Here is a 57671-nt window from a genome sequence, read left to right as displayed (position 1 = left end):
ATTTATTCATTTTTTATGCACCCTTGAGAACAAAATTTCTCAAGGGATTTTTCTTTATATCATTGAAAACGTTTACATTATTACTTTTTTGTAACTATGCATCTCAAATATTCGAAAATTTATATCCATATGAATGCATAAATAATTGATTTCTGAAAATTTAAATGATATGATAAGACTACTATTCTGAAAATTTTATCATTACTTAATTTTTCGATATCATTCTTACATTAGTCCTTTAATTTAATTATTCTTAGATAATTCTTTATAGGAGGTGAATGGCAGTCAATAAGGAACTTCCTTATTAAAGCCACATACGATGAGTCAACAATGGAGCCCAAGTTTATTTCAAGATTTTCACAAACAAGAGCATGATGCATGCGGAATTGTTGCGTGTATTGAGAAAAAGAAAATCCCAACGAGAGAGAATATTTTTGCCTGTATCAATGCTTTAGTCACGATGAACCATCGTGCTGGTTTTATTAATGGAGAAGGAGACGGTGTTGGAATTCATATTGATATTCCCCGTGCCCTTTGGAGGAAAAAGCTTGAAGAGAATGGCATAAATCCACAACTAGCTGAAGATCAAAATTTTGTTGTTGGCCACTTTTTTCTGAGCAGAAAGGGAGATAAAAGCAAGCTTCAATCCGAAATTAGAGAAAAGTTTTCACAAAAAGGGTTAGCACTTGTTTTTGAATCTGATACTGTCCACAATCCTAATGCACTTGGTCCGATTGCCATTCAAGAAAATCCCGTGTTCTGGCAGGTTGCATACGTAGCGGAGACGAATAGTCAAAAAGAGCTTTCAGCTATTCTTTTTGAGCTCATTCATACCATTGAAGAAAACGAGCATATCCATGTTGCATCTTTAAGTCAGTATCATGCTGTTTATAAGGTAATGGGAGCAGGTGACATCCTGCCAAAATATTATAGAGATTTAGCAGACCCGTTAGTTGCTTCGACTATGACACTTGGCCACAATCGATATTCCACCAATACATTGTCCAGCTTTTTCCGTGTGCAGCCTTTCAGTGTTCTTGGGCACAATGGTGAGATTAATACCATTTCTAAGTTGCGTGATGAGGCAAAAATGATCGGAGTACCGCTTGTAAAAGATGGAAGCGATTCGCAGGATTTGAGCAGAACGATTGAAACGCTCATTTGTCGACATGAATATTCACTTTTTGAAGCAATGGATCTTGTTTTCCCTCCAATCGTAAATGAAATCAAGGTGTATCCTGAACATAAACAAAACCTCTATACCTACTTAAGAGAAGCATGGGGGCATTTCGCACAAGGTCCAGCGGGTATCATTTCCCGTTTTGGCGATGAAGCAGTATTTTCGGTAGACGCTTTAGGATTACGACCTTTATGGAACTTGGAGACAGAAACATCCTACCTGTTTTCATCAGAACCAGGGATTATCCCTTCATCAGAATATGTAGGAGACCCTAAACCAATCGGACCTGGGGAAAAAATCGGACTAAAATGGAACGGAGATCACATAGAGCTTTACGATTACGAAAAATATCAAGAGGAAGTGTATAGTCGCTACGATCAAAGATTTCAATTGAACAACGATCATGTTCGCCTTCTGCCACCAGCTCTTGAAAAAGTCGTGGCTGTAACGTATCCAGAAAAAATTCATAATGGTCAATATAAAGCGTTTGGATGGGAAAGAGACCATGTCCAGCTTATTGAGCAGATGGCTGAAAAAGGAGTCGAACCCATTCGCTCTTTAGGACACGATGCTCCACTTGCTGCTTTGAATCCTGAAAGAAAAAATTTAGCGGACTTTATTAAAGAGAGCGTGGCCGTTGTTACGAACCCTGCGATTGACAGGGACCGTGAAACAGAGCACTTTTCAACGAGAACCGTTATTGGCAGAAGACCTTCTTTATTCGAGAAACAAGAGATTCAAACAGTAGTAGAGCTATTGACTCCTCTACTAATAGAAGGAAAAGTAGGGTATGACTGTTCAAAAGACTTGAACCAGCCAAGCTACGACCAATTTATTAAGCATTTCCAGGATAAAGGGCTTATTCACTTTATTTCTGTAACCTTCTCGGAAAGCGAAACATTGAAAGAAGCTTTAATCCGAATCGAAAAAGAAGCCATTGAAGCAGTTGATAACGGTAAAACGCTGATTGTATTGGATGATGCAAAAGCACATCAGCCAGACCATTTATGGATCGATCCGCATCTTATTACATCAGCGGTTGATCAGGCGCTTGTTAACTCTGGAAAAAGAAGAGACTGTTCCATCTTGTTACGTTCTGCTGCCATTCGTTCTCTTCATGACATTATTGTTGCTTACGGCTTAGGAGCAAACTTAATCAGCCCATACTACATGTTCCTTACAGTAGCAGAAGAAAACCTTCAGCCTGTGAAAAATTTATACTCTGCCCTAACAAAAGGCTTGGAGAAAGTAATCTCAACCATCGGAATCCATGAACTGAGAGGCTATGGCCGTTTGTTCTCAAGTATCGGATTACACGAGGAGATTGCACAATATTTAAAGATTGTAAATTTCCTAGGATCTGATCAACTTTCACTAAACTTAGAAGCATTGAAGGAAGATGCAAAGAAACGAGCAGAAGATTTCCATAATGAAAACGAAAGAGTAGGAAAAACATTCCATCTCTTCCCTCGTATTTGGAAGGCCATTGGTGAAGTTGCCGCTTCAGGTAACTATGATGCTTATCGCGAAAAAATCTCTGAACAGGAAGAACAAAATCCGACGACAATTCGTCATTTAACAGCATTAAAAAAATCTCCACATCCAGTAAATCCGAATGAAGTGAATATTGGTGTAGGTGAGCACGACCTACCATTCGTCATTGCGTCTATGTCGTTTGGATCTCAAAACGAAATCGCCTTCCGAGCTTATGCAGAAGCAGCTGATCAGCTTAATATGGTGAGCTTGAATGGAGAGGGCGGAGAAATTAAAGATATGCTCGGAAAGTATCCGAAGACACGCGGACAGCAGGTAGCTTCTGGACGATTTGGTGTCAATGCCGAGCTATTAAACTCTTCTAATCTATTAGAAATAAAAATTGGTCAAGGTGCAAAGCCTGGAGAAGGCGGACATTTACCTGGTTCAAAGGTGACAGCAAAAATTGCTGAAGCGAGAAATGCGACAATTGGATCTGATTTGATTTCACCTTCAAATAACCATGATATTTACTCAATCGAAGACTTAGCCCAAATGATTCACGAGCTGAAAACAGCTAACGATCAAGCGAAGGTTGCTGTAAAAGTTCCGGTAGTACCTAACATAGGAACAATCGCAGTAGGTATCGCAAAAGCGGGAGCTGATATCATTACATTATCTGGTTTCGATGGTGGTACAGGTGCTGCCCGCATTCATGCCCTCCAGCACGTTGGACTTCCAGTTGAAATTGGAGTCAAAGCGGCTCATAATGCCCTGTTAGAAGCTGGTCTTCGCCACACAGTCGAACTTTGGGCAGACGGTGGTATTAAGAGTGCTCTTGATGTCATGAAAGTTATGTTGCTTGGTGCAAACCGGGTCGGCTTTGGTACTCTATCCATGATTGCCGTCGGATGTACGACTTGTCGAGGATGTCATCTTGACACCTGTCACGTGGGTATTGCAACGCAAATTGAGTCAGAGGCTCAAGCTAAAGAGCACGGATTACGCCGTTTCGTACCTAGAAAATTCGATCTCGCTGTCCAAAACTTGAAAAATCTGTTCTCGGCTTTTGGAAGTGAACTAAAAGCATTGACAGCTTCACTTGGAGCAAAAAACCTACAGGATTTAGTAGGCCGCTCTGATTTATTAGAACAAGTCAAAGGAAAAGAACTACTTGATTTGACTTACCTGTTAAAAACATTGGAAATTGGACAGTTTTCTTATAAGGAAGCTGCAGATACCGTTAAAAGCGCAGCCCTTCAAATAGCAGTTGGCGCTGAATATTTAGATGCTAGCGTTGATGAGCTTCACCAATCTAGAGAATACAGTTCTGTCACATCTGAACAGCGCGTGCTTGGAAGCCGTGTTTCCTGCCATAGGGTAAGAGGAAGACTGGATGGCTCCTATACTGCTCTTCCACCTGTGAAGCTTTCCTATAAAAACGGCTCCATTCCTGGGAACGGATTAGGTGCGTATAACAGTGCAGGTATTAGCATTGAAGTGAACGGAGGAGCTCAGGATGGAATCGGTAAAACTTCCTTTGGAGGCAAAATATTAATCTTTAAATCTAAAGGAAAAGACGGGAAATATTATAACGGTTCCGTCGGTAAAGGCTTTGGCTATGGTGCTCAAAAAGGGCTGCTCGTTGCTCAAGGCGATGCCGATGCCCGTGCCGGAATCCGATTATCAGGTGCAGACGTGATTATTGGTGGTCACCTGAAAAAGCCAATCCCAGCAAAAGAACACGGAAACATTGGTGTAAACTCTAATATTAAAGGTTTTGCATTTGAATATATGACAAATGGAAGAGGACTTGTTCTTGGAGATATTGGACCATGGGCTTGTGCAGGTATGACGGGAGGAGTTATCTACCTTCGTCATCAGCCTGAAATGGGATATACAAAGGAAGCTATTGAACGTCGTATCGCCAAAGGAGCAAAGGTTTCCGTTCAACCTCTTTCTCCTAAAGGCATGCAAGACGTACAAGAATTACTCAGTACTTATGTCGAGCTTCTTAAAGAACAAAAACAATTTGATGAAGCTGCTAAACTTGAAAAACTCTTGGTCAAACCTGAAGATCATTTCCTTCAAATCGTACCTGTAAAAGAACAAGCAGATCCATCAGTATCAACTGAATAATTAGGTAAAAAGCTGTTCTATAAGCGCCTGGCTCCTTTAGCTGTTACTCAATATTGAAAAAGCAGTTCTTGTTTTCAATATTGAGTCATAAAGGGGACCAGGCTCTTTGTTTTAAGACAGCTTTTTTACCTTATCCATTTTTTCACTCCTCAGCCAATCATTCACCCCTTTCTTTTACTACGAAAACCTTTAGGATAACCTTAGGGCTCTATTACATCTTTTTCACAGAAATATGACAGTTTCATTGATTTTCGTTATTATTTACATGTTAAATCTTGCACATGTTCATGAAACCCTGTATATTACATTATTGTTTAATTAAAAAAGGAATGGTGTACATTAGAATATAACCGTTTCAGGGAATAACTTTCAGAAAGGAATTTTTTCTCATGAAGCTTGGTGCCCGCATATTAAAAACGGGAATCGCAATCATATTGGCACTTTTTTTATCGCAATTGTTACAATTACCCGCTCCAGTATTTGCAGGAATCGCTGCCATCTTTGCTATTCAGCCAACGATTTATCGATCCTATCTTTCCGTTTTAGAACAAATCCAGGCAAATCTTATTGGCGCAGCGGTTGCTATTATATTTGTGTTAGTTTTTGGAAATCATGTATTTATAGTAGGTCTTGCTGCTATTATTGTGATCATTATTAATCTTAAGCTGAATTCTGGAAATACGATCATCCTATCGCTTGTTACCGTCATTGCAATTATGGAAAGCCAAGGCGATAATTTTCTGCAATTTGCCTTAATTCGATTTTCTACCATTATGCTTGGAATTCTATCTGCTTTTATCATGAACCTAGTGTTTATTCCACCTAAATATGAAACCAAACTCTATCATAAGATTGCTAAGGTAGCCGAGGATGTATTTAAATGGATTCGTATTTCAACGAGACACGCATCTGAGCATACACTTTTGAAAAATGACGTAAACCGACTGAAAGAACAAATTATTAAAATTGAGCAGCTTTATATCATGTTCAAGGAAGAACGGGAATACTTTAAGAAAGCTACGTATGCAAAATCACGAAAGCTTGTTGTATACAGGCATATGATCGCAACAGTAAAAAAAGCGTTAGATGTACTAAAGCGCCTTAATCGCTTTGAAAATGAGTTTCACAGAATGCCAGATATCTTTCAGACGCAAATTCAGCAACAATTGGATTTCTTAGTATTCCAACACGAGCAAATTCTTTTAAAATTCATCGGTAAGATTAAATTGAATACTACGATAGAGGACAGCGAATTTTTATCCAACAAAGAGTTGATGGAAATATTCTTCGCCCAGTTAAAGAACCTTGACGATGAATACGAATACTGTCTGTACCATATGATGCCTTTTGTGTCCGCTATTATCGAATATGCTGAACATATCGAGCATCTTGATAAACTAGTTAACAGCTTCCACAACTTCCACAAAGAACAAAATGAAGTCACTGTTCAGGAATTACCTGAAGAGCATTAAAAAGCAGCTGATTACTTAGTCAGCTGCTTTTTTACATTTTAGACAAAGTATATTTCACACACATTCAGACTGATTCATTCAGCTGCTCCTTTTAATTCTTCATCCGCGGATCTAATGCATCTCTTAACCCGTCACCCATTAAATTGAATCCTAATACCGTTAACATAATAGCTAATCCCGGAAAAATCATTGTCCAAGGTGCTTGTATTAGAAAATTCTTCGCGTCGGATAACATTTTCCCCCATTCTGGATTAGGTGCTTCTGCACCGAGTCCAAGAAAGCCTAATGCTGCAGCTTCTATAATGGCTGTAGCTATCGCTAATGTACTTTGAACGATAATGGGCGCCATACTGTTAGGTAGGATATGGTTGAATAAAATGCGAGAATGGCTCATCCCAATCGCTTTTGCCGCCATGATATATTCTTCCTCTTTTACACTTAACACTCTCGAACGAATGAGTCGGCCGAAGGTAGGAATGTTGATAATGGCTATGGCAATTAGAGCATTTTTTAAAGAGGGGCCTAAGACCGCAACGATTGCAATAGCTAATAAAATACTAGGGAAAGCTAACATAATATCAAATATTCTAGATATGAATCCGTCAACCCATCTCCCGTAATATCCTGCTATGATTCCTAATAACGATCCAACAACAACGGAACCTAAAACGGAGAAAAATCCAACCCATAAAGAGATTCTTGCTCCGTATATTACTCGTGAAAAAATATCTCTCCCAAAATCATCTGTTCCAAACCAATGCTCACTAGATGGTGGCTGCAATCGATTAGAGAGCATTTGGTCATTTATTCCTGAAGGTGCTATAACAGGAGCAAAAATAGCCACAACTATAAAAAATAAAACAATAAGCGTGCCGATTACAGCCAATTTATTTTTTTTAAAGCTTCTCCAAGCTTCAAGCCAAGGTGATTCAACTTTTTCTTCTATAATAGGTGGCTGGTATTTAGGGTTCGTTGATAGCTCCAAACGTATTCCCCCTTCCTAACGATATTTAATTCTTGGATCAATAGCTGCATATAATAAATCGACTACTAAGTTAATCATGACAAAAATGAACGCGATCACCAATACGCCGGATTGGATGACCGGATAATCTCTATAATTTATGGCTTCATAAATATACCGCCCAATACCAGGCCAGCTAAATATGGTCTCTGTTAATATGGCCCCTCCTAGTAATAAACCCGTTTGTAAACCGATTACGGTTAACACCGGAATAACGGCATTTTTTAATGAATGCTTATATACAACCCAGAACATCCTTAACCCTTTTGCACGGGCTGTTCGGATAAAATCAGATCTCATAACCTCTAGCATCGTTGATCTTGTAATACGTGCAATGATGGCCATCGGTATGGTGGCTAAAGCTGCACTAGGAAGAACAAGGTGTTTGACCACATCAATAAATTGATCCATCCTACCTTGTATAAGGGTATCTATCATGTATAAATTCGTAATGGCTTCTACCGGATTTCTCACTTCGTCTCTTCCCGAAGTAGGCAGCCATTCTAAATTAATCGCAAAAACCCATTGTTCCATTAAACCTAACCAAAAAATCGGCATGGAAACACCAATTAAAGCCAAAACCATCGCAACATAGTCAAACCAAGAATTTTGATACCAGGCACTAATGATTCCAGCATTTACTCCTATAAAAATGGCAATTAGCATAGCACATAGAGATAACTCGATGGTTGCCGCCAAATAAGGCCAAATCTCTTCACTAATAGGGGCTTTTGTTCTGATTGAATCACCTAAATCCCCATTCAGTAATCCTCCGAGATATTTTATGTATTGGGTGTACCAAGGTTGGTCTAAGCCTAATTGCTTTGTTAAATCTGCAATTGCCTCTTTTGTCGCAAGTTGTCCTAAAATAAGCTGAGCCGGATCACCCGGGATGGCTCTAATGATGAAAAACACAATGAAAGAAAGACCTAATAAGACTGGTACTAAGTGCAGGATTCTTCTAATTGAGTACGCGACCATATTTCTCACCTCTCTTTATAAGGTTGAAACAAAATCCCCTCACTAAGAGATTTTGATAGAGATTAAATTCTGAATAGAAAAGAAATCCAGATTTAACCTCCCTTTCTACTTATTCCTATCCCTTATAGGTTGCTCGTAATAAGGGGCGACTCAAAAGCATTTAGCGAGTCACCCCAAATTGGACATTCCATTTATACACTTAATGGTAGCGGAATAGCTCCATTAAATCTTATTTGAATTCTACGTTTGAAAGCAGATCAGAACCAGTTGGATGTGGTAAGAAGTTAGCAATATCCGCTCTACCTGCTAATGCCGGTTGTGAGTGAACTAACGGAATCCAAGGTGCATCTTCTTTAATAATGACTTGCGCTTCTTTATATAACTTTTCGCGTTCAGCTTGATCCACAGTTGATTGAGCCTTAATCAGTAATTCATGGACTTTAGGGTTTTTATAATACGTATAGTTGTTGCTTCCAATACTATCTTGATCTAGTAATACATATAAGAAGTTATCAGCATCTCCGTTGTCACCCGTCCAACCAAGTAAGAACGAATCTGCTTCCCCAAGACGCGCCTTATCTAGATAAGTACCCCACTCATAGGAAACAATTTTTGCTTTAACTCCAATTGCAGCGAAGTTAGCTTGAATAGCCTCTGCTACTTTCTTTCCATCAGGCATATATGGTCTTGCAACAGGCATAGCCCATAGTTCCATTTCGAAACCATCTGGATATCCAGCTTCCGCTAATAATTGCTTTGCCTTTTCAGGATTGTATTCGTAATCTTGAACTTCATCATTGTAACCAGCTACTACAGGTGGCATTGGGTTCTTTGCTGGTTCTGCAGCTCCAGCATAGAAGGCATCAATGAGAGCTTGTTTATCAACCGCATGATTCAATGCTTGACGGACTAACTTTTCCTTTAATGGTCCGCGAGTTGAAGTCAATCCTACGTAACCAACGTTTAAAGACGGACGATTGAAAACTTGAAGATCTTTGTTTGCTTCGATCTGTGGAACATCACTGAAGTTCACACCGTCAATTAAATCTACTTCCCCTGCATTTAATGCATTTAGACGAGCTGAGTTTTCTGGAATCACTCGGAAAATCACGCTATCCAATTTAGGAAGTCCTTCTTGCCAATAATTTTCATTCTTAACAAGCGTTATTTTGTCGTTGCGTTTCCATTCTTTAAATTTAAATGGACCTGTACCAACAGGGTTTTCCATAAATTTATCACCATATTTTTTAATGGCTTCAGGACTAGCAATAGCAAATGGTGACATGGCTAAGTTTTTGAAGAAAGGAGCTAATGGTCTGTTTAGTGTAATTTGAACCGTTAGAGGATCAACCGCCTTTACTTCCTTAATGGTGTCTCCAAATTGAGAGTTATAATAGTAGAACTGTTCTTTATTGCCTGCTTTCCAGCGCTCAAAGTTGAAAACAACCGCATCTGCATTGAAATCTGTGTCGTCATGGAATTTTACTCCCTCACGAAGTTTAAGAGTATAGACCAATCCATCTTCTGAAACATTCCACTCTGTTGCAAGACCAGGATGAAGCTCTGTGTCCTGATCTCCAAAATTTAGTAATGTCTCGTAAATGTTTACTGTCACTTTAAAAGATTCCCCTTCAGTTGTAGCTGCAGGGTCTAGAGAAGTAGAATCTCCTCCACGACCGAATACAAGAGTTCCACCTTTCTTGGCTTCGGTTTCAGTTTTTGTTTCCTTTTCTTTCGTATTTTTGCTTTCTCCTGTTGTTCCTTTACTGCAGCCTATTAAAGCCATAGATAATAGCAGCACTAAGGTCAACAGCTTCATCCAAGAACGTTTTCTCATCATGTTCCCCCTTCATTTTTTTGGCAAAATTACCCATTTATTATCATAAATGCCTATATACCATTTCCATCTATTATTGATAGAGATGGCATGCAGCAAAATGACCCGGTTCAATTTCTTTTAGCTCAGGTCTAACAATCTTACATACTTCCATACATTCCTTACATCTGGTATGAAAAGCACAACCTTGAGGCGGATTAGCCGGGGATGGAATATCACCGGTAAGTAATGGCCTGTCTTTTTTCACGGTTGGATCAGGGATCGGAACGGCTGATAATAAAACCCTAGAGTATGGATGGAGAGGATTTTCATAAAGCTTTTCAGAGTCCGTTATTTCTACAAGCCTTCCTAAATACATAACGCCAACTCGATCACTAATATGTCTAACCACTCCTAAATCATGGGCGATAAATAGATACGTTAGACCAAATTCCTTTTGCAAATCCTCCAGTAAATTCAAAACTTGAGACTGAATGGATACGTCCAAAGCTGAAACTGGCTCATCCCCAATTATTAGCTTTGGTTTTGTCATGAGGGCTCTTGCTATTCCGATCCTTTGTCTTTGACCACCACTAAACTGGTGTGGATAGCGTTTCGCATGGTAGCTTGATAGCCCTACAATTTCAAGCATTTCTTTAACTCTTTGCTTTCTTTCTTTTGCATCTCCTATTCCATGGACAATGAGCGGCTCTTCAAGAATTTTCTCAACCGTGTGCCTCGGATTAAGAGAAGCAAAAGGATCCTGAAACACCATTTGCATTTCTTTTCTAATTTTTCGCATTTCACGATTAGAAAGAAAAGTTAAGTCTTTTCCATCAAAATAAATCTGGCCCTCTGTTGGCTCGAGTAGCCGCATAAGCATTCTTCCAGTGGTTGATTTACCGCAGCCAGATTCACCAACAAGTCCAAGAGTTTCTCCCTTTTTGACGATAAAACTGATATCATCAACGGCTTTTACTTCACCGATTCTCTTCCCAAAAACCCCGCCTTTGATAGGGAAATATTTTTTTAGTCTTTCAACCTTCAATAATATTTCTGTCATTCTGCAGCCTCCCCTTCTATTAAGAAACAGCGTACATAATGTCCGTCCTTACTATTTTTTATTAGCGGGGGATCCTGCGTAGTACATTTTTCATGAACAAACTCACATCTAGCAGCAAACCTGCAGCCCATTGTTACAGAACCAGGTTTAGGAACATTTCCAGGAATCGAATATAACCGCTCTTTCTTTTCGTGTACATCCGGTATGGCTCGCAGTAGTCCAATCGTATACGGATGCTTCGGATTTTTGAATATTTGTTCGACCGATGCTTCCTCCACAATCTTTCCGGCATACATGACAATCACTCTTTGACAAAGCTCGGCGACCACTCCAAGATCATGGGTAATCATAATAATCGCTGTATTAAGCTTTCGATTTAAGTCTTTCATGAGAGCCAATATTTGAGCCTGAATCGTCACATCTAAAGCTGTTGTAGGTTCGTCGGCAATCAAAAGTTTAGGATGACATGAGAGAGCCATCGCAATCATAACCCTTTGCCTCATCCCGCCTGATAGTTGATGAGGATATTCTTTCATTATGGCTTCAGCACGTGGAAGACCAACAAGCTTCAACATTTCAACAGACTGTTTAAATGCCTCTTTTTTGGATTGTTTATTATGTATTAATATAGCCTCGATAAGTTGATCCCCGATTGTAAATAAAGGGTTTAACGAGGTCATCGGCTCTTGGAAAATCATCGCAATTTCATTTCCTCGTATTTGCCTCATTCTCTTTTCAGTCGCTTGAACTATATTTTCTCCATTCAACCAAATTTCCCCACCTGTAATCTTCCCAGGTGGTTGAGGGATTAACTTCATGATGGATAAGGATGTTACGCTCTTCCCACAGCCTGATTCTCCTACAATTCCAAGGATTTCTCCATCATTTACAGTAAAACTAATTTCATCAACGGCCGGTATTTCTCCACTTGATGAATAAAAGCTAGTCTTTAAATCTTTCACTTCCAAAACCGGAGCCTTGTTCAATTTCATACTCCTTTCATTGCTCTTTCAGTAATTAACAATCATTCCTTTTATTTGAAAACGAATCTATTAGTATTCTATAAAAATATAATCATTTAGTCTAGTTATTTTCTGAATTATTTAAATATAATTAATATTGTTGACAAATAAATTGATTAACTTGTTTTTACATTAATACATTAATTAACTAAAGTATTTGGATTTTTGGATTTAGTAGTTTTAAATAATATTTATGTTCATTTTTGCTCAAATTTCATTCTGGAATTAGTCAAAAGATTTTACTAGTATAGAAAAACAAATATTTATAAAAAAGATATGAAAAAATGTCAGGAATCATTCCTAAGCTTCATACAGGCATAACCTTTTTTGCAAAGAAAAAAAGGATAGCAACGATTGTTACTATCCTTCCAAAGTAGATATCCTTCTATCAATTTTCAAGTTGCTGTACTTGAAACAATCTATAATAATGCCCTTTTTTCTGCATTAATTCCTCGTGTGTACCGATCTCTGTGATTTCCCCGTTTTCAATGTGTACAATCCTGTCGGCATGGGTAATTGTTGATAATCGGTGGGCAACAATAAAGGTTGTACGGTCCTTGGCAAGCTTTTCAAGCGCTTCCTGAATAAGATGTTCACTTTCTAAGTCTAGTGCAGAGGTGGCTTCGTCAAGGATCAGGATCGGTGGATTCTTCAAGAAAACTCGTGCTATGGCTACGCGTTGTTTCTGGCCGCCGGAAAGCTTAACACCTCTTTCTCCCACCTTCGTGTCATAACCGTTTTGCAAATTCATAATAAAATCATGGGCATTAGCTGCTTTGGCAGCCTCTATTACTTCTTCTTTAGTAGCATCAGGTTTGCCTAGTAAAATATTTTCCTCTACTGATTCACTGAACAAGATATTATCCTGTAAAACCATTCCAATCTTATCTCGTAAGGATCTAACTTGAAAATCTCGAATATCAATCCCATCTAATAATATTCTTCCTTCGGATACATCGTAAAATCTTGGAATTAAGCTAACAAGCGAGGATTTTCCTCCTCCACTCATCCCTACAAGCGCAATTGTTTCCCCTTTTTTCACATCCAGAGAAATGTTTTTTAAAACTGGTGGTTCTCCTTCGTTATATGAAAAAGTCACATTCTCAAACGTAATATTTCCCTTTACATTTTTGCATTCAATTGCCCCTGGCTTGTCCGTAATATCATATTTCACATCGATAAATTCAAAGACACGATCCATGGATGCAATGGACTGTGTTAAGGTTGTAGAAGAATTAACCAACCTGCGCAATGGATTGTACAAACGATCAATATAGGCAATGAATGCAACCATAGTTCCGACCGTCATTTTTCCGTCAATCACCAAAAATGCAGAATAACCAATGACGAGCAGTGGCGCAATATCGGTGATTGTATTGACAACTGCAAAGCTCTTTGCATTCCAGCGTGTGTGCTCAAGCGCTTTATGTAAAAAGTTCTTATTCTGCTCATCAAAACGCTTTTGTTCATGATCTTCAATCGCAAAACTCTTAATCACTGGCATACCCTGAACACGCTCATGAAGATAGCTTTGCACCTCAGCCAACGCCTGTGAACGTACTCTCGTTAGCTCTCTTAGCTTTCCAAAGAAAAAACGTACCGAAAAAGCATAAAACGGTAATAGAATCAATGACACAATGGTAAGCTTTACATTCATTGTGAACATCACTGCAATGGCAATGATAATCGTTGCTATATCAAGCCAAAGATTCATAAGTCCAGATATCACGAAGTTTTTTGTTTGTTCCACATCATTAATAACTCTTGAAATGACTTCTCCTGCACGAGTATTGGCATAATAACGGAAGCTCAGCTTTTGAATATGGGTAAACAACTGATCTCGTATATCGTAAAGAATTTTACTGCCAGTCCATTGAGCAAAATATTGGCGGTAATACTCAATAGGAGGACGAAGAATGACAAATATGACAAACATGATTCCCATAACCGCTAGAAGCTTTTCTTTCTTGTCTGCAGAAGAAAGGCCATCGTTTCCTACAATATCATCCACAACATATTTAATGAGTAAAGGTATGATAAGTGGAATAGCAAACTTAATAATACCGATGATAATCGTTCCGATAATTTGCAGCCGATACGGCTTCACAAATTTCAAATAGCGTTGTATACTCCCCAAAAATCCTACCGTCCTATCTTTTTTATTAGCTTACACAAAGTCCAACCATTTTCATTAAACAAGCAAAAACCTGTTGTTTCCATCAACAGGCTAGATTGCAGACAAAGCATATTTCATGCTCATTCGTTAGTCCATTACCATTATTCATTATCTGCGATATGTCAGATAACGCTCGTACCACGAATCAATAAACTCCGCTGAAAAAGGTCCTTTTCGCTGACGTATCCAAAATATGAGCTCCTTAACATTCTTTTTTAAAATTTTGTCAATTACATCAGGATAATTCATTTCCTTACGATGTCTCTCATATTCGTCTTCATCCAGCAGTGTAAAAGTCATATCCGGAAAAACCTTAATATCCAGGTCATAATCAATATACTTTAATGCCTCCTTATCATATACGAAAGGAGAACTGATATTGCAATAATAATACACACCATCTTCCCGAAGCATTCCGATCACATTAAACCAATACTGAGAATGAAAATAACAGATAGCTGGCTCTCTTGTAATCCACGTTCTACCGTCAGACTCTGTGACCATCGTTCGGTCGTTTGCAGCAATCACCAGATTTTGCGTCCCTTTTAAAACGGTGGTTTCTTCCCAGATTCGATGGATCAACCCGTTGTGCTTATAGCTATGGATTTGTATTTTCTCTCCTTCGATGGGAACACCCATTTTTCTCTCCCTACTTTCTATTTGGACGCTTTCTTACCTGAAAATATATTCTAAAAAGGTAAAAAGCTTGTTCTTATATACTACTTTATTATAGCGATTAATAAATAAATTTAAAACAAAAGTGTAGTGAACTGTGTAATTTATTCCTTCTTTTTCTGCAAAACCGTTTGATAAAGTGACACTTCCATCAATGCGGGATATAAAAGAAAAAGAGCCTGCAATCAACAGACCCGTTCATTCCTTCATTCAACTATACAGTTACTGTTTGAGAGAGCTGATACGAACGGATTACTTCTTCTGTTTGTTTTTCAAACAGGGATTGGATTTCTTTCAATTCATTTTTCATTTGAAGGATTTCTTCACGGACAGATCTAATCTCTGTCTGCTGTTCTAATTGGATCAACTGTTTTTCAACTTCTTGGCAGCGTTCTATTTCAGATTGCAAAAATATAAGCTTATCCATTGTCTTTAGCTGTTCGGCAACAAGCACTTCGAATTCCTTCATTCCTTCACTCCTCATACTTGACATACATAAATTATTCTCTTTTATCAAAGGTATTCCTTTATCTTTTTATGTAGACTGAATAGAAGTTTTGTCGAATTCAATCGAAGATAAACGATATTGAATGAAAAAGTGGAAAGCGCCTGGTTAGCTCTACCCTAGAAGAGCTAGTGCTTGAGAATAGCAAAAGACACCCTTTACTTTTAAAGAGTGTCTTAGATTGTAGACAAAGTAATGTTTTACGCACATTCAGGCTGATTGAAAACGCTTGTCAGTCAAGGAACGAACCTGTACGAGGAGCGGAGTTACCCTAGACGGTAATGAGCACCGGAGTAGGATTCGTGACGAAAAATGCGAGCGTTTGTCAACAGCCTGAGACACCCTTTACTTTTAAAGGGTGTCTTCGATCAAGAGGTTATTGCTGGTTTTGTTGTCCAAATTGACCAGAAGCTTGAGCTTTGCGAGCTTCTGCTTGTTGGTTTGCTTGTTTCACTTGTTGTACATCTGTTTCACTAGCAAATTCAGTGCCGAATTGACCTTGAGCAGACTTAGCATTCGCTTGTTTCACATGTTGGATGTTTGTACCAGATTGTGATTTATTGTTTTGTGCCATTGTATTTCACCTCCACGCTCTTTAATCTAACCAAGAGATGAGGTGAATATCCTTATAAAAACCAAACAGAATATATCCAAATTATGTTATACCAACAAAGATCTTCCACCATCTACAATAATCGTTTGACCTCGGATCATATTGGACTCTTCCGATAGTAAAAACATAATTGCATTGACCATATCTTCCATTTCCACCATTCTCCCCGCTGGAGTTTTGCTGATGGCGTCTTTAAGAAGCTCTTCTCGATTTGGAAAATGCTTTAATGCATCCGTATCAATCGCACCACCTGAAACAGCATTGACACAAATATTTTTCGGTGCCAATTCTACAGCTAAATATCTTGTAAGGGCCTCAAGTGCAGCTTTTGAAACACCAACTGACGTATAATTGTCCAAATAACGGATTGAACCTAGCGAGCTTATGCTCACTATTTTTCCTCCACCGCTTTTTTCCATAAGCCGTGCCGCTTCCTGCGCACAAAATAAAAAGGCTTTACTGTTAATTCCCATCGTCCAATCCCAATGGGACTCTTCAAGCTCCATAGCAGGCCGTAGCACTCCAGAAGCAGCGTTATTAATAAATACATCTAATCGTCCATAAAATTCTTCGATTTGCTGAAACATTGCTTTTATTTTACTAACATCCCCAACATTTGCTTTTACAACTAAAACCTTTCTCCCTAAAGCCTCAATTTCTGATGCTACTTCTGTTGCAGCCGATTTGCTTCTTGCGTAGTTAATCACAAGATCATATCCTTCTTTTGCAAGCCGTATTGCCGTTTGTCTACCAATTCCCCTGCTGCTGCCTGTTACTAATGCTACTTTTTGCGTCATCTTTCTCTTCCTTTCAATGTCATGTATAAGAAGAACTCTAGTTATAAAAAATAAAATATAACGTATCGAGGAGGCTTATTTATGTATGTAGGTCGTGATATGACAGAACTCTCTATGACCCCGAAGAATCAATGGAAAGATAGTGAACTCTCCTTTTTTCATCATTCTCTTCAACAAATGGTACCTTATTTGAATGTGGAAGGACAAACCATTCATAAAGAAATCGTCAAAGAAATCCAAAAACGCGGTGGCTTAAAGCGAAATGAGGCTGATTACACACACGGAACCCAGGTAAGCTACGATTAATCGGATAGTATGCTGTCCCAAAAGTATTAATTTGGGACTGTCTGTCTGATAATGCGTGAAATATACTTTGTCTACAACCTATGCTGTCCCAAAAGTTTTTTGGGACAGCTTTTGAATTCAAATAAAATTCATTCATCCATATTGATAAACGCCTTGTACATTTTTTGATGTGGAACTGGAAAAGCCAGTTCTTTTATTTCTTCCTTGCTTACCCATTTCATATTATGTTTATGGCAAATATGTTGATCGATTTCTCCACATACAACTCCACGATACACTTCTACGTTCCAAACAAGATGTGAAAATACATGCTCAACTTTTGTTACATAGTCTTGGATTTCTACAGCCGTCCCGAATTCATTAAGAAATTGCTCTTGAAAGAAAATTCTGTTTGAAATAACTTTACTAAAATATTCAAAATTAGGAAACTCCCACATGTTTGCTAGCAAGCCCTTGCTGCTTCGTTTTCGCACAAGAATCTCGCCCTTTTCATTTTGCAGAATAGCTGCAACCAAAGGAACGGTTCTTGACGTTTTCTTTTGATTTTTAATAGGGAGCTCCTTTTGCATTCCTTCTTTGAAAGCCTCGCAATGCTCCCTTACAGGACACAGAAGACAAGAAGGTGTTCCAGGAGTGCATATCATTGCTCCAAGCTCCATTAATGCCTGATTGAAAAAAGAAGGATTTTCCTCTGCGATCAGCTTTCTCACCGCAAATTCAAATATTTTCCGTGTTTTCGGTTTTGCAATATCTTCTTTTATGAGTAAAATTCGTGACAATACTCGCATGACATTTCCATCGACTGCTGGTTCCGGTTTACCATATGCAATGCTCAAAATGGCTCCGGCTGTATATGGCCCCACACCTTTAAGCTTCGAAATTTCTTCTACTGTATCTGGGACCTTTCCTCCATAGTTCTCCTGTACCTCTTTTACAGCGGCATGGAGATTCCGAACTCTTGAATAATAGCCTAGTCCTTCCCAAGCTTTTAGAATCTTTTCTTCATCAGCTTCAGCAAAATCCTTCATTGTTGGAAACCAAGTCATAAACCTTTCATAATAGGGAATAACAGTATCGACTCTTGTTTGTTGAAGCATAATTTCTGAAACCCAAACCGAATATGGATCCTGATTTTTTCTCCACGGCAAGTCCCGCTGCTCTTTTTCAAACCAAGAAATTAAGTCATTTTGAAATGCGGACTTATTTATATGATGTAAAGCATCTATCTCAAAACTCTTCAATTCCGTTCCTCCAGGATGTTAAATATTCATAATAAAAGGGAATATAATAAGAAAAGCATAAAGCGCCTGGTTAGCTCTTGATAAAGGGAACGTCGACGTTACGACGTCCTGGCGAAGTAATGTTCTTCACCCGAAGAAGTCCTAAAGACTTCGCAGGGGGAAGGTTATTTTACCCGAAGAGCTGGCGCTTGAAGCTGGATCATAAGAAAAGCGTAAAGCGCTATGAATCATTTTAATATGGCGATACATAAATTTAAAATATATTCAATTGGAAATGAATAGTGAATGCGTTATGATAATTAAAACTATTGCGATGTGGTGAGAGGATTCAACCCGTTTTCTAAATTATTCAACCCGTTATTGAAATAATTCAACCTATTTTCGAAATAATTCAACCCATTATTGAAATAATTCAACCCGTTTTTGAAATAATTCAACCCATTATTGTTCTCAACTCATTCGTAAGAACATCTACCCCTGTAGATCCTTATAATTCAATATGGACTTTAAAATAAGAAGGAGGGATCACCTCTTGGATACAGGAACACATTTCGTTATGGGTATGGGACTAGGAGCATTGTCTACGCTTGATCCTGTTGTGGCAGCTAGTCCAACCACTGCCCAGACAGTATTACTTGGGACAATCATCGGTTCTCAAATTCCCGACATTGACACCGTTTTAAAGCTTCGCAATAATGCCATTTATATTCGAAATCATAGGGGAATCACCCATTCGATTCCCGCCGTCCTGCTGTGGCCAGTGCTTGTTACTGCTATTCTTTATATGTTCAATCCTTCAGCCGATTTGTTACATATATGGCTATGGACGTTTCTGGCCGTTTTTCTGCATGTGTTCGTTGACATCTTTAACGCTTATGGCACGCAGGCTTTACGTCCAATTTCATCAAAATGGGTCGCGCTTGGCATCATTAATACATTTGATCCATTTATTTTCGGTATTCACGTTGCAGGGCTGATACTTTGGACTTTTGGCTCTTCACCTGGCTATACCTTCCTAGTCATTTATGGAATCATGATCGTATACTATATTATTCGCTTTCGAGAGCAAAGGCTGATTAAAGCCGCTGTGAAAAAAGTCATTCCTGAAGCCAGGAAAATCATCCTTTCTCCGACTATGAGGTTTCATAAATGGCGAGTTGCGGTCATAACTGAAAAACATTTTTATGTTGCCAGAGCAAATAACCGTTCCATCACCATTCTTGATCAATTCAAAAGAGTACCTCTTCCCGAACATAAAGTTTTAGATGTAGCGAAACATGATAAAAACTTGGCGGCGTTTTTATCCTTTTCCCCTGTGTATCGGTGGGAAATTGAAGAGAATAATGGGAGCTACGAAGTAAGATTCATCGACCTTCGATATAGGAGTAATGGCTATTATCCTTTCGTCGCCGTCGTCCAGCTAGACCACGATTTAAATATCGTTTCTTCTTATACTGGCTGGATTTTTTCAGAAGAAAAACTGAGAAAGAAACTGAATATCCTTCCAAACTAAAAAACCTCCATTCCCGAATAATAGGGAGCCGGAGGCTTTTTCTAATGATTTAAATCCTGTAAGAAATGCTTGTATTTTGGATTATTTGCTACAAATTCATGCAGATAGGGACCATAATTATTAATCCATGTTTTAACGACCATTTTTGTTCTTTCTTTTCCCCCATATTTGTGCCCGGCTTTCGCATAAGTCGTTTCAAAATCCTCCCAAAGCAATTCAACCCAAGTTAATGCTTTCTCATAACTAATTTTTTTATTTTTTTCTGCTAATAATTGAGCAAGTTCTTCAAAAATCTCATTCATAAGTCTCTTCTCCTTCCTGCCATTATTTTTTCAATATAGTTCTTTACTTTTAACCCATACTATAGGTACGCGAATTATTTCGCGTGAAATATTTCGTGTGCTGCAACAATGACTGAAAATCTGTCTGATTTATTTAACAAATCGAGGAGGGGTCACTGTGCGAAATAATGCGACAAACTTTCCCAATCAAAACAACAACAAGCTTGAAGGCGAACCTAGAGCAAAGGCTGAATATGCTTCAAGGCGTGCAGACGGAACCATCAACACTCATCCGCAAGAACGAATGAGAGCATCAGGGCAAAGAGATTCTGACAGCCTACATTTACAATAGCATGGAGAGTGATTCGTTATGAATAAACGCTATAAAGTACACAACCATAACTACATTAGTCCGTTTAAACAAAGATGGACCAACCCAAAACATGCCAAATCTCAAGTGGTCGGTGAAACACAGCAGACTCAACCTCTCATTAAACTAGATGGACTAGTCCGTAGTAGAGGCTAAAGGTCCTGTTTCTTTATAACCATAGTTACAATTTCCTTTGAATAAAGAATCATCATGATCATTGCCTTTTTCATAATAGAAAATGAGCTCTTCTTGGTCAAGGAATATTAAGATAATTCACTAAAATATTCCTTGATCTTCTTTTTCCTGTTCATTTTGCTGCTTTAGTAAGGCAATAGGCAACGCTTCTTCTTTTCCATTTCCGTTCAGACGATAGCCCCACGCAAAAATTCCGTTCATATAGTCAATTTTAAAATAGGAACCCGGGTCACCTTCAATAGGATAAATTTCACCTGGTTTATAATCGTCGGGATTTAACAGATACGATTTTGCCATAATTGCTTTTCTTTCTAAAACCGCAAATTCATTGACCATTCCCATTTGCTCAGCTTTCCTAGCCTTTTCATGAAGTGAAGCAATTTCTTGTTGAAGCTCATGCTTGGACATCTGGCTGTATCTTTTTTCCATATATTGCACCTCGTTAAATAAAAATGAATACATATAGTCTAACAAAATTTTGCTATGCTAGCATTTGGATAAGCTAAACGTATTCTTCTTTTTCATTTAAAAATTTTTCTATTAATTCAATGGAGAACCCTTTTCGGTATAAGGCTTGCTTCATCTTTTGCTCATATTGAAATCCTTCATATTTCATATAACGTTTATGAGCTTTAACGCCTTGATAGCATAAACTTTCCCATTCCTCATCTAGATCATTTTCAAACGGCTCATTCACTATAATTTCTTGGACAACCCATGAAGGAAAGCCTTTACTGAAAAGCATTTGCTCCATTTTTCTCCTATATTCAACAGTGGAAATCCTTTTAGACGACTTTTTGTTTTTTTCAATCAAAGCCTTTGCATGTTCTATTTGCAGGTGTTCATCATATTCTTTTATCGCTTTTTGAATAGAATCTTCTGCTACACCTTTTTCATTAAGCTCTTTCGTAATCAGCTGTGGACCTTTTTTTGTCGTATTTATTTGCGTACGTACATATGCCTTTGCAAATTCAAGGTCATTGATGTAATTGAATTTCTTTAATTTGTGAATGACCTCCTGGATAATAGGAGCATCCCATTCCTTTTTCTTCAAATGCTGCCGAACTTCTTGCTCGGAGCGCATCCTGATGGATAAAAATTGGATGGATTGGGTATATGCCTTTTGAATATCTTCTTGATATTGAATTTCCATTATGTCTAATTCATCAATTTCCATGCCTTTTTTTAAACCATGCTTAATGAGCACGTCTTCACTCACGCTAAAGGCATACTCTTCTCCTCGACCCTTATCTAGAAAAATGTTATAGCGATCTTTGAGCTTTTTTTGAACCGTAATCTTCGTGATATATGCCATGTTTATCACCTCATTATTAAATGTAGCACATTCCTTAAAAGGTATTGCTATAAAGTTAATCGAAATATATAAGAGAGAGGAGGAAGGAAAAATGAAAGTTGCGATTGCAGGCGGAACTGGTTTTGTTGGGAAAGCCATTACAGATCGATTGTTGGCTGAAAATCATGAAGTGTTAATTTTGACTAGAAACAAAAATGGCAAACAAGAAAAGGAAAACCTTCACTTTATTGAGTGGTTGAAGGAAGGAACATCCCCAGAAAAAGAGCTTGAGAATTGTGACATATTCATAAACTTAGCAGGAGAATCCATCAATAATGGCAGATGGACTAAAAAACAAAAAAGACGAATTTTGCAAAGCCGCCTTCATGCGACTTCTGAAATAATAAGAATCATGAAGAGCATGAAAAAAATGCCGGATGTTCTAATAAACGCTAGTGCAATCGGTTATTATGGCATTTCTGACACAGAAGTTTTTACTGAGGATTCTCCAGACGTTGGTTATGACTTTTTGGCACATACCGTTCAGCAATGGGAAAAAGAAGCTTCAAAAGCGCAGCAATTAGGCGTTAGAACCGTCTTTTTGCGATTCGGCATTATTTTAGGAAAAGAAGGTGGAGCTTTGCCAAGATTGATTATACCATACAAATTCTTTGCTGGAGGTACCGTAGGAAGCGGCAAGCAATGGATGTCCTGGGTCCATATTGAAGATGTCGTAAGAGCAGTAGTGTTTGCCATCCATAACTCCGCTATTGCTGGTGCTGTTAATATTACATCCCCAAATCCTGTACGAATGGAGGAGCTAGGAAGGGCCATTGCAAAGATCATGCAAAAACCACATTGGTTACCCGTCCCCTCCCCCTTGTTGAAATTAGCTTTAGGTGAAATGAGTATTCTTGTCTTGGAAGGACAAAAAGTACTCCCACAAAAATTAATAAACCATGCATATTCTTTTACATATCCTCATATCAAAGAGGCTTTAGAGGATTTGTTAAGATAGGATCCTTCACACTCACTTCATGAAAGTGAGTATTTTTTTTAATATGAAAGGAAAAAATGCTAATAATCTCAATTAAGGAGTGATCAGGATGGAAAAGAAGAAAAAGGAAAAAATAAAGACTAGACTCACTGGAGCCCAAGAGGTTACATACCAACATGAGTTCAAAATGGCTGATCGGGCAGCTGGCTTTATTAAAAAGAAGAATTATTAAGAATACATAAGTTCTTTCACAAAACAAACAATAGTACTATATCCATAAACATGAGGTGAAAAGAACGATGAAAAAAAATCAATCATTCAACAATAAGGTAAGCGGCGGCTTGGATGTGGAGTATTCCTCTGAGCTTGCAGATCATGAAGATCTTGAAGCACAAGCCCGGTCAAAGGCTGCTGATGAAAGAGCAAAAAGAAGAGAACAAAATAAATAATATGCAGAGATTAAACGTATTCAATCTAGATTTTTTACTTAGACAGGATACCGATATGAGTGTTTGTTTACTGAAAACTCCAGTAGATCCGTTTTTGAAGTAGAATTTTATAATAAGACAACAAATTCTTGTACTAAATGGCAGTGAATTTGGAACCAAATTATTAAGTATTTTAGCCCATAAAGTGCTTGTACTTGAGCAAATTTAAAATCACACGAAGAAACACACGGCATATAGGAAATATCGTGTGTTTCTTTATAGCTGTAGCAAGTAATTGAACAGATCATTACATTAATGCAAATGCGAGGGCTATTCGGACAAGCCAAACAGGATATTACCTTTGGTAGTCCGAATACGGTGGTTATTCGGACAGGACTTACAGTAAATAGACTGCGGGTGTCCGAATACGAAGGTTATTCGGACAGGACATACAGTAAATAACTTGCGGGGGTCCGAATACGGAGATTATTCGGACAGGACATGTAGCAAATCGCCTAAGGGGGTCCGAATACGGAGATTATTCGGACAGGACATGTAGCAAATCGCCTTAGGGGGTCCGAATACGGTGGTTATTCGGACAGGACTTACAGAAAATAACCTGGGGGTGTCCGAATACGGTGGTTATTTGGACAGGACATGTAGCAAATCGCCTAAGGGGGTCCAAATACCAAGGTTATTCGGACAGGACAAGTAAGAAATTGCCTATCATAGTCCAAATTAGGGGAGTTCCAAAAAAATAATTTCATTTACATTTACATCAGACTTTTTTCTCCTACTTGTCATCGAAATTAACATTTAAATTGATAGAGACCAATACCCTCTAGATTATTTTTAATGATATTTATATGTTTTTCATATAAAACGTTGCTATATCAATAAAAATAAAGAGTCCAATTCATATACGAATAGGACTCTAAATGATGGTGTAAATATATTTTTTTTTACTTAAAACTGAACTACTTAAGAAAAACTCCTGCTTTCAGTTTATATCATTAGTGAACAATGACTTTATTGTTAGCAGCACCTTTGCCAATCCGTTCTTTGATGAAAGGAACTGCGAATCTGTCAACTCCGTAATAGTATGCACCTGTACCAGCGAATAGAAGAATGATTGCAACTGTATATAGGATTGGGTTAGTGCTTGTTGTACCAGCTAGTAAGAAGTTGAGGTTCATAAATGCTCCTGCTAGTAAAGCTGGAATTGTTGCTGCACCTAAAATCAATCCGATCCCTACCAATACTTCGCCCCACGCTACCAAGAAGCTGAATAATCCTGCATTTGGAACTGCGACGTTTTCAAGGAATGCTGCGTACCAGCCTTGAACTGCAGGATGTTCACCTGTTGCTTTTGCAATAGCACCCTTCATGAATCCGCTCGCATCAAAACCATCGATTACTTTATGCCAACCAGCTTGTAACCATTGTACACCTAACCAAATTCTTAATAACGCCCAAACTATTCCCGCTACTGGTCCATTTTTCCATGTAGTGTTCATGTTACTCATCTCCTAAAATTTTTTTAAAAGTAAAATAAGTGCTTTTGTGAATCAATTCACAAACTATCCGAAAAAAATATACTTCAGATGAAACTTTTAGCCAGCCAGCTGTATTACTGAAAGAAGACAACGTGTATCATAATTGTGATTCTTATGAATTTTCTCACTATCTTCTTTCACTTTTATAATACTCCTATTACCTTCTTTTGGCAACAGACTTCACAATGTATTCACAATTATTTTTCCATACCTTTACAAGCAATATAAATAACCAAAAACGGTTTATCTGTTACAGCTTTTTAATGACTAAGAAACGAAACAGATTAATTAAAAGGGGGCGATTAAAGATCAGAATATACCTGATAATTCTACCTGGAACAACTAGTAGCCTTCATTATCCACAACAATTATCCACATAAGTGTGAATATTGTGAACAACTTTTTATCTTCTTTAAATACAATGACTATTATTCAAAAGTCATTCACATAAAAAGAGACACGTCCCTGTGTATACTGTGGATAAAACTCATTAATATTCTATTCCTTAGCTTTTTAGCTGTGGATAAATATTTGTCTATAAAAACAAGAAAACACACGCTGCTTGTGTGTGTTTCTAAGATGCTCGTTATTCAGCTTCTTTGTCTTCTTGAAGGGGCTGTTTGTGCATTGGGATTATAGACTCGATTCTAATTAAATGTGGCCTAATCTTATATTCGTGTGATATTTTGCTAACGAGCAAATTCGCAGCCTCTTGCTCATTTTCTGCTTGTATTAAGCTACGACCTGTCAACACGCTGCCATCCTCAATCATTGCGTGCCAAGCCAAACGGAATTCCTGATCCACTTTGTATCTCCACCCCAATTTTAAAAGTAATTTGTCTATTTATCATAATCCTTGACCTTGTAAAGGTGATAGTAGATTGCCTCTTTATTTTATCAAAAAATAACAGTGACGTTTATGAATATTTTTGTGGTATACTATTTTTCGGACATAGGTCACAAAAATTTAACTTAACAATCTTAAAAAATCGAAGTAGAATATCGCAATCAAAAGAATAACTATTATCGCTGAATCATTTTGAACGGGGGATCCAATTCTGTACGTTAAATGAACGTACTTGGGGTGAATCCTTTAAGGTAGGGTTACTTCAAAACCCGAATCCGACAGCTAACCTCGTAAGCGTATTGGAGGAGGAAACACTGTTTTTTAACACAGGGGTTTACTGCCTCTGTGTTTTTTTGCCTTTAAACCAGGAAAAAGACCTATATCCCAAATAAAAAATTGGTACAAACCGACTTATTCAGGAAAGATTACAGGATGAAAAAAAGCATGAGCTCCCTTATTTTATGCAATTGCAACCTAATTACAGAATGGAAATAAGGGGAGTTATGACCGGATACTTAATTCATTTAAAAAGATAATAAAATCAACGTTTATTATTTTTTCTTATGTTAGTTGGTGGTGAAATAATGTTTTCTTCCATTAAGAGAATCCTGATAGGTCCTCCTCTAAAAACACATGAGTTAGGGGAACAAAAGCTTACTAAGCTTAAGGCTTTAGCGATTCTTTCTTCAGATGCCCTATCTTCTGTGGCATACGGTACAGAACAAATTTTAATTGTATTAGCTGCCATAGGCGCTATTGCTTTTTGGTATTCTATTCCTATTGCCCTTGGAGTGTTGTTTCTTTTAGCAGCACTCATCCTGTCTTACCGGCAGATTATCTTCTCCTATCCACAAGGAGGAGGAGCATACGTCGTTTCAAAGGAAAATCTTGGAGTTAACCCTGGACTGATTGCCGGCGGCTCTTTATTAGTAGATTATATCTTAACAGTTGCTGTAAGTATCTCTGCAGGAACGGATGCCATCACTTCTGCTTTTCCTACCCTGCATCCGTACAATGTAGAAATTGCAATAACACTGATCATTTTTATTACGATTTTAAACCTGAGGGGAGTAACAGAATCTGCCTCTATCCTGGCCTACCCTGTTTATTTATTTGTATTTGCTTTATTGATCCTGATAGGAGTCGGTATGTACAAGATTTTAACAGGGGATGTCTCATCCGACTTGCATCATCCAATTGGGACCCCGGTTCAAGGAATCACGTTATTTTTATTGCTAAGGGCATTTGCATCTGGGTGTTCTGCCTTAACAGGTGTGGAAGCCATTTCTAATGCGATTCCAAATTTTAAGGAACCTGCGCCTAAGAATGCTGCAAAAACACTTGTTTTAATGGGGGCTTTTCTTGCTGTCCTATTCTCAGGTATCACTTTCCTGGCTTACTATTATGGAATTGCGCCAAAAGGCGAAGAAACAGTGGTTTCACAGATTGCTGCTCAAACATTCGGGCGCAATTTCATTTACTTTTTTATTCAAGGGACTACAGCCCTTATCTTGGTTCTGGCTGCCAATACGGGATATTCAGCCTTCCCGCTATTAGCCTATAGTCTGGCTAAAGACAAATTTATCCCTAGAATGTTCACGGTCCGCGGTGACCGTCTTGGTTATTCTAACGGTATTATCATTTTAGGTATTGCATCTATTCTTCTAATCGTAGCTTTTAAAGGACAAACTGAACAACTTATTCCATTATATGCTGTTGGGGTGTTTATACCATTTACCTTGGCTCAAACTGGAATGATTTATAAATGGTTAAGGGAAAAGCCTACCGGTTGGGTTTTCAAATTTATCACAAACCTTGTTGGGGCTCTCATTACGTTAACTGTATTGATCATCTTCTTTTTAACAAAATTTGCACAGGTCTGGTCAGTTCTTATATTCTTGCCTGTCATTGTGTATATCTTCCACAGAATCAAAATTCATTATGATTCTGTCGGAGAACAGTTAAGGCTGAATCCTGAAGAGAAATCATTGCCTATAGATGGAAATGTTATCATCGTTCCAGTTGCAGGGATTACAAAAGTGGTTGAGACTTCTATCAATTACGCCAAATCAATAACCGATCAGGTTATTGCCGTTTATGTTTCATTTGATAGGGAAGATGAGAAACAGTTTGAGGAAAAATGGAATAAATGGCGGCCCGATGTTCGGCTAGTCACCCTGCATTCCCAGTACAGAAGTATTATCCAGCCACTGTGCAAATTTATCGATATAGTCGATCATAAAGCGAGCGAATCTAATTACAGGGTGTCGGTATTAATTCCACAATTTATCACGAAGAAAAGCTGGCACAATATCCTGCATAATCAATCAGGCTTACTTATCAGAGCGTATTTACTTTATAAGAAAAATGTAATTGTAACAACATACCCTTATCATTTTAAAAAATAACCCATATGTCCTGATTTCATTGTCTATATAAAAAATATTTTTTCAAAAAAATATTGATTTTCTCGATTTATTTTGTGAATATAACAAATAGACAGAATTTTTTTCTGCTAAACATAGCTAAATTAATGGTTTATTTACTATTTTCACCTCAAAAGTCTTAATAATTGTCTCATACTACACTTTCGTTGTATCATTTTTTGATATAGACACAAACTAATAATTATTATTTATATATATACATCAAGATTATGGGAGGTAATATATGAAAAAAATTGGATTAGCTTGGCAAATATTAATTGGTCTTGTCCTTGGTATTATAATCGGGGCCATTTTTTACGGTAATCCAGAAGTAAGCACTTATTTACAGCCGATTGGGGATATCTTTTTAAGGCTCATAAAAATGATTGTGATACCTATTGTTATTTCCAGCATCATCGTTGGAATTGCTAGTGTGGGCGATACAAAAAAGCTTGGAAAGCTTGGTGGTAAGACGATTATCTATTTTGAAATCATCACGACGATCGCCATTATAGTTGGACTATTGGTAGCAAACATTTTCCAACCTGGTGCCGGAGTAGATATGCAATCTCTGGATAAAGTAGATATTAATAGCTATGTAGATACTGCAGAAGAAGTGAAAAGCCATGGTTTTGCAGAAACGTTTGTGAACATTGTTCCTAAGAACATCTTCGAAGCTTTCGTAAAAGGCGATATGCTTGCCATCATCTTCTTCTCTGTTCTGTTTGGATTGGGTGTTACAGCGGTCGGTGAGAAAGGAAAACCGGTTCTCGCATTTTTCCAAGGAACAGCGGAAGCTATGTTTAACGTTACGAATCAAATTATGAAATTTGCTCCATTCGGAGTTTTTGCCCTAATTGGTGTAACAGTTTCAAAGTTTGGGCTTGAATCACTTATACCATTAGGAAAGCTTGTCATCACGGTTTATCTATCTATGGCATTCTTCATTGTTGTCATTTTAGGCGGAGTGGCTAAACTCGTTGGAGTAAATATTTTTTCTTTGCTGCGGTTATTAAAGGACGAACTGGTTCTCGCCTATTCAACCGCCAGCTCTGAAACGGTTTTACCTAAGATCATGGAAAAGATGGAGAAGTTCGGCTGTCCGAAATCCATCACATCTTTTGTTATCCCAACGGGCTATTCATTTAACCTAGATGGTTCTACTTTATATCAAGCACTAGCTGCCATATTCATTGCCCAAATGTATGGCATTGACTTATCTCTCTCTCAACAATTATCATTATTGCTCGTCCTGATGGTTACTTCAAAAGGAATTGCCGGTGTTCCAGGAGTTTCTTTTGTCGTATTGCTAGCTACACTTGGTACTGTAGGAATTCCGGTTGAAGGACTTGCATTTATTGCAGGAATTGACCGAATCCTTGATATGGCAAGAACGGTTGTAAACGTAGTAGGAAACTCCCTCGGAGCAGTAGTCATTTCCAAGTGGGAAGGTCAATTCCAACCTAATGGCGAATCGAATGTAGATGACACAGAATTGAATGTAGCTGTTGATTAACAAATTCTTTTTATATGAACAAAACTGAAAGGCAAGGGGTGTTCCCTTGCCTTCGTTAATGCATATACCGCAACTAGGATGTTATTCTTTACCATACAAACAGTCCTGTAATCATTCCTGTTAAGAAGGAAACTAGGAGACCCGAAACAAGTAATCTCCATGTATTTTTTGCGATTAACAATGTTTTTTCCTCGTTAAATAACGACTTAACACTTCCCAAAATAATCCCAACGGTAGAAAAGTTACAGAAGGAAACTAGGAAGGTTGATATAACCGCCTCTGTGTGGCGATCTAATTTAGGTAAAATTGGATGTAAATTTCCCATTGCAATAAATTCATTCGTAGCTAATTTCTGACCCATGAATTGGGATATCGTAAATATTTTCGATGGTGTAACGCCCATTAAGTAGGTAAAAGGGTAAAAGATCACAGCAAAGATATTTTCTAAGGATAGATTGTCATGAACTAATCCCAAAATACCATTTATAGCTGTTATTAATGCAGTAAATCCCATCAGCATGGCTGCGATGATTAACGCCATTTTCCCTCCAGTAAGCATGCTTTCGGTTAACATATCAAAGAAGTTTCTTTTCTTTTCTTCTTTAGCTGGATTATAAACAATGTCTTCTTCTTTCGTTACCTTGTATGGGTTCATTATGGAAGTGATGATTAATGCACCAACAGCATTTAACGGGATCGCAATCAAAACATATTTCGGATCAATAAGCTGCATGTATCCGCCAAGAACACCAACACTTACACAAGACATCCCTAACATACACGCCGTTAACAATCGTTTATTATCCATTTCATTAAGCTGTTTTCTTGTGATCGCTAAAACTTCATTATTCCCTAAAAACATAACCTGTGTTGCAAAGAAGCTCTCAAAACGAGGAGTTCGAGTCAGTTTTGAAAGCACAAAACCAATAGAATTTATCAATGCTGGAAGAATACCGAAATATGTCAAAATATCAAAGAATGCAACGATGAATATAATTGGCATTAACACACTTATGAAAAAAGGAGCAACTCCATCAAGAGGAGCAAGATCTCCAAATACGAAGTTTATCCCAGTCATCGAACAATCAATCAGCCATAAGAAAAAATCTGCTACTACCTGGATAATTCTATCACCAATTTTAGTGGATAACATAAACCACGTTATAATCAATTGTAAAACCAACATAAACAGGATAGACCTTAAGTCTATGCTCTTACGATTTCTTGAACATAAATAGGCAATAACAATTACAACAATAATCCCAGTGATGTTAATAATCAAAGACAACTAAATTCCTCCTCAAAACTTAAAATAACCCATTGCTTTTTAAGTTTTTACATACGAACCTAATATTATCCATTTTCAATCTTAATATTATTTGAATCCTAACTGGTGTTTGTTGTTCTCTGAAGTTTGGCTAACGGATGTTCTTGACAAAAAGCTAGTCTCAAGGGCGAATACCCGTCACATAAAAAAAACTCACCCTAATAGAATTAGGATGAGGATGAGCTTTTTCTATTTCAAATGTAATCGCACCACACACTCCACATGCGAGGTCTGTGGAAACATATCAACCGGCTGGATGTACTCGATCTTATATAGCTTACTAAGCTGTTGATAATCCTTTGCAAGGGTGGATGGATTACAGGATACATAGACTACGGTTTTAGGCTTGGTTTTTAAGATGGTGGCAAGAAGTTTATCGTCGCAGCCGCTTCTTGGAGGGTCGACCACTAAAACATCTGGCTTCCAGCCTTGCTTGATCCATTTCGGTAGGATCTCTTCTGCTTTTCCAGTTTCATAATGGACGTTTGTCTTTCCATGACGTTCAGCATTTTTTCTGGCGTCTAGAATGGATTCCTTAATTACATCCATGCCTCTTACTTCCTTTGCCTGATCAGATAGCCAAAGTCCAATGGTTCCAACTCCACAATACGCATCCACAACGTTTTCTTTTCCTGTTAGCTTTGCTGCTTTTTTCGCCTCATTATATAATTTTACAGTTTGAATCGGATTTAATTGGAAGAAGGTTCGAGCCGATAACTCATATGCGAGATCGCCTAACGTCTCTTTAATGACATTTTCTCCGGATAAATGGATCGATTTTTCCCCAAATATTAAAGACGTGTCTTTGTCGTTAATATTTTGTACGATTGATTTTACTTGCGGTAATTGCTCTTTAATTCGATCTAAGAGCAGCTCTTTTTTCGGTAAGTCCTTCGTAGCCGTTACGATGACAAGCTGTACTTCACCCGTTTGAAATCCAACACGGACATCGGAATATTCAAGTCTTGAAGTATCCTTTTGACCGTATCTGTGACTTTGTTGCATTCCGGGTGCTGTACGATACAAACCGGGATATCAATAAGATGATGAGAGTTTAATCCATATAATCCTGCGATCACTTTCCCATTTCTGACACCGACTTGAAATTGGCTTTTGTTGCGGTAATACCAAGGATCGTCCATGCCGATTGTGTTGCGAATTTCAATTTCATCCACATGCTTGCTCACGTATCGTTCAAAGGCTTGTTTGACGATATCCCTTTTCTCCATTAACTGTCCTTCATACGATAAATGCTGCAATTGACAGCCCCCGCATTGATCGTACACAGGACAAGGAGGTGCAACTCTGTGAGGTGATTTCTTTCGAATCTTTTTAATTTTTGCTTCGGCAAACTTCGGATGAACCTTTGTCGCCTCAGCCACAATTTCTTCACCTGGTAATGCACCAGGCACAAACACAACACCTCTTTTAAAATAGCCAACACCCTCTCCGTTTATGCCTAGCCTCTTGATTGTAAGAGGAAACGTTTGACCTAATTGCAGAGTCATTTCTTGTTTTGCCATTTTCTTGTTGTCGTATTTCTTCATTGCTTTACACTCCGTTTTTCAATACTTCTCCATAAATAAAGGGAAGCATAACTTAAATAAGGCTTCCAATCCTTGCTAAAAAGCTCCATTTCTTCAATAGAAGGTTTGTTTTCTAATTGATACAATGCTTTCAAAGCATTTTGGATACCAATATCGGCTTTTGGAAAAAGATTCGGCCTACCTAAGCCGAACAGTAAAAAATTCTCGGCCGTCCAATTTCCGATGCCTCTAATTCTCGTTAATTCAGCAATTACCTCTTCATCTTTTTTCTCTTTTAACTGTTCAAGGTTTAGTCTGCCTTCTACGATTTCTGTCGCCAGCCCGATCACATACTCTGCTTTTCGGGCGCTGAACTGAAGCTCTCTTAAATCGGCAACTGTTAGTTCCGCTACCTTTTCTGGTATCGGATAAAACCATGCACCATCCTTCTGAAAGCCGAATGTTTGAACAAACCGAGCTGTCAATGTATAAGCAAAGGATAGATTTAGCTGCTGATGGATAATACATTTTGCCAAGCAGCTGAAATAGTCAAAATCGAGTATAAGAGGCGTTCCACGATGCTCTTCAAAAATAGCATTCAGCTTAGTATCGCGGAAATGCTCATGAACCTGCTCTAATGGTAAATGCCACTGAAAAATTTCTTTCAAGCGCGCAATGATTTTTTCTTTGGCAGCCTGATTTCCATTTGTAATCTTAAAGGCAGGCTCATCTGTCGTTCCGATCGCTTGAACCGTTACCACTTCCGGTGAAGAATCAATCATGAGAGGCACTTTAACCCATCTATTTTCAAGATCTATAGCTTGTAAAGGATCTAAGGAAAGTCGATCTAACACAAGGTCAAAATTGTAAGGCCCTTTCACAGAAAACGTTTCATTCCACAACATGTTTTTCCTCCATGCACGGCGTATTTTCCGTATTATAGCATGTTTTTAAGAATGAAACATCGTTTTGTGAACAGGGTTATTTTAGGGTTATGTTTTTGAAATATAAAAGAGGATTGCTATTTCTAAAACCTTATTATTCATCGCCACACAATGTTTTCGTGTTGACTCATTAACTAGTATTTGAATTTGCTTAAATCGAATGGGGTTTCGCTTAAATCACGAAAGGTTTCGCTTAAATCACAAAGGTTTTCGCTTAATTCATCGATTTGATCGCTTAAATGAAGGTGCCCGCCCGGCTTGTTTTTTAAAAACCTTAACAGAAAGAGACTGTTTCAACAAACGCTGAAACCCCGTATATCTGTTACACAGCATGATACGAAGCCCGAAAACTTTGTTTGGAACAGTCTCTTTAATAAGACATCATAAAGGTCAGGTTATGGGATTTTTTTTGTTTCTCTTTCCATATACAAATCATCCAGGCTTTTAAAAATATAGCCTTGCTTTTTCAAGTCGACTACGATTCGTTCTAAAGCATCTGCATTATCCTTCGAAATCGTGTGAAGCAAAAGAATTGCTCCCGGGTGAATTTGATTCATCACCTGTTGATACGCATATTCCGGACCCTTTGGCTGCTCGATGTTCCAATCTTTGAAAGCAACTGACCAAAATACATGCACATAGCCCGCTTCCTTGGCAGCAACCAAAGTTCTTTCGCTAAAAATACCTCTAGGCGGACGTAAATATTGCATGCTTTCCAGCTCTGTTATTTCTTTTGTTTTTTCCTCTACCATTTCTAATTCTTTAAATAACCGATCATTTGTGATTTGAGTCATGTCAGGGTGATGCCAGGAATGATTGCCGATAATATGCCCTTCATCTGCCATTCTCTTAGCTAGTTTAGGTGCGGTGCGTAAATAATGTCCGGTTATGAAAAATGCAGCGGGTACTTTATGTTTTTTTAACACATCCAAAATTTGTGCTGTGTACCCATTTTCGTAGCCATTATCAAAAGTAAGATAAATGTGCTTTTTATTTGGATCCCCTTTATAAACGGCATCATACTTTTCAAGTATTTCTTCGTATTTTGCACCTGCATCGGCCGGCATCCCATTTTTTCCTTTATTGAATCCCCAATGATATGGTGTGTTTGGAATATAAGAATAGGCATGATAAGAAAAAACAGCCCATACTAACAAAGCAACGGAAAACACAATCTTTTTCAACAAACACCCTCCTTTACATAATCAATCCTTTCTCCTATTTTTTCAAATGAGGTGAAAACTATGCAAAAATATAAGATACAGAATGATTCCAACTGATAATATGTAAAAAATTCCCGCCAGTTTTCAGAATAATCCCGAGGGCTTCAGGAATAATCCCGCCAATCGTAACTTTTTACACTTTTTTAGAAACGCAGAACCCGCCCAACATCGAGTAGGAGGGGGTGACTAACCCCCGACCTCTCACACCACCGTACGTACCGTTCGGTATACGGCGGTTCAATTAAGTATGACGTAGAGTCTGATACCTTTCGGTTAGACTTCTTAACCCTTGGTGACTCCAATAGGAGTTGTCGAGGGTTTTATGTAAAATGGGACTGCAGGCAATCCGCCAATTTCCCTTCCGTGTATTGCCCCATTCGAATGCTTTATGGCTTGGAACACCTAATCCTTTGAGTTTCCGAACTCTTGTTTTCGGGGTTTTCCATTCTTTCCATAAACACATCCGAAGCCTTCGTCTAATCCATTCATCAAATTCTTTGAACTTACTTGGTGTTTCTGCCAAGGCAAAGTATCCGCACCATCCCATTAAATACTTGTTCAGTTTCTCAATCCTTTTCTCCATTGGATACGGTTTCGACCTTGATGTAGTTTCACGAATCTTATCTTTCAAAGCGGGCCGCCTTGAGGCGTTCCCATGTCCGTTTCCATTACTACTCCATTGATCATCACGCCTGATTGAAGATACCGACGGATTAACTTCAGTAGAATTCGATCTTTGATCGTTTTCGCCAAGATCCCCATCAGTTTGTCGTGATTCACCTTGTCAAAGAATTTCTCTAGGTCTATATCGACTACCCAACGATATCCTTCTTTGATATAACCCTTTGCTTCCCTAACCGCATCATGTCCCCTTCTACCTGGGCGAAAACCATAGCTATGGTCCGAGAAGGTCGGATCAAAGATTTTCGTCAACACTTGGGCAATCGCTTGTTGGATGAAACGATCGGTCACGGTAGGGATCCCTAGAAGCCTTACTCCTCCGTTCGGTTTCGGGATTTCGACTCGACGGACGGGTAAGGGCTTGTAGGTTCCTTCTCTCAACGACTGTCGAATGGAGTCCCAATTTTCGTAGAGGTGTCTTCGTAGGTCTTTTACGGACATGCCGTCTACTCCGTGACTTCCTTTATTCTGTTCGACTCGTTTTAATGCCGCTAGGAGATTATCCCGTGACAAAATCAGTTCCATCAACATTAGATATCCTCTCCACGTGAACGAATTCTTCTATTTGTGCCATCTTCTGCTCCACCCTCTTGAAGTCCCCCGTGGGATTCACCACTTCCTCCTTCAAGTAAGTCCTATCGGATTGTCTGCTTCAACACAGAAGATGAACGCCTAGCAATTCGTTCTCCTTAATTGTTCAGTCCTTCCTCTTCCATCTCGAGCTTGAAAGAGTACTATGACTTCTGCTGACTTCTGACTGTTCAGCTATCTATCACTAGATAGGTTACCAAGATTACTTGGCGTGCCAGCCAGACCTCCCCGGGTAAGAGTGTAATCTTTCCTTCCATCCATCTGCTTCATTTACTCTGTATCACCTTTGNAGGAGATTATCCCGTGACAAAATCAGTTCCATCAACATTAGATATCCTCTCCACGTGAACGAATTCTTCTATTTGTGCCATCTTCTGCTCCACCCTCTTGAAGTCCCCCGTGGGATTCACCACTTCCTCCTTCAAGTAAGTCCTATCGGATTGTCTGCTTCAACACAGTAGATGAACGCCTAGCAATTCGTTCTCCTTAATTGTTCAGTCCTTCCTCTTCCATCTCGAGTTTGAAAGAGTACTATGACTTCTGCTGACTTCTGACTGTTCAGCTATCTATCACTAGATAGGTTACCAAGATTACTTGGCGTGCCAGCCAGACCTCCCCGGGTAAGAGTGTAATCTTTCCTTCCATCCATCTGCTTCATTTACTCTGTATCACCTTTGGCAGAAAGGGCTTTNGATACCTAGCCTCATATGAAGTTCGTGTTCCTCAGACCGGAAGTTTGCCGCTCGCTTCCTTCAGATTCCGCGTCACCGCGGACACCCTTGCGTTAAGCTAACTGCTACTTCTGCCTTCGCAGTTCGGGACTCTCACCCTATAGATTACACCCATGCCGGGCGCACACAAAAAAGGGGGAGGGGAATCTTCCCCTCTCCCCTTGATCCCTTTTCCATTATAGTCTTTTCTCGCCATCTTATCCAATAGGTTCTAACAAATATAGGATTGACGATTCATTGACTTTTTATGAAAAAATTAAAATCCTTTTTTCGCGATGTAGTCTACAAGGTCCACTACACGGTTAGAGTATCCAGTTTCGTTATCGTACCAAGAAAGGATCTTAACCATGTTACCTTCCATAACCATTGTAGAAAGAGCATCGATAGAAGAAGAATGAGTATTACCATTGTAATCGCGAGATACTAAAGGAAGCTCGTTGTACTCAAGAATTCCTTTTAATTCGCCTTCTGCAGCTGCTTTTAATGCTGCGTTTACTTCTTCAACTGTTACTTCTTTTTCAAGCTCAGCAACAAGGTCTACTACAGAAACGTTTGGAGTTGGTACACGCATAGCCATACCATTTAATTTTCCTTTTAATTCTGGCAATACAAGAGCAACTGCTTTTGCTGCACCAGTAGTAGTAGGAATGATGCTTTCAGCAGCAGCACGAGCACGACGGTAGTCCTTGTGCGGTAGGTCAAGAATTTGTTGGTCATTTGTATAAGAGTGAACAGTTGTCATCATTCCACGCTTGATACCAAACTTTTCATGTAAAACTTTAGCAAATGGTGCTAAACAGTTTGTAGTACAAGATGCGTTTGAAATGACATGGTGGTTTGCTGGATCGTATTTATCTTCGTTTACACCCATTACAATTGTGATATCTTCGTTCGTTGCAGGTGCAGAAATAATAACCTTTTTAGCGCCAGCTTCCAAGTGCTTAGCAGCATCTTCACGCTTTGTGAAACGTCCAGTAGATTCAACAACTACTTCAACGCCAAGATCTCCCCAGCCAAGTTGAGCAGGATCGCGTTCTGCAAGTACTTTAATCTTGTGTCCAGCAACAACTAAATAGTCGCCATCAACTGTTACTTTTTCTTCTAATGTTCCATGTACGGAGTCATATTGTAAAAGATGCGCTAGCATGTTAGCGTCTGTTAAGTCATTGATCGCAACGATTTCAACATTAGGGTTTTTAAGAGCTGCACGGAATACGTTACGTCCGATACGTCCAAATCCATTAATACCAACTTTTACTGCCATTATAAAACTCCTCCTTTAAATTCGGAAATGCAAGTAAATTTTATATTATATATAAAAGGGATTAACCCTTTAATATCTCATTAGCTGCCGCTTCGTCAGTAATTAAAACCGTATTAGAAGGGGCACTTTTCATATAAGAGGAAATTGCTTTTGCTTTAGAGCTTCCACCAGCTACTGCATAGATATGCTCTACATTTTGCAAATCTTCCATTTGAATGCCTACAGTTTGGACTTTATGAACGATTTCTCCGTTTTCATCAAAGTAATATCCAAAAGCCTCTCCTACAGCATTCCCTTCCATCAATTTTTTCATGATTTCATCCGGGGAATTCCTGCGTTTAGCCATTGCAAACGCTTCTCCAATTCCGTGAAGCACAATATCGGAAGATTTAATAAGCGAAAGGACTTCCCTTATAGACGGTTCGTTAATAAATGACTGATACGATTCATTGCTGACCTGATCAGGTACATACAAAAGCTTATATTGAGCATTTAGTTTTTCCGCCATTGTCGCTACAATAGTATTGGCTTGATTTTGAACGGTCTCGCCAAGTCCTCCTCTGGCGGGAACAAATAAAAGTTCCTTACCATCAGGCTTAAAGGAAAGCATATCAGCTACAGCAGCTATTGTGGAGCCACCAGTCACAGCGATTATATGTTTCCCGGAAAGGTCACTTTTCATTCTAATAGCGCAAGCTTTTCCCAACTCATTTTTGACCCAAGGAGATTCATCACTATTTCCAGAAACTATAATAACTTCTTTTACTTTTAGCTTCTGTCTTAATTGTCTCTCTAAGGTGTCTATACCCATAACCTCTCTCATAATACTGTCTAAACTCTCCAAGACTACAGAGCCTTCTTCAGACAGCTTCATTCCAGTTGTATGAATCTCTATCAAATTTTGTTGCTTTAGAAATTCTACCTCGCTACGTATAACTCGCTCAGTGAGATTTAAGCTCAATGATAAACTTCGTCTGCCAACCGGTTGCATGAATTGTATGTAACGCAAAATATGATATCTCTTTTGCATAACAGAGAGCAGATCAGGCAATAATTTTTTTTGAATGTCCACTAATGTGCGCATGGGGTGCTCTCCCTTACCATTTTTCACTGGACGTTTTATGTCCCTGTGAGACATATTTTGTCCCACTAGACCCAAAAAAATTCATCCCTGTTACAAGCTAATAGTAGCAGGGATTCCTCGTTTTTTCAACCTAGAAAGTATGGCAGTTTTGTAAAAGTCTTTTGACTGTATAGGCATCAACCTGTCCATATTGTAGAATTTCACCATTATATTCAACGACAGGGATCATTAAGCCAAACCTTTCAATCAGTTCATCATCCTGATAAATATCCATTTCCTCAATTTCATATCCTAAATCTCTTAATTTTGCCATCTCTTCTTTAGCCTCATCACACAGCGGGCATTTTTCTCTTGTATACAAAATGATTTTGTCTTGCATTCGTTTTCTTCCCATCTTACTTAATATATTTTTGCTATGGTTACTCTTGGTCATTACGAAAATCGTTGGCGTAATGAATCGAATCCAGATCACACAAGTTAGTCGTATCTTTTCCGTTTTGAAGAAGAAGGAATTGATAGCTGGTCACGATACTTCGCTACAGTCCTGCGGGATACAATGATTCCTTTTTCTTTTTTTAAAAGATCGGATATTTCTTGATCTGATAATGGTTTCTTTTTGTTTTCATTCTTAATTAAAACTTCTATTTCCTTTTTGGCTGCCAAAGAAGAAACATCCTCTTGCTCTGTTGATTGCAAATTTGCGGTGAAGAAAGCCCGCATTTCAATGGTACCAAAAGGGGCTAGTACATATTTATCCTTTACTGCCCGGCTTACCGTAGATTCATGAATTTCTAGCTCCTCCGCAATCTCCTTCATCGTCATAGGCTTTAAATAAGACAGACCTTTAACCATGCTCTCAGGCTGTTTTTCTATGATTTTTGTCATCACGCGCAAAATGGTTTCTTTTCTCTGCTGTATACCTTTGGCAATCCATTGGTACTCGTTCCATTTATCATGCAAAAATTTAGAAACGCTCGGATCATTTGTTTCTTTCATTTTTGAATAATAACTGTCATTTAAAGATAATTTCAAGTCGCTTCCAGCAGCCGTATTCACCATAAACTGCCCATCCTTCCATTCCACGATGACGTCCGGAACAATGTAAGTAGGCTTCTCAACATGAAAAGCTGCACCAGGCCGCGGATTTAAGCCTTGGACATAATCAAATACTGCTTGGATATCCTTTAAGCTGCAGGACAGCTCTTTGGAAAGATCCTTCCACTTCTTTTCCGCAAATAGAATGAAATGGGTCGTTAATATTTCGTTTGTATACTTTGGCGTTTTCTGATCTCTTACAGCCTGCAAATAGAGGCACTCCTGTAGATTTTCCGCTCCTACTCCAGCAGGATCAAATGATTGAATCAAATGTACCGCTTTTTGAATCTCATCCATTGAAACAGACAGCATCTCAGCAAGGTCCTCGGTCGTATATCTTAAATACCCATTCTCGTCAAAATATTGTACGAGCCGTTTTATGAGTAGATACAGGGATTTAGGGGAATCAGCAGGCACCTGAGAAAGAATATGCTCTTCTAATGAAGGCCCTCGATATTCCCCAATTTGCTCAATCCAATACTTCGCATCCTTTTCTACGTTCACGCCCTTTTTTTTCTTTGAATAGTCTACATTTTGAGGTGTATCAATGGATATTAAAGGATTTTCCAGCGCTTTGCTCTCTAAAAAAGAGACAAGCTCTTGGCTGGAATATTGCAAAAGTGCAATAGCCTGACTAAGCTCCTGAGTCATGGTAAGCTTTAATGATTGCTGTTGTATTAACCCGGCTTTAAAATCCATAATGATTCCCTCCTTCCCTTCATTATATGTGAAAATGATCGACATTTTGTTTGGAAATATCATGTAAACGCTTTCTATTTTTCTTAAATAAAGGCTCTTTTCGCATAGATTGTTGTTTTGGACTTAAAAGTTTGTCCGTTGATTTAAGGAAAAGTCCAGTGGGCAATTTTCAAAAAAAAACCTTCCGCGAAAGCGAAAGGTTTTCGGACGCCCTCGGCAGGAATCGAACCCACATTTCAAGAACCGGAATCTTGCGTGCTATCCGTTGCACCACGAGGGCATATAATCATATAGAACCAAATAAGAGTTCCGGAGTTAATTATAGTGCAGTTTTTGAACCTTTGCAAGGTTTAAAAGCTACTAGTTTGGGTAACATGAGTACAGTAAAACTTTACTATAAGTCAGAAATGTGTCGAACAATTTTGCAAAAAGACAAAGTCTTTTAGTTTGACCTATATTGACCAAAAAGTGTATCATTACAGTACATAAGTATTTCCATATTAGAAATGCATATTATTATCTTCTTTTAAGGAGGAAAAAAGCATGAATTTAATTCCTACAGTTATTGAACAAACAAATCGTGGGGAACGTGCATATGATATTTATTCCCGTCTTCTTAAAGACCGTATCATAATGCTTGGCAGTGCGATCGATGATAACGTAGCAAACTCTATCGTTGCACAGCTTTTATTCTTAGAAGCTGAAAATCCTGAGAAAGATATTACTCTTTATATCAATTCTCCTGGTGGCAGCATTACTGCTGGTATGGCGATTTATGACACCATGCAATACATCAAGCCGAAAGTTTCAACAGTCTGCATTGGAATGGCAGCTTCCATGGGTGCCTTCTTACTTGCAGCTGGTGAAAAAGGAAAACGCTTTGCTCTTCCTAACAGTGAAGTAATGATTCACCAACCACTTGGAGGCGCTCAAGGTCAAGCGACTGAAATCGAAATCGCTGCACGCCGCATCCTATTCCTACGCGATAAATTAAACAAAATTTTATCAGAACGTACCGGTCAGCCAATTGAAGTGATTGAGCGCGATACAGAGCGTGATAACTTCATGACAGCTGAGAAAGCATTAGAATACGGCTTAATCGACCAAGTCATCACCCGTAACGCATTGGATGATAAGAAGAAATAAAAAATAGAAAGTGACCTCAAATTCGGGGTCACTTTTTTGTTGAACGATGATTCTTAAAGAATGATCTCATGATAAACATGCAACTTACTATTTTTGTGGACGGTTGAAGAATGGGTTGAATTCATTGCGGAATGGGTTGAATTATTTGGATAATGGGTTGAATTATTTAAAGAACGGGATGAATTATTTAGACTACCGGGTGATTTATTTAGACTACGGGGTGATTTATTAACAGAATGAGTTGAATTATTTAAACTACGTGGTGAATGACTGGCAGAATGGCTTGAATTTGAAAACGTAATGCTCGGAGGTTTGATGTTAGATATTAATACTATCTTGTAAATAAAGACAAAATAGGCCGGTATCCTTTTTAGGTGCCGGCCCTTACATACCATTACATATCCTGTTCAATAAAAGCTGCCAGAGCATTAAGAGCTTCCTGCTCATCTTTTCCTTCTGCACTAAGAATCACACTTGAACCTGTTCCTAGAGCTAAACTCATAAGACCCATAATGCTTTTTGCGTTAACCTTCTTTCCGTCCTTTTCTAAAAATACATCAGAAGAAAAACGGTTTGCCTCTTGGACAAAAAGAGCTGCTGGTCTTGCTTGCAAGCCTGTTTTCAAGCGTACTTCTATCTGTTTCTCAACCATATATCATACTCCCCTGTTCTTTATTTAGTTGTATGGATGAAATCCCCCGCTCTGAGCTTTTCTGCAATTTCATCGATTTTTCTCAATCGGTGGTTGATGCCAGATTTACTGACTTTTCCACTTCCGACCATTTCACCTAATTCTTTTAACGTTACATCCTGGTAAGCTACTCGCAATTCGGCAATTTCTCTTAGTTTATCTGGTAATATGCCTAAGCCGACAGTTTGCTCAATATATCGAATGTTTTCAACCTGTCTTAATGATGCCCCAATTGTTTTGTTCAAATTCGCAGTCTCACAGTTGACGAGACGATTGACAGAATTTCTCATGTCCCTTACAATTCTAACATCCTCAAACCGTAGAAGGGCATTATGAGCGCCGACAATTCTTAAAAATTCAGCAATTTTTTCGGCTTCCTTCAAATAGGTAATAAAACCCTTTTTTCTTTCTAAAGTTTTTGCTTTTAATTCAAAAGTATTCATGAGACTGCAAAGGGCATCATTATGCTCCTTATACAGAGAAAAAATTTCAAAATGATACGACGAGGTCTCCGGATTGTTAATCGATCCTCCTGCTAAAAAAGCACCGCGAAGGTAGGATCGTCTGCAGCATTTTTTGGAGATAAGCTCGTCTGCTATATGATAAATGATGGTCATGCCATCTCCGAGTATTTTCAAATCCATCAATATTTCTTGAACTTTTTCCGACAGTCGTACAATATAAATGTTGTTTTTTTTCAGCTTCATTTTTTTTCGGACTAATAACTCGACTTGTACTTCATAGCTTTTCTTAAGCAAGGTGTAAATGCGTCTTGCTATCGCCGCATTTTCTGTTTGAATGTCGATGACCATCTTCCTATTTGAAAACGACAAAGAACCGTTCATCCGAATTAATGCTGAAAGCTCAGCCTTCGTACAGCAATCCTTTATTTCCAATGTTGTTAATTCTTTTTTTGTTTCCGAAGCAAAAGACACACTCTCACCTCCATATAGGATGGACCCAATCCAAACTTTCCTTAATTTTTACGATAAATTTTCGTTTCGGTTTCATTCAGTAAGATTTCGTATAAAATCGACGCAACCTTATTTGTATCGTGGCGGATAAAAGCTCCCTCATAGCTAATGATTGGCTCTTGAATGACATCCAACCCCATTTCTTTCAATGTTTCAATATCAAAATGAACAGGCTGGGCATATTCCTCTTTATATCGTAACTTAATATGGGATGGAATGTCCTCATTATTGACTAATATTTTATCTAAAAAAGGACATTTCATATGGTCATAAATGGCTTTAACATGGTCGCTCGCAGTATAGTCCAAGGTTTCACCAGCTTGGGTCATAAGATTGCAGATATATACTTTCTTCGCTTTCGCTCGACAAACCTCTTGACCAACAGCCGGTACAAGAAGGTTTGGCAATATACTTGTGTATAAACTACCTGGACCGATTACAATGAGATCAGCATCCCTTATAGCATCAATGGTTTCAGAAAGCGGCTTGATGTCCTTAGGAGTGAGAAAAACTCTTTTTATTTTTTTTCCTGAGTAAGGAATGCGAGACTCTCCGGATATAAACGTACCATCCTCCAGCTCCGCATGAAGGACGACGCTTTGATTGGCAGCTGGTAGAACTTTTCCTCTTACGTTTAACACCTTGCTCATTTCTTGGATGGCGTGAACAAAATCCCCCGTAATAGATGTCATAGCTGCCAAAATTAAATTCCCTAAAGAGTGACCGGATAGCTCTTTGGTTTTGGCAAATCTATGCTGGAACATTTGCTCAATAAGAGGCTCTACATCTGATAAGGCTGCTAGAACATTACGGACATCGCCTGGAGGAGGAATGTCCAATTCGTCCCTCAATCTTCCCGAACTTCCCCCATCATCCGCAACCGTCACAATTGCAGTAATATCGACAGGGAATTGCTTTAAGCCGCGTAGCAATACCGGCAGCCCTGTTCCCCCGCCAATAATTACAATTTTGGGCTGTTGGGGTTTATTTGTCATTGTCTTTTTCCTTTCTCTTTTCAATATCTCGATGCGTTACTTGTGTATGGTAATCGTTTTTAAAATGATTCCCAAGAAATTCCGCTAATGCTACCGAACGATGCTGACCGCCAGTACAGCCAATTGCGATGACCAATTGCGCCTTACCTTCCCTCTTGTAATGAGGAAGCATGAAGCTTAAAAGCTCCGTGACTTTTTCAAGAAACTTTTGTGTTTCATTCCATTTCAATACATAGCTTGATACATCTTGATCAAGTCCTGTTTTCGGTCTCATATGCTCAATATAATGAGGGTTCGGCAAAAAACGCACATCAAATACAAGGTCAGCGTCAATCGGTAACCCATGCTTAAAACCAAAGGACACCACATTTACTGTAAAAACTGGCTGTTTATCCGAAGAGAATTCCGTTAGAATTTTTTCTCGTAGTTCTCTTGGTTTCATTTCTGATGTATTATAAATCATTTGCGCGCGACCTTTTAACTCTTCAAGTAGCTTTCTTTCCATTTTAATACCGTCTAATGGCAAACCAGAAGGAGCAAGCGGATGTGTTCTACGTGTTTCTTTGTATCGTCTGACTAAGGTTGAATCATCGGCATCCAAAAATAAAATTTGCGGTGTCATCCAAGATGTTTCTGCCAAATCGTCAAGCGCTTTAAATAAATGGTCAAAAAAATCCCGCCCTCTCAAATCCATAACTAAAGCAACTTTATTCATTTTATTTCCAGATTCCTTCATCAATTCCAAGAACTTTGGCAGCAATGTTGGAGGCAAATTGTCTACGCAGAAATAACCTAAATCCTCAAAGCTTTGAACAGCAACCGTTTTACCAGCTCCTGACATTCCAGTAATAATGACAAGCTTTGTATCGCTTGTAGATCCAGTACTCATTTCATAACCCCCACTTCAAATGTATGGTTCTATTAATTTGGATCCAATCGATAGGATAAAAGCCTAAAATCAGGTGTATAGGTGAAAGTTCCGTAAATAATACCTTTACCGTGAATCATATATTCCAGTATATGATAATCACCCTCAGCCATAGGCAAGTTTTTTATTTCAGAAAATGGATGCCACGAAAGCTCTCCTTCCTCCGATGCATTCACATTTACTCCATCAGACTCCGTTGCAAGAAAAGTGAACATCATCCACTCTGAAAGAACTTGATCTCCTTCCTTCATAATAAAAGTAAAGATCCCTTTGATTTGAGGATTTTTCAAATAAATGCCTGTCTCTTCACGAAATTCACGAATACAAGCATCTCTTACGGATTCTCCCGGCTCCATTTTTCCTCCTGGCGCCACCCACCATCCACGTCGAGGCTTCTTTAAAAGCAACACTTCATCGTTTTTTACTAACACACAATTTGTAACTCGCTGCAATCCACTCACCTCTTTGAAATGCGTAAAGCGCCTTAACCATATTACTTTAATTTATTTAGAAGACTCTTTTCTCATAAATTGTTGTTGTTTGAAATAATTTTCATTTGGCTTATCTGCTTACTAAATCCTATTTTAATCGAACTAATTTAGCCCTGTACTATTACGATCTCCATGAATAAGATATGAACTGAGAAATCGCATTCATTTCATTATACTATTTTTAAAAAACACCTACAATGAAGAATACCTTTACGCATAGCTTTGCTTAAATGATGTACCAAACAAAAAAAGAGACACAGGCTACATATACCTATGTCTTTCAAAGGATTTATAATAAAAGGGGGTCAATTTCTATTCCAATGATACTCCATCATTGTTGCAGCGGTGTTACAACAGAATTAAAACACCATTACGCTTTGTTAAATTTTTCTATCGAAAATTGAATTAAGCTTTAGCTTTTAAGCGCTCTTTTAACTCTTCAACATAATGTTGGGCATTTTGAGCTGCAATGCTTCCGTCACCTGTTGCTGTAACAATTTGACGAAGTGATTTTTCACGAATATCACCTGCTGCAAAAATACCTGCCACTCGTGTTTCCATGCGTTCATTTGTTTCAATATAGCCGTTTTCATTTGTAATCCCTAATGACTCGAAAGGCTTTGTTAAAGGAACCATTCCGATGTAAATAAACACACCATCTGTCTTGAATTCTCTTTCTTCACCTGTTTGAGTGGATACAAGCGTTACGCTGCCCACCTTGCCATCTTTCTCATTTATTTGCTTAACAGTATGATTCCAAATAAAATCAATCTTCTCGTTATCGAATGCACGCTGTTGCAAAATCTTTTGGGCACGCAGCTCATCTCTTCTGTGAACGATGGTCACCTTAGAAGCAAAACGAGTTAAATAAACGCCTTCTTCAACGGCAGAGTCTCCGCCTCCAACAACGACGAGCTCTTTATTTTTAAAGAATGCCCCGTCACACACAGCACAATAAGATACACCGCGACCACCAAGCTCTTTTTCACCTGGAACGCCTAGTTTCTTGTATTCTGCACCTGCCGCTATGATTACGGAACGTGCTTTATATTCTTTTGAGCCGGCCTTAACGACCTTATACTCTTCACCGTCGATGATTTCTTTTACGTCGCCGTATGCGTATTCCGCTCCAAATTTTTTCGCGTGTTCAAACATTTTAGTAGAAAGTTCAGGTCCTAAAATATGGTCAAAACCAGGATAGTTTTCAACTTCCTCTGTATTCGCCATTTGTCCACCTGGAACCCCACGCTCAAGCATTAATGTAGAAAGGTTGGCACGAGATGTATAAACAGCAGCAGTCATACCCGCCGGACCAGCTCCAATTATGATCACATCATAAATTTTTTCTTCTGACACGTTGTTCACTCCTTAAACAGTTTAAAACCAATATAGTTAGTATTTCCTAACTACTATCCTATATAACAACGTTTTTTCAGTCCAAGAATATGCTCATTGTAGTAGTCCGTTCACAATTTTTATATATTTTTGAAGGGTTGAAGTAGAAATCTCATAGACATCTGCTAATTCCTTCTGACTTTTCTTTTCGTTTCGAAGTTTATGCCAAAGATACTCTACTGCCGCAGCCCAAGCAGATGCATTTGTCATCTGAATAGAAGCGTTCATTGCTTCTACATAAACGGAAAACCACATCAAGAATAATCCTGATTCAATCATGCCGATCGGGTTGTAACGTTTATACAATAATTCTGATATAGTATCCAAATAATAAATGGAAGATGGCGTCGTTAATACTCCATCATACTGGATAACCTTCTTATAATTCTTTTCATATTCGGTAAAAGAAGCTTTTGCATATGCCGGATGATCTATGATTTTTTCCTTCTGATAAGAATGCTTCGTCAAAAACAGGCCAAAAAGCCTTTCTTCTGTATATTCGCTTTCTAATCGTTTAATAATAGAAGGGAGATGATACTCAAACCCATTCACTGCAACATTTAAGTCTCCCCAAGGTTCCAGGCCTTCTTTTTCAGGACTTAATTCGATTACCCGCTTCCAAGCTCGACGGGCTGTTTGTTCAAATCCAAGCTGATAAGCAGAGGTTGCTAGCCAATAATAATACGTAGCATCACCTTCAAAGCCTTTTTTATATAATTGCTTCAGCCATTGATAAGCAAAATCATATTTCCCAATTAGAGCAAAGGTAGCCCCAAGCTTAAACTGCTGTTCTTGCATGATCGGCCGTACCTTTTCAAGCTTGCTTGCCATTTCTTCAACCTTCTCATGATTTTGTTCATAGTAGTTAAATACTAGCAAATTACACAAAGCATGAAGGTTTCCTGGATTTTTCTCAAGAACTTCCTCAAGTGTTTTATAAGCATCTTCATGGTTACCCAGATAGAAATGAGCAAGCGCAAGATTGTTGTAGGCAGACCAAAAATCAGGATACTCTTCTATCGTTTGCTTTAATATTTCGATTGCTTTCGGAAAATTCCCTGATTCTAGGTACTCACGTGCTTTTTCTTGCTGAAAAATCAAACCATCCTGCTCTAGTAAACTCTCGCCGATTTCATCGGTTTCGAATGTAATAAGATCTAACAGGTCTTCCGCGTCTGCACTGAACTCTCCATCCTCGTCCCGATCCAAATATTCATTTGCATGCCTATAGGCCTCTTTAAACATACCAAGATGCGCATAGTTATTTGCTAAAAAATAGTGACATTCGGTCATATACGGATCCAAATCTTCAATAATGGTTTGCAGCAAATGATTGGAGTATTGATATTCCCCAAGATCCGTGCAGACAATCGCCAGCTGGCATGTAATCATCGGCTCATAAGGCTCTAACTCCAAAGCACGTTCCAAATATTTTTTTGCTTTATATAAATCGCGTCGGTGATACGCTTTTAATCCTTTTGTAAAATAATATTCACCCGTAGGATGAAACGTAACAATTTTTGCCGATTGGCTCAATTTAGAGTCTTTACCCATGTAATCCTCCACAAAAAAGTTGGTTAACCATCGTATTATACCACAAAATTAGGAAACGCGGAAAGCTGTGAAATGAGTTGTTGTTAACATGGACATTTATATTGGGAAATGGAGATTGTTCGGTTACTTAGCGGGATTGTGCGATAATTGTGGGAGTATTTAAAAGAGAAGCTCAACCAAAGTGTTGGTCAATGCCCTTTTGACTCAGCCTCTTTTAGATATAGTCTGGTTAATAGAACAAGAGGACTATTCGGACTGGACATACAGAAAATCTTCTGGGGTTGTCCGAAGATTGGGCTATTCGGACAGTCCAAGCAGGAAATCACCTATGGTTGTCCGAATGATTGGGCTATTCGGACAGTCCAAGCAGGAAATCACCTATGGTTGTCCGAATGATTGGGCTATTCGGACAGTCTAAGCAGAAAATCACCTATGGTTGTCCGAATGATTGGGCTATTCGGACAGTCCAAGCAGGAAATCACCTATGGTTGTCCGAATGATTGGGCTATTCGGACAGTCCAAGCAGAAAATTACCAGTGGTTGTCCGAATGATTGGACTATTCAGATAGAACCAGCAGAAAATCTCCTATGATAGTACGAATGAGAACATTGAATTTATCATTTATATTGACAGAGACCAAATACCCTTATTATCCATCAACTATTATATTTAATATGTCTTTTCTTATAAAACGTTGATTTATCAATAAAAATAAAGAGCCCAATTCATATTCGAATTGGACGATAAATGATGGTGTAAATATATTTTTTCTACCTTAAAACTAAACTACTTAAACTTCTTTACCATGTCTATAGATTCTGCCCTTATTTACTTCTTTCAGCATGTCTTTTTTTCAAAACCTTCATCACATCGGCAAGAGGTAGTTTTTGCTCTTGTAGCAATACGAGCAAATGGAAGATCAAGTCGGCTGCTTCCCATTTTAATTCGTCGCGATCCCTGTTTTTGGCTGCGATGATTACTTCAGACGCTTCTTCTCCGATTTTTTTTAGAATTTTATCGACTCCTTTTTCGAAAAGATACGTCGTGTAGGAGCCTTCTGGTTTTGTTTCTTCCCGTTCCTTTATTAGCTTTTCTAGTAGAAGTAAAAAATCCGTGCTCTTTTCATCAGTCGTCTGCTCTAACACAAGATTTTCATTTGTAAACAATTTTTCCGTAAAGCAGCTCTCTGTACCATTGTGGCAAGCAGGTCCGTTTGGAAGCACCTCAACAACCAAGGCGTCCCCGTCACAATCGTATTTGATACTTGTGATTTTCTGTGTGTGTCCGCTTGTCGCTCCCTTATGCCAAAGCTCTTTGCGCGAGCGGCTGAAAAACCAGGTTTCACCTGTTTCAACAGAACGCTTTAGTGATTCTTCATTCATATAGGCTAATGTTAGAACTTCTTTCGTACGAGCATCCTGAACAACAGCTGGAATAAGCCCTTTTTCATCAAATTTCAATAAAGAATCATTCATCGGACATTCACACCCTCTCTTTTTAAATACTGCTTCACTTCTTTAACTGATGTTTCCTTATAATGAAAAATAGAGGCCGCCAATGCTGCGTCTGCTTTTCCTTTCAAAAAAGCCTCTTTAAAATGCTCTGCGCTTCCTGCACCCCCAGAAGCAATAACAGGAACCGTTACCGCTTCACTAACAGCTTTCGTCAGATCCACATCAAAACCGCTTTTTTCTCCATCACAATCCATGCTCGTGAGTAATATTTCACCGGCTCCATGCTCAACCGCTTCTTGTGCCCACGAAATGACTTCACGCTCCGTCGGTCTTCTTCCTCCATGCGTGTATACTCTCCATGATTGAAGATCCGGATCATACTTCGCGTCAATCGCAACGACGATACATTGAGAGCCAAAATAGCTGGCACCCTCAGTGATGAGATCTGGGTTTAGAACGGCTGCTGTGTTCAAAGACACTTTATCTGCCCCAGCCCGAAGAATTTGCTTCATATCTTCAAGGGTATTAATTCCTCCACCTACCGTAAAAGGAATGGCTAGAGTTGAAGCCACTTCCTGAACCACTTCAATCATCGTTTTTCTTCCTTCATGAGAGGCTGAAATGTCAAGAAAAACAAGTTCGTCCGCTCCTTCACGGTCATAAAACGCGGCCAGCTCGACTGGATCGCCGGCATCCCGAAGCTCCACAAACTGAACTCCTTTTACAACTCTTCCTTCCTTTACATCTAGACAAGGAATGATTCTTTTTGTTATCAACGGTTTCACCCTCTTACGAGCATTTTTTAAGTATATTAGACTTCTAGCGCTTCTTTCACCGTAAAACGTTTTGTGTAAATGGCTTTACCAACGATCGCTCCCGCTATGCCGGAGGATGCCTTCTGCTTTAATTGCTGTAAATCAGATAGACTGCTTACTCCTCCTGAAGCAATGATACGCTTACCTGTTTCCAAAGCAAGCTTTTCTGTTGCCTCAATGTTTGGACCAGACAGCATCCCATCCGTTGAAATATCGGTAAAAATAAACGTCTCCGCACCATAATCAGCAAATTTTTTCCCAAGTTCAATAGCGGACAAAGAGGATGTTTGCAGCCAACCTTCTGTTGCTACCATACCATCTTTTGCATCTAAGCCTATTGCAATTTTATCCCCATATTTTTTTAGCATATCTTTTGTAAAATCCGGCTGATTTACGGCTACACTGCCTAAAATCACACGGGAAACACCATTTTCTAAATAATGTACAACATCTTCTTCCGTTCTAATCCCTCCGCCGATTTGGATGCGTGCATTGAGCTGTTGTGCCGCCTTTATGACAAACTGATCATTGATTCGTTTACCTTCTTTCGCACCATCAAGGTCGACCATATGAATCCAGGTGGCACCTTGGTCGGCAAAGCTTTTCGCCATATCAAAAGGAGAATCTCCATAAACGGTCTCCTGATTATAATCTCCTTGAATTAACCGAACGCACCTACCGCCTCTCATATCAATGGCAGGATAAATTATGAATTCGTTTGGCATCGTTATCACCCCACTAGCTTTAAAAAATTTTGTAACAGCCTCATCCCTGTCTCTCCGCTTTTTTCCGGGTGAAACTGCATGCCATACACGTTATTCCTGCCTACGATAGCGGGAACCTCCACATCATACTCTGCTGTTGCCAATATCACCTCTTGATCCTCGCTGGTTACATAATACGAATGTACGAAATAGACATGGTTCTCTTCTACATTCTGTAAAATAGGATTTTGAGTTTTATAGGATAAGCGATTCCAGCCCATATGTGGTACTTTATATGTTTCTCCTGATTCAGTTATTCCTAGAAACCGAATCACTCTGCCGGAGAGGAAGGAAAGACCTTGAGTAAGACCATTCTCCTCGCTTTCGTCAAATAGCAGCTGCATGCCTAAACAAATCCCCAATAAAGGCTTACCAGTCTCCACATATTCCTTCAAAAAGACATCGAGCTTTTTTTCTCTTAATAGTGTCATAGCATCCCTGAAAGAGCCTACCCCAGGAAGGATCAATCCTTTTGCATGTCCTAATTCGTCTGGATTCTCAGAAATAAAAGCATCCACACCTAACCTTTCCAGCGCTTTACTGACGCTAAACAAATTTCCCATCCCGTAATCTACAATGCCAATCATGGATGACATCCTTTCTTGAATAAGATTTCCTTTTGTATCTAACGATCGGCCATACGTGGCAGCTTATAGCATACCCTTTGTAGAAGGAATTCCTTTTACTCTCGGATCAATGGATGTTGCTTCATCCAATGCCCGGCCTAACGCTTTAAAGATGGCTTCGATCATGTGATGTGTGTTGTGTCCATAGTGAACGATTACATGCAGGTTCATTCTTGCTTCAAGCGCCAGTTTCCAAAGAAACTCATGAACGAGCTCTGTATCAAAAGATCCTACCTTTTGAGAAGGGAATTCTGCTCTCAGCTCAAGATGTGGACGGTTGCTTAGATCAACCACGACTTGAGCAAGTGCTTCATCCATCGGAACAAATGCATTTCCATATCTCTTAATCCCTTTTTTATCTCCTAGTGCTTTGACCAGCGCCTGCCCGAGACAAATTCCGATATCCTCTGTCGTGTGATGATCATCGATCTCAATATCGCCTTTCGCATCAACCTTCAAATTAAAATGTCCATGCTTTGTGAATAAATCAAGCATATGCGATAAAAAAGGCACACCCGTTTCTAAGTCTGATTGGCCTTCTCCATCTATCTCAAGCATCAGCTTAATATCCGTTTCGTTTGTCTTTCGAACGATTTGTGCTATCCGATCCATCTATTTATACCTCCCACCAGAACAGACTCCAGCAAGCTACGCCAAGCTGGCGTTTTAAAATACGTCTGATTCCTTATGATTACCATTTTCTTGCTTCAATGGCCCTTGCATGCGCTTCTAATCCTTCAAGTCTTGCAAATGCAGCTATTTTTTCTCTATTTTTTTCAAAGGCTTCCTTACTATATTGAATAATGCTAGATTTTTTCTGGAAATCCTCTACATTTAAAGGACTTGAAAATCTTGCAGTACCGTTGGTAGGCAATACATGATTCGGTCCTGCAAAATAATCTCCGATAGGCTCTGAGCTGTAACGTCCTAAAAATATAGCACCTGCATGACGAATTTTTCCTAACAACGACACCGGATCCTCCGTCATAATCTCCAAATGCTCTGGTGCAATCCTATTAATGGCCTCTACAGCTTCCTCCAGGCTGTCAGCTAACACTATGCGTCCGTAATTCTCCAAAGAAGCTTTAACTACCTCTTTTCGAGGCAGTTCTTCTGCTTGAACCCAAATACATGTTGATACCGCTTCTGCTAATCGTTTAGAGGTTGTAACTAAAATACTGCATGCTCGAGGATCGTGCTCCGCTTGTGACAGCATATCGGCTGCCACCTCCTCCGCAATGGCCGTATCATCCGCCAGTACAGCAATTTCACTTGGTCCAGCGATCATATCAATATCTACATCTCCGAACACTTCTCTTTTAGCCAAGGCTACATAAATATTCCCCGGACCAACAATTTTATCGACCTTTTCGATCGTTTCGGTTCCGTATGCCAATGCAGCTACTGCTTGGGCGCCTCCAACCTTATAAATTTCGCTTACCCCTGCTATATTTGCAGCAGCCAACACAGCTTCGGACAGCTTCCCATCCTTGCCCGGTGGCGAAACCATTACAATTCTCTCAACTCCTGCAACCTTTGCTGGAATGACATTCATTAACACAGAAGAAGGGTAAGCTGCCGTTCCGCCTGGTACATAAACACCTACCGAATCAAGCGGGGTAATTTTTTGCCCTAGCATCGATCCGTCCCGATCTGTATGAATCCAGGAATTACGAACTTGCTTTTCATGGAAGACTTTAATATTTTCTGCAGCCTCTTTCATTATGGCTATATATTCTTCTCCCAATCGATCTTCAGCTAGTTGCAGCTCTTCCACTGTGACCTTCAAATCATCTAGTTCAACCCCATCGAATCTTTTCGTCAAATCATAAAGAGCTTGATCACCCTGTTGTTTTACCGACTGGATGATGTCCTGCACGATTTTTCTCTGCTCTTCCGTACCACCATCTACTGTTCTTTTCAAAGATAGTCCAGGTGTGAGCTTTTCGATTTTCAAAAATAGCGCCCCTTTCAGCTTTATTCCATCACGCTAATGACTTCGGCTAACCGATCGACAATCTCCGTAATACGTTCCTCTTTTACTTGATAGCTGACCGGATTAGCAATCAATCTCGATGTTACTTCAGCAATTTTTGCATACTCTACTAACCCGTTTTCTCTCAATGTTTGCCCGGTAGAAACAATATCCACGATCCTTTCGGCTAGACCGATCATGGGCGCCAATTCAATGGACCCATTCAGCTTAATGATTTCCACCTGCTCGCCTTGTTCTCGAAAATAGCTTGATGCTACATTTGGATATTTGCTTGCTACTTTAGGTGCCACGTCACTCATCTTGGTTTGAGGAAGTCCCGCTACAGCTAAATAACACTTGCTGATCCTTAAATCCAAAAGTTCATAAACGTCACGCTCTTCTTCCATCATGACATCCTTCCCAGCAATCCCAATATCAGCAACTCCCTGTTCTACATACGTAGCAACATCCATCGGCTTCGCTAAAATAAAGCGTAAATTTTCATCCTGTACTTCTAAAATTAACTTTCTGGAATCATCAAATTCAGGAGGAAGCTGTAAGCCAGCCTTCCTTAACAATTCGACGGCTTCTTCAAATATCCGTCCCTTTGGCATAGCAATCGTTAAAAATTGCTTCATCAACTCTCCTCCTTTCTTGTACCAAGGAAATACTCAACCTGTGCATAAGACTTAGTAAATAAGTCAAGATCGGATACGCCGTTGATGTCCTGCAAAACGACCCTTTTCCCTTCTGACCGCATTTCCTTAGCGGTAAGAATCGCTTCCTTTTTTCGTTCTAAACTAAACAGAATGCAAGAAATCGGCTGTAACGACTCGGGTTCACCCAACGCTTCTAATAGACGATCGATGCGAATGGCAAACCCCGTAGCAGGTGAATTCCAGCCAAATTTTTCAAACAGCCTATCATATCTTCCCCCGTTCCCAATTGGGAAACCAATGTTATTTGCATATATTTCAAAAAGTATTCCGGTATAATAACTCATATGACTAACAAGCGTTAAATCAAACGTGACGAAGTGTTCCACATCATATTCTTTTAGCTGCTGCCACAATTCTTTTAACTGGTTCAAAGCCTGCTTGCCTTGATTTTCTTCAAGTAGTCCCTCAGCCTTTTCTAAAACATTTTCTCTCCCTCTTAATGTAAGGAGTTGTAGCAGTCTTCCTTTATCAATGGATGACAGAGGCAGGGATTTAACGTGCTCCCTATATCCAACATAATTTTTTTCATATAAGAATTTCCTACAAATGCTTGCCCGTTCTTCATTGCCTAGAATGTTGATGAAAACATCCTGCACAAAACCAATGTGTCCAAGAGATATTTGAAAATGCTGAAGTCCAGCTTTTTCAAGGGCAGACGCGAGAAGTGTAATCGTTTCTGCATCTGCGCTAATGGTAGGATCACCGATACATTCCACACCGATTTGTTCAAATTCAGCAGGTCTTCCTCCTTCACGCTGCTGGGCACGGTACACGTTAGCGGAATAGGCCAACCGAAGAGGAGAATGCTGCTTCAAAAGCTTCGCAGCAGCAACCCGTGCAATGGGAGCCGTCATATCTGGACGAAGCACGAGCGTATGGCCTTGCTGATCCAGTAATTTAAAAAGCTGTTGATCCAAAATGGCAGACGCCTCGCCAACCGTTTCATAATATTCTAAAGCGGGTGTTTCAAGAAATTGAAAGCCCCAGCCTTGGATTTCCTTCATCATTCGGTTTCGTGTATTCATTTTTGCTTCATATAAAACCGGCAATGTGTCCCGCATTCCCAAAGGCTTCTCAAACATAAAAAGCTTCGTCACACTCATCCACCTCATCACGTCAAAATCATTAAAACTATAAAAATATATTAACCGAAAAATTCATTAAATTCAAAATACTTTAGTTCGCTAATATATTAGCAAAGTGAAGTTATAAGTAGTGTATACCCCTTTTTCTTCCAAGTCAAGCAGCAATGAGTGGATCAAGAAAATCCTTTTTTCCATTTTTTGTCCTATATTTATTTATGATTGTAGAGCTTATAATTAGTTTGGAATTTTTATTACAAAGGGGGAATGTTTAACATGAAAAAATGGATGATTTTCATGTTCGCTCTATTATTGGTTTTACCGTTCCAAATGACTACATATGCGGCAGTAGATGAGACAGAGCTGCAAAACTATCTTTCTACCATTGGAATGGAAAAGGAAGAATTGGTAGATTATTTAGCTTCCTATGATTTTACTTTAGCCGATTTTGAAAACGTTTCAGAGCTCCGTGATTTTCTTGGCGATCCGATGACTCCGGAAAACCTAGTAGCTCTTCTTCAAGAATATGACATGACTTATGAAGAACTAAAGGCGCTACTGATCGAATACGGTGAAATGGAAGAGAACGAAAAAATTGAAGATGTGTTTCCTTTTATTTCTGAAGTTGAGGATTTCATCCTGTTCGAACAAGGGATCGGAGAAATGGATGAGGAAATGCTTGCTGAAATGGACGAGCTTTTTAGTATGCTTGACCTAAATGAAGAGGAATTGACAAGGTTCTTTGAACATATCGCAAGAGTTATAGAAGCAGATCCGACAGTTCTTGATCAATTAATGGCTCTTTCCGAAAAAATGATGCAATTTGAAGAGTTTGAAACGGCTACTGAGTTAACAGCTGAACAAATTTCTGAAATAATGAGCATTTTTAATGAAATTACCGACCTATTACAGTTGGACTTCAAGTTTTATCTTGTGGAGAATGGAGTCAAAACCCCGATTTCTATGGCAGCCCTTATGAAGCTAGAAGAT

The 57671-nt window shown here is 38.9% G+C and carries 51 protein-coding genes, 1 tRNA gene, 2 pseudogenes and 1 riboswitch (1 of these 55 only partly in view); of the genes and pseudogenes, 13 read left to right on the top strand and 41 right to left on the bottom strand.

The window, feature by feature from the left end; genetic code table 11:
• The first annotated feature begins 319 nt into the window (after positions 1–319).
• Together GD441_RS07735 and GD441_RS07730 are read left to right on the top strand one after the other, a co-directional pair.
• Positions 320–4792 carry a glutamate synthase-related protein gene (locus tag GD441_RS07735; RefSeq protein WP_153125420.1) on the top strand — a complete coding sequence of 1491 codons (4473 nt, stop codon included), beginning with the start codon at positions 320–322 and terminating at the stop codon, positions 4790–4792.
• 389 nt (positions 4793–5181) lie between these two features.
• Positions 5182–6264, top strand: a complete 1083-nt coding sequence (locus tag GD441_RS07730; RefSeq protein WP_153125418.1) for an FUSC family protein — start codon at positions 5182–5184, stop codon at positions 6262–6264.
• A gap of 91 nt (positions 6265–6355) precedes the next feature.
• On the opposite strand, the gene nikC is transcribed toward GD441_RS07730, so the two are convergent.
• From nikC to fabL, 10 genes are all read right to left on the bottom strand, one after another.
• Positions 6356–7249, bottom strand: coding sequence for a nickel transporter permease (gene nikC, locus GD441_RS07725; protein ID WP_153125416.1), 894 nt, complete (start codon positions 7247–7249; stop codon positions 6356–6358).
• 15 nt (positions 7250–7264) lie between these two features.
• Positions 7265–8269, bottom strand: coding sequence for an ABC transporter permease (locus tag GD441_RS07720; protein ID WP_153125414.1), 1005 nt, complete (start codon positions 8267–8269; stop codon positions 7265–7267).
• A 229-nt stretch (positions 8270–8498) separates the two neighbouring features.
• On the bottom strand, positions 8499–10106 hold the full coding sequence (locus GD441_RS07715) for an ABC transporter substrate-binding protein (protein ID WP_153125412.1): 1608 nt from the start codon (positions 10104–10106) through the stop codon (positions 8499–8501).
• A 73-nt stretch (positions 10107–10179) separates the two neighbouring features.
• A complete protein-coding gene (locus tag GD441_RS07710) occupies positions 10180–11148 on the bottom strand; it encodes an ABC transporter ATP-binding protein (protein WP_153125410.1) in 969 nt (322 codons plus the stop codon).
• A complete protein-coding gene (locus GD441_RS07705; protein ID WP_225434167.1) occupies positions 11145–12134 on the bottom strand; it encodes an ABC transporter ATP-binding protein in 990 nt (329 codons plus the stop codon). The genes GD441_RS07710 and GD441_RS07705 overlap by 4 nt, the downstream gene beginning before the upstream one ends.
• A 424-nt stretch (positions 12135–12558) precedes the next feature.
• Positions 12559–14307, bottom strand: coding sequence for an ABC transporter ATP-binding protein (locus GD441_RS07700; RefSeq protein WP_153125407.1), 1749 nt, complete (start codon positions 14305–14307; stop codon positions 12559–12561).
• Positions 14308–14454: 147 nt separating this feature from the next.
• On the bottom strand, positions 14455–14985 hold the full coding sequence (gene ntdP / locus GD441_RS07695) for a nucleoside tri-diphosphate phosphatase (protein WP_153125405.1): 531 nt from the start codon (positions 14983–14985) through the stop codon (positions 14455–14457).
• 250 nt (positions 14986–15235) lie between these two features.
• Positions 15236–15490, bottom strand: coding sequence for a YgaB family protein (locus tag GD441_RS07690; RefSeq protein WP_153125403.1), 255 nt, complete (start codon positions 15488–15490; stop codon positions 15236–15238).
• A gap of 412 nt (positions 15491–15902) precedes the next feature.
• The gene (locus GD441_RS07685; RefSeq protein WP_153125401.1) at positions 15903–16100 is read right to left on the bottom strand and encodes a gamma-type small acid-soluble spore protein; all 198 of its coding nucleotides are present in this window, start codon (positions 16098–16100) and stop codon (positions 15903–15905) included.
• Positions 16101–16186: 86 nt separating this feature from the next.
• A complete protein-coding gene (gene fabL / locus GD441_RS07680) occupies positions 16187–16936 on the bottom strand; it encodes an enoyl-[acyl-carrier-protein] reductase FabL (RefSeq protein ID WP_153125399.1) in 750 nt (249 codons plus the stop codon).
• Positions 16937–17017: 81 nt separating this feature from the next.
• Here fabL and GD441_RS07675 point away from each other — a divergent pair, with 81 nt between their 5' ends.
• Positions 17018–17242: a hypothetical protein gene (locus tag GD441_RS07675; RefSeq protein WP_153125397.1), complete on the top strand. Its 225-nt coding sequence runs from the start codon at positions 17018–17020 to the stop codon at positions 17240–17242.
• 128 nt (positions 17243–17370) lie between these two features.
• Here GD441_RS07675 and mutY read toward each other — a convergent pair whose 3' ends face one another.
• Complete coding sequence (gene mutY / locus GD441_RS07670; protein ID WP_153125395.1) at positions 17371–18483, bottom strand: A/G-specific adenine glycosylase; 1113 nt, start codon at positions 18481–18483, stop codon at positions 17371–17373.
• 532 nt (positions 18484–19015) lie between these two features.
• Between mutY and GD441_RS07665 the strand changes: the two genes are divergently transcribed.
• Entirely contained in the window at positions 19016–19996 is a 981-nt protein-coding gene (locus tag GD441_RS07665; protein WP_153125393.1) for a metal-dependent hydrolase, read from the top strand.
• Positions 19997–20037: 41 nt separating this feature from the next.
• Here the strand turns inward: GD441_RS07665 and GD441_RS07660 are convergent, their stop codons facing one another.
• Positions 20038–20298, bottom strand: coding sequence for a YfhJ family protein (locus GD441_RS07660; RefSeq protein WP_153125391.1), 261 nt, complete (start codon positions 20296–20298; stop codon positions 20038–20040).
• Between the two features lie 157 nt (positions 20299–20455).
• On the opposite strand from GD441_RS07660, the gene GD441_RS07655 reads away from it, so the two are divergent.
• A complete protein-coding gene (locus GD441_RS07655) occupies positions 20456–20629 on the top strand; it encodes a small, acid-soluble spore protein K (RefSeq protein WP_153125389.1) in 174 nt (57 codons plus the stop codon).
• Positions 20630–20647: 18 nt separating this feature from the next.
• Positions 20648–20803: a YpzG family protein gene (locus GD441_RS07650; RefSeq protein ID WP_153125387.1), complete on the top strand. Its 156-nt coding sequence runs from the start codon at positions 20648–20650 to the stop codon at positions 20801–20803.
• A gap of 120 nt (positions 20804–20923) precedes the next feature.
• Here the strand turns inward: GD441_RS07650 and GD441_RS07645 are convergent, their stop codons facing one another.
• Positions 20924–21271 carry a YfhH family protein gene (locus GD441_RS07645; RefSeq protein ID WP_153125385.1) on the bottom strand — a complete coding sequence of 116 codons (348 nt, stop codon included), beginning with the start codon at positions 21269–21271 and terminating at the stop codon, positions 20924–20926.
• 73 nt (positions 21272–21344) lie between these two features.
• Positions 21345–22157 (bottom strand): recombination regulator RecX, encoded by an 813-nt coding sequence (gene recX, locus GD441_RS07640; RefSeq protein ID WP_153125383.1) that lies wholly within the window; start codon positions 22155–22157, stop codon positions 21345–21347.
• 91 nt (positions 22158–22248) lie between these two features.
• Between recX and GD441_RS07635 the strand changes: the two genes are divergently transcribed.
• From GD441_RS07635 to GD441_RS07625, 3 genes are all read left to right on the top strand, one after another.
• Positions 22249–23154 (top strand): TIGR01777 family oxidoreductase, encoded by a 906-nt coding sequence (locus GD441_RS07635; RefSeq protein ID WP_153125381.1) that lies wholly within the window; start codon positions 22249–22251, stop codon positions 23152–23154.
• A gap of 88 nt (positions 23155–23242) precedes the next feature.
• Positions 23243–23365: a YfhE family protein gene (locus GD441_RS07630; protein WP_153125379.1), complete on the top strand. Its 123-nt coding sequence runs from the start codon at positions 23243–23245 to the stop codon at positions 23363–23365.
• Positions 23366–23420: 55 nt separating this feature from the next.
• Positions 23421–23582 (top strand): YfhD family protein, encoded by a 162-nt coding sequence (locus GD441_RS07625; RefSeq protein ID WP_263862431.1) that lies wholly within the window; start codon positions 23421–23423, stop codon positions 23580–23582.
• 992 nt (positions 23583–24574) lie between these two features.
• Here the strand turns inward: GD441_RS07625 and GD441_RS07620 are convergent.
• Together GD441_RS07620 and GD441_RS07615 are read right to left on the bottom strand one after the other, a co-directional pair.
• On the bottom strand, positions 24575–25078 hold the full coding sequence (locus tag GD441_RS07620) for a DoxX family protein (RefSeq protein WP_153125375.1): 504 nt from the start codon (positions 25076–25078) through the stop codon (positions 24575–24577).
• Positions 25079–25703: 625 nt separating this feature from the next.
• Positions 25704–25922 (bottom strand): hypothetical protein, encoded by a 219-nt coding sequence (locus tag GD441_RS07615; RefSeq protein WP_153125373.1) that lies wholly within the window; start codon positions 25920–25922, stop codon positions 25704–25706.
• 212 nt (positions 25923–26134) lie between these two features.
• A riboswitch (cyclic di-AMP (ydaO/yuaA leader) is annotated at positions 26135–26276 on the top strand.
• A 272-nt stretch (positions 26277–26548) separates the two neighbouring features.
• On the opposite strand from GD441_RS07615, the gene GD441_RS07610 reads away from it, so the two are divergent.
• Positions 26549–28372, top strand: coding sequence for an APC family permease (locus GD441_RS07610; protein ID WP_153125371.1), 1824 nt, complete (start codon positions 26549–26551; stop codon positions 28370–28372).
• Positions 28373–28634: 262 nt separating this feature from the next.
• Positions 28635–29906 (top strand): cation:dicarboxylate symporter family transporter, encoded by a 1272-nt coding sequence (locus tag GD441_RS07605; RefSeq protein ID WP_153125369.1) that lies wholly within the window; start codon positions 28635–28637, stop codon positions 29904–29906.
• An 88-nt stretch (positions 29907–29994) separates the two neighbouring features.
• Here GD441_RS07605 and GD441_RS07600 read toward each other — a convergent pair whose 3' ends face one another.
• The 10 genes and pseudogenes from GD441_RS07600 to GD441_RS07555 all read right to left on the bottom strand — a co-directional run bounded on the left by GD441_RS07600 (position 29995) and on the right by GD441_RS07555 (position 41351).
• Positions 29995–31194: a NupC/NupG family nucleoside CNT transporter gene (locus tag GD441_RS07600; RefSeq protein WP_153125368.1), complete on the bottom strand. Its 1200-nt coding sequence runs from the start codon at positions 31192–31194 to the stop codon at positions 29995–29997.
• Positions 31195–31425: 231 nt separating this feature from the next.
• Positions 31426–32730: pseudogene (rlmD, locus tag GD441_RS07595) on the bottom strand (23S rRNA (uracil(1939)-C(5))-methyltransferase RlmD); the annotation flags it as partial.
• A 46-nt stretch (positions 32731–32776) separates the two neighbouring features.
• Positions 32777–33661 carry a DNA-3-methyladenine glycosylase family protein gene (locus tag GD441_RS07590; protein ID WP_191992125.1) on the bottom strand — a complete coding sequence of 295 codons (885 nt, stop codon included), beginning with the start codon at positions 33659–33661 and terminating at the stop codon, positions 32777–32779.
• 437 nt (positions 33662–34098) lie between these two features.
• The gene (pdaA, locus tag GD441_RS07585; RefSeq protein WP_153125364.1) at positions 34099–34887 is read right to left on the bottom strand and encodes a delta-lactam-biosynthetic de-N-acetylase; all 789 of its coding nucleotides are present in this window, start codon (positions 34885–34887) and stop codon (positions 34099–34101) included.
• A gap of 280 nt (positions 34888–35167) precedes the next feature.
• Positions 35168–36138: pseudogene (locus tag GD441_RS07580) on the bottom strand (group II intron reverse transcriptase/maturase).
• 1047 nt (positions 36139–37185) lie between these two features.
• Positions 37186–38193: a type I glyceraldehyde-3-phosphate dehydrogenase gene (gap, locus tag GD441_RS07575; RefSeq protein ID WP_153125362.1), complete on the bottom strand. Its 1008-nt coding sequence runs from the start codon at positions 38191–38193 to the stop codon at positions 37186–37188.
• A 61-nt stretch (positions 38194–38254) separates the two neighbouring features.
• A complete protein-coding gene (locus GD441_RS07570; RefSeq protein ID WP_153125352.1) occupies positions 38255–39277 on the bottom strand; it encodes a sugar-binding transcriptional regulator in 1023 nt (340 codons plus the stop codon).
• Positions 39278–39407: 130 nt separating this feature from the next.
• Positions 39408–39656: a glutaredoxin family protein gene (locus GD441_RS07565; protein WP_153125350.1), complete on the bottom strand. Its 249-nt coding sequence runs from the start codon at positions 39654–39656 to the stop codon at positions 39408–39410.
• Positions 39657–39754: 98 nt separating this feature from the next.
• Positions 39755–41071 carry an RNA polymerase factor sigma-54 gene (gene rpoN, locus GD441_RS07560; RefSeq protein ID WP_153125348.1) on the bottom strand — a complete coding sequence of 439 codons (1317 nt, stop codon included), beginning with the start codon at positions 41069–41071 and terminating at the stop codon, positions 39755–39757.
• A 208-nt stretch (positions 41072–41279) separates the two neighbouring features.
• Positions 41280–41351: transfer RNA gene (locus tag GD441_RS07555), tRNA-Arg, on the bottom strand.
• Positions 41352–41581: 230 nt separating this feature from the next.
• On the opposite strand from GD441_RS07555, the gene clpP reads away from it, so the two are divergent.
• Positions 41582–42217, top strand: a complete 636-nt coding sequence (gene clpP / locus GD441_RS07550; RefSeq protein ID WP_263862432.1) for an ATP-dependent Clp endopeptidase proteolytic subunit ClpP — start codon at positions 41582–41584, stop codon at positions 42215–42217.
• 394 nt (positions 42218–42611) lie between these two features.
• Here the strand turns inward: clpP and GD441_RS07545 are convergent, their stop codons facing one another.
• From GD441_RS07545 to GD441_RS07475, 15 genes are all read right to left on the bottom strand, one after another.
• The gene (locus tag GD441_RS07545) at positions 42612–42869 is read right to left on the bottom strand and encodes an HPr family phosphocarrier protein (RefSeq protein WP_153125344.1); all 258 of its coding nucleotides are present in this window, start codon (positions 42867–42869) and stop codon (positions 42612–42614) included.
• A 20-nt stretch (positions 42870–42889) separates the two neighbouring features.
• The gene (whiA, locus tag GD441_RS07540; RefSeq protein ID WP_153125343.1) at positions 42890–43843 is read right to left on the bottom strand and encodes a DNA-binding protein WhiA; all 954 of its coding nucleotides are present in this window, start codon (positions 43841–43843) and stop codon (positions 42890–42892) included.
• A gap of 41 nt (positions 43844–43884) precedes the next feature.
• Positions 43885–44877 (bottom strand): gluconeogenesis factor YvcK family protein, encoded by a 993-nt coding sequence (locus tag GD441_RS07535; protein ID WP_153125341.1) that lies wholly within the window; start codon positions 44875–44877, stop codon positions 43885–43887.
• Positions 44867–45766 carry an RNase adapter RapZ gene (gene rapZ / locus GD441_RS07530; protein WP_153125339.1) on the bottom strand — a complete coding sequence of 300 codons (900 nt, stop codon included), beginning with the start codon at positions 45764–45766 and terminating at the stop codon, positions 44867–44869. The genes GD441_RS07535 and rapZ overlap by 11 nt, the downstream gene beginning before the upstream one ends.
• Before the next feature lie 32 nt (positions 45767–45798).
• A complete protein-coding gene (locus tag GD441_RS07525; protein WP_153125337.1) occupies positions 45799–46257 on the bottom strand; it encodes an NUDIX hydrolase in 459 nt (152 codons plus the stop codon).
• Between the two features lie 444 nt (positions 46258–46701).
• On the bottom strand, positions 46702–47652 hold the full coding sequence (gene trxB, locus GD441_RS07520; protein ID WP_153125335.1) for a thioredoxin-disulfide reductase: 951 nt from the start codon (positions 47650–47652) through the stop codon (positions 46702–46704).
• A 93-nt stretch (positions 47653–47745) separates the two neighbouring features.
• A complete protein-coding gene (locus GD441_RS07515; RefSeq protein WP_153125333.1) occupies positions 47746–49245 on the bottom strand; it encodes a tetratricopeptide repeat protein in 1500 nt (499 codons plus the stop codon).
• A gap of 825 nt (positions 49246–50070) precedes the next feature.
• Positions 50071–50721: a bifunctional phosphoribosyl-AMP cyclohydrolase/phosphoribosyl-ATP diphosphatase HisIE gene (gene hisIE, locus GD441_RS07510; protein WP_153125331.1), complete on the bottom strand. Its 651-nt coding sequence runs from the start codon at positions 50719–50721 to the stop codon at positions 50071–50073.
• Entirely contained in the window at positions 50718–51476 is a 759-nt protein-coding gene (hisF, locus tag GD441_RS07505; RefSeq protein ID WP_153125329.1) for an imidazole glycerol phosphate synthase subunit HisF, read from the bottom strand. Before hisF ends, hisIE begins: the two co-directional genes overlap by 4 nt.
• A 35-nt stretch (positions 51477–51511) precedes the next feature.
• Positions 51512–52240 carry a 1-(5-phosphoribosyl)-5-[(5-phosphoribosylamino)methylideneamino]imidazole-4-carboxamide isomerase gene (hisA, locus tag GD441_RS07500; RefSeq protein WP_153125327.1) on the bottom strand — a complete coding sequence of 243 codons (729 nt, stop codon included), beginning with the start codon at positions 52238–52240 and terminating at the stop codon, positions 51512–51514.
• Between the two features lie 5 nt (positions 52241–52245).
• A complete protein-coding gene (gene hisH, locus GD441_RS07495; protein ID WP_153125325.1) occupies positions 52246–52866 on the bottom strand; it encodes an imidazole glycerol phosphate synthase subunit HisH in 621 nt (206 codons plus the stop codon).
• 63 nt (positions 52867–52929) lie between these two features.
• Complete coding sequence (gene hisB, locus GD441_RS07490) at positions 52930–53517, bottom strand: imidazoleglycerol-phosphate dehydratase HisB (RefSeq protein WP_153125323.1); 588 nt, start codon at positions 53515–53517, stop codon at positions 52930–52932.
• Between the two features lie 79 nt (positions 53518–53596).
• On the bottom strand, positions 53597–54862 hold the full coding sequence (gene hisD / locus GD441_RS07485) for a histidinol dehydrogenase (RefSeq protein ID WP_153125321.1): 1266 nt from the start codon (positions 54860–54862) through the stop codon (positions 53597–53599).
• Positions 54863–54882: 20 nt separating this feature from the next.
• Positions 54883–55518, bottom strand: a complete 636-nt coding sequence (gene hisG / locus GD441_RS07480) for an ATP phosphoribosyltransferase (protein ID WP_153125319.1) — start codon at positions 55516–55518, stop codon at positions 54883–54885.
• The gene (locus GD441_RS07475; RefSeq protein WP_225434166.1) at positions 55518–56702 is read right to left on the bottom strand and encodes an ATP phosphoribosyltransferase regulatory subunit; all 1185 of its coding nucleotides are present in this window, start codon (positions 56700–56702) and stop codon (positions 55518–55520) included. Before GD441_RS07475 ends, hisG begins: the two co-directional genes overlap by 1 nt.
• Before the next feature lie 255 nt (positions 56703–56957).
• Here GD441_RS07475 and GD441_RS07470 point away from each other — a divergent pair, with 255 nt between their 5' ends.
• Positions 56958–57671, top strand: the 5' portion of a protein-coding gene (locus GD441_RS07470; protein WP_191992122.1) for a processed acidic surface protein. 276 nt of this gene lie beyond the right edge of the window; only the first 714 of its 990 coding nucleotides appear in the window; the start codon lies at positions 56958–56960; its stop codon lies beyond the right edge, outside the window.

It is taken from the genome of Peribacillus tepidiphilus (genome assembly GCF_009466385.1).
Classification (GTDB): Bacteria; Bacillota; Bacilli; order Bacillales; family DSM-1321; genus Bacillus_BN; species Bacillus_BN tepidiphilus.
Note: the sequence above shows the minus strand (reverse complement) of the source record. Positions and strands in the feature narration are given on the sequence as shown.

What these genes read in the sequence shown, in the direction of transcription:
- GD441_RS07735 (WP_153125420.1), top strand. Translation starts at nt 320, where the DNA reads ATGAGTCAACAATGGAGCCCAAGTTTATTTCAAGATTTTCACAAACAA.
- GD441_RS07730 (WP_153125418.1), top strand. Translation starts at nt 5,182, where the DNA reads ATGAAGCTTGGTGCCCGCATATTAAAAACGGGAATCGCAATCATATTG.
- GD441_RS07720 (WP_153125414.1), bottom strand. Translation starts at nt 8,269, where the DNA reads ATGGTCGCGTACTCAATTAGAAGAATCCTGCACTTAGTACCAGTCTTA.
- GD441_RS07715 (WP_153125412.1), bottom strand. Translation starts at nt 10,106, where the DNA reads ATGAGAAAACGTTCTTGGATGAAGCTGTTGACCTTAGTGCTGCTATTA.
- GD441_RS07710 (WP_153125410.1), bottom strand. Translation starts at nt 11,148, where the DNA reads ATGACAGAAATATTATTGAAGGTTGAAAGACTAAAAAAATATTTCCCT.
- ntdP (WP_153125405.1), bottom strand. Translation starts at nt 14,985, where the DNA reads ATGGGTGTTCCCATCGAAGGAGAGAAAATACAAATCCATAGCTATAAG.
- GD441_RS07690 (WP_153125403.1), bottom strand. Translation starts at nt 15,490, where the DNA reads ATGAAGGAATTCGAAGTGCTTGTTGCCGAACAGCTAAAGACAATGGAT.
- GD441_RS07685 (WP_153125401.1), bottom strand. Translation starts at nt 16,100, where the DNA reads ATGGCACAAAACAATAAATCACAATCTGGTACAAACATCCAACATGTG.
- fabL (WP_153125399.1), bottom strand. Translation starts at nt 16,936, where the DNA reads ATGACGCAAAAAGTAGCATTAGTAACAGGCAGCAGCAGGGGAATTGGT.
- GD441_RS07675 (WP_153125397.1), top strand. Translation starts at nt 17,018, where the DNA reads ATGTATGTAGGTCGTGATATGACAGAACTCTCTATGACCCCGAAGAAT.
- GD441_RS07660 (WP_153125391.1), bottom strand. Translation starts at nt 20,298, where the DNA reads ATGAATGAGATTTTTGAAGAACTTGCTCAATTATTAGCAGAAAAAAAT.
- GD441_RS07650 (WP_153125387.1), top strand. Translation starts at nt 20,648, where the DNA reads ATGAATAAACGCTATAAAGTACACAACCATAACTACATTAGTCCGTTT.
- GD441_RS07645 (WP_153125385.1), bottom strand. Translation starts at nt 21,271, where the DNA reads ATGGAAAAAAGATACAGCCAGATGTCCAAGCATGAGCTTCAACAAGAA.
- recX (WP_153125383.1), bottom strand. Translation starts at nt 22,157, where the DNA reads ATGGCATATATCACGAAGATTACGGTTCAAAAAAAGCTCAAAGATCGC.
- GD441_RS07635 (WP_153125381.1), top strand. Translation starts at nt 22,249, where the DNA reads ATGAAAGTTGCGATTGCAGGCGGAACTGGTTTTGTTGGGAAAGCCATT.
- GD441_RS07630 (WP_153125379.1), top strand. Translation starts at nt 23,243, where the DNA reads ATGGAAAAGAAGAAAAAGGAAAAAATAAAGACTAGACTCACTGGAGCC.
- GD441_RS07620 (WP_153125375.1), bottom strand. Translation starts at nt 25,078, where the DNA reads ATGAACACTACATGGAAAAATGGACCAGTAGCGGGAATAGTTTGGGCG.
- GD441_RS07610 (WP_153125371.1), top strand. Translation starts at nt 26,549, where the DNA reads ATGTTTTCTTCCATTAAGAGAATCCTGATAGGTCCTCCTCTAAAAACA.
- GD441_RS07605 (WP_153125369.1), top strand. Translation starts at nt 28,635, where the DNA reads ATGAAAAAAATTGGATTAGCTTGGCAAATATTAATTGGTCTTGTCCTT.
- gap (WP_153125362.1), bottom strand. Translation starts at nt 38,193, where the DNA reads ATGGCAGTAAAAGTTGGTATTAATGGATTTGGACGTATCGGACGTAAC.
- GD441_RS07570 (WP_153125352.1), bottom strand. Translation starts at nt 39,277, where the DNA reads ATGCGCACATTAGTGGACATTCAAAAAAAATTATTGCCTGATCTGCTC.
- GD441_RS07565 (WP_153125350.1), bottom strand. Translation starts at nt 39,656, where the DNA reads ATGCAAGACAAAATCATTTTGTATACAAGAGAAAAATGCCCGCTGTGT.
- rpoN (WP_153125348.1), bottom strand. Translation starts at nt 41,071, where the DNA reads ATGGATTTTAAAGCCGGGTTAATACAACAGCAATCATTAAAGCTTACC.
- GD441_RS07545 (WP_153125344.1), bottom strand. Translation starts at nt 42,869, where the DNA reads ATGGTTGAGAAACAGATAGAAGTACGCTTGAAAACAGGCTTGCAAGCA.
- GD441_RS07535 (WP_153125341.1), bottom strand. Translation starts at nt 44,877, where the DNA reads ATGACAAATAAACCCCAACAGCCCAAAATTGTAATTATTGGCGGGGGA.
- rapZ (WP_153125339.1), bottom strand. Translation starts at nt 45,766, where the DNA reads ATGAGTACTGGATCTACAAGCGATACAAAGCTTGTCATTATTACTGGA.
- GD441_RS07515 (WP_153125333.1), bottom strand. Translation starts at nt 49,245, where the DNA reads ATGGGTAAAGACTCTAAATTGAGCCAATCGGCAAAAATTGTTACGTTT.
- hisIE (WP_153125331.1), bottom strand. Translation starts at nt 50,721, where the DNA reads ATGAATGATTCTTTATTGAAATTTGATGAAAAAGGGCTTATTCCAGCT.
- hisA (WP_153125327.1), bottom strand. Translation starts at nt 52,240, where the DNA reads ATGCCAAACGAATTCATAATTTATCCTGCCATTGATATGAGAGGCGGT.
- hisH (WP_153125325.1), bottom strand. Translation starts at nt 52,866, where the DNA reads ATGATTGGCATTGTAGATTACGGGATGGGAAATTTGTTTAGCGTCAGT.
- hisB (WP_153125323.1), bottom strand. Translation starts at nt 53,517, where the DNA reads ATGGATCGGATAGCACAAATCGTTCGAAAGACAAACGAAACGGATATT.
- hisG (WP_153125319.1), bottom strand. Translation starts at nt 55,518, where the DNA reads ATGAAGCAATTTTTAACGATTGCTATGCCAAAGGGACGGATATTTGAA.
- GD441_RS07475 (WP_225434166.1), bottom strand. Translation starts at nt 56,702, where the DNA reads ATGAGTGTGACGAAGCTTTTTATGTTTGAGAAGCCTTTGGGAATGCGG.